The sequence below is a fragment of the Methylocella sp. genome (assembly GCA_037200525.1).
In the GTDB taxonomy this organism is placed as follows: Bacteria; Pseudomonadota; Alphaproteobacteria; order Rhizobiales; family Beijerinckiaceae; genus Methylocapsa.
Genome location: JBBCGG010000001.1, coordinates 2,161,939 through 2,219,378, shown reverse-complemented (window position 1 = coordinate 2,219,378; position 57,440 = coordinate 2,161,939). Strand labels below are relative to the sequence as shown.

The following is a 57,440-nucleotide window of genomic DNA, read 5'->3' as shown; positions in this document are numbered from 1 at the left end:
CAAATCCCTGTAGATGGTTCGATCCGCGGCCGCGTCGGCTTCGCGTTGGATCGCGCCATGTTTTACGTCGCCGGCGGCGCCGCTTTCGCCAGCGTCACCAACAGTTATACGTCATTTTTTGGCTATAATTCGTTTGCGAAGTCGCTCGCAGGCTGGACCATCGGCGGCGGCCTCGAATATGCCATCACCAATAATTGGTCGATCCGCGCCGAATATCGCTATTCCGACTATGGGTCGTTCACCGACTTTCCTCTCCTTGCGGTTCCCAACGGCGCCGTATCCCATCACGAGACGGAGAACGCGATCCGAGCCGGTTTCAGCTACAAGTTCGACTCTCTGTTTGCGCCGAGCACCGCGAAGTACTGAAGACCGCCGCCGCATTTTGGCCTGATTTGGCGACCCGACCTTGGGCCGCAAGCCCAGGCGCGCGCCGATGTCAGCAAACCCGTCCCCCGATTCCGTTGCGCCTAAGCCACACCTGAATCGAATAGCGCTTTCCAAAGTCCCTTTTACCCCGAGAACGTTTTGTTGGGCACCTGAAACGGGGTAATTTGCTCGGGCTTCCAACCCCTGAAAGGAGAAAGCAAATGCTTCGTCGTATTCTTATGGCTTCGGTTGGCGCTATCGCGCTCGCCGGGTCGGCCTTCGCGGCCGATCTTCCCTCCCGCGCTCCGCCGCCGGTCTATCTGCCGCCAGTGCCGATCTTCACCTGGACCGGCATCTATATCGGTGGTCAGGTCGGTTACGCTTGGGGTACCTCAAACGGTAACTTTGGCGATAATTTCGGTGACTTTTCTACCTTCAACGTCAACAATAGCGGCGTCATCGGCGGCGCCCACGTTGGCTATAATCTGCAGCTGAGCCAGTTCGTCGTCGGCCTTGAAGGCAGCGTCGACGGCTCCAGCCTGAGCAAGACCGCCTCTGGATTCGTTTCGGCGAATGGAGTGTTCCCGGGCTTCGCTCCGCCCGTTTCTATCCATTCCAACGTCGGCGTTCAGGGTTCCGTCCGTGGCCGCATTGGCTACGCTTGGGATCGCGTGCTGATATACGCCACGGGCGGCGTCGCCTTCGCTGGCGTCGACAGCAACATTTCGACCCCGTTTGGGTTCGATAGCGCTTCGACCACGCGCGTTGGCTGGACGGTCGGCGGCGGTCTTGAATATGCCATCACCAACAATTGGTCGATCCGTGCGGAATATCGTTATTCCGATTTCGGACACTCCACGATTTTCGCAAACAACTCCTTTAACTTCCCCTTGTTGGCTTCGGTCGGCGCATTTGAAAACCGTCACATTACGGAGAACCAAGTGCAGGTCGGCTTCAGCTATAAATTCGACTTCCTGCCGCCTCCCGTGCCGGTTGTCGCCAAATACTGAGGCATAGGCTCTCGGCTTCGACTTTCAGGACGAAAGCCAATGAAAACCCGGCCAAGTTGGCCGGGTTTTCTGTTTCTTGCACCGCGCAAGCGGGCAATCCATCGCAAACCTTAGTGGAAAAGACGGCGCGCAAATCAGACTGATGGCGAGCGCATTCGATGCGCAGCGCCGCCCCCGCTTACCGACGATCTACAGCATCGTCGCGTCGGCTTCCCAGCACGTCGCGAACCGCACGAGAGCTTAGGGGATCGGCTGACCTTGTTAGAAACTTGTCGCGCGAAAAGAGTTGGCGCGAAATCCAGCCCTATGCGGCGCCTGAATTGGCCGGGCCTATCTTCCGCAATTGCAGCGCTGCCGCCGTGATTCGGTCAAGCCGCCCTCGCACCGGCTGTCGCCTTGACATGCTTTTTACTTGCCGTTTCTATTGCGAATGCATTCTCATGGGCCGCTGTTCATCGATCTCCAAGTAACTCTGCCGAATCGCTGTCGGCCTGTAAAGCCGGCTCAACGGCTTCCGTCATACCGCTGCAACGCGCCTGCGTCTCCGTTAAATGTCCACAAAAATCAAATGCTTGGCGCTTTATTGAGCACCGGGTGTACGTTCCATCGGCGTTTGTTGTTTCCCGGATACAGCCCCCTAAATAGCGCGCCCTCGGCGGCCCTTGCGATGCAACAAACATTGTCGAGCGGCTCAAACTGAGTAATTTGCAGGTATTAAAACTCTTGAAATGAAGTCCTGAAAGGAGACAGTTTATGTTGCGTCGGTTTCTCTTGGCCTCGGTTGGCGCCATGGCTCTCGCAGGGTCAGCCGTCGCAGCTGATCTCCCCTTGCGCGCGCCAGTCTACGCGCCGCCGCCGCCTCCCTTTACATGGACGGGCGTCTACATCGGCGGACAAATGGGTTACGCTTGGGGTAACCAGAACACTTCTTTTTCCAACAACTTTGGCGACTTCACTAGCTTCAGCCCCAGCACCGCAGGCTTTATCGGGGGCGGTCACGTCGGCTATAATCTGCAGCTGAACCAGTTCGTGATCGGTCTCGAAGGCGACGTCAACGGATCCACCCTGACCAGCAAAGGCTTCGTGCTTCCCGTGCAGGTCGACGGGCTCAGCGCATTGTCGACTTTTAACACCAGCATTGGCGCCCAGGGCTCGATCCGCGGTCGCCTCGGCTACGCATGGGATCACATCCTGGTTTACGGCACAGGCGGCGTCGCCTTCGCTGGCCTTATCGGCAATGTGTGCACGAACTTTAACCCCGGCGCTTTCGCGGGCGGAGCCGCATTCCCCGGCTTCAACGGTTGCGATCACACCAGGGCCTCCCGCCTCGGCTGGACTGCCGGCGGCGGCATCGAATATGCCGTCTCAAACAATTGGTCGATCCGATTGGAATATCGCTATTCCGATTTCGGTCACTCCACCCAGGTCGCCGGCGACGCGTTTGGCATAACCGATCCCGTTCTTGGCTTTGGCGGCGGCACTGTAACTCGCAATATTATCGAGAATACAGTCCAGTTCGGGGTCAGCTACAAGTTCACTAGCGCTCCGCCTGCGGCTATCGTCGCGAAATACTGAGCGGCGCTTTTCGCCATCGACCTTCAGGGCGAGAGCTAAAACTCTCGCCCTGCACAATTAGGCGAAATCGTGTGTTCTTTATGAGATAAGGCGGCTTGCCGGCGCGCGGCCATGAATCTGTTGCATTGCGGCCACATGGATCCAAATTGCGCGGCTGAGAGGGTCATTCTCGCTCGGGGACGGTTGTGCTCAAGCGGAAACGGGGTAGTTTGCGGAAGCTTTGAATCCCTGAAAGGAGAAAGCATGATGTTTCGTCGTATTCTCATGGCTTCGGCTGGCGTCATCGCGCTGGCTGGATCGGCTGTTGCGGCCGACCTGCCCTCGCGGGCTCCGCCGCCGGTCTATCTGCCGCCGGCGCCGATCTTCACCTGGACCGGCATCTATATCGGCGGCCAGATCGGCTACGCTTGGGGCAACCAGAACACCAATTTTGGCGACAATTTTGGCGATTTCGCTCAGTTCAGCAATAGCGCTCAAGGCGTCATCGGCGGCGCTCACGTCGGCTATAACCTGCAGCTGAGCCAGTTCGTCATCGGTATCGAAGGCAGCGTCGACGGCACCAGCCTCAGCAAATCCTTCAACAGCAGCAACACGTTCTTTGGCGGGGCGCTTCCCGGCAACGTCAACATCAACGTCAACTCGGGCGTTCAGGGTTCGATCCGCGGCCGCGTCGGCTACGCTTGGGACCGCGTCCTGTTGTACGCAACAGGCGGCGTCGCCTTCGCTGGCGTCGACGGCAACATTCAGAGCAATTTCGCAGATGGATTCGGCGGCTTCGACAGCGCTTCGTCGACGCGGGTTGGCTGGACCGTCGGCGGCGGCCTCGAATATGCCGTCACCAACAATTGGTCGATCCGGGCGGAATATCGCTATTCCGATTTCGGCCATTCGACGATCTTCGCGAGCAATTCGTTCAACGATCCGATCCTTGGCAGCGCTGGCGCTTTCTTCAACCGTCACGTCGTCGAGAACCAGGTGCAGGTCGGCTTCAGCTACAAGTTCGATATGCTGCCCCCGCCGGTTCCGGTTGTGGCCAAATACTGAGGCATAGCCTCCCGGCTTCAACTTTCAGGACGAAAGCCAATGAAAACCCGGCCAACTGGCCGGGTTTTTATTTTAGCGCGGGCTCTGCGCGCCGTCTCACGATCGCGCGGCGCGGATGAAGTCGCACCCCCTGGATAGCAGCAGAGCTTCTCCGTTGCCGGAGTTGCGCTTGCGACCACGCAATTTGCGTCTTCCTCTTGCAAGGCGCCGGCGCGCATGGCAAGCAAGCGCATGATTTTAGACCTTCCCAACTCCGGGGCCGCCGCAGGCGATGCCCCCACGCGGCTTCCCGCGCCCAAAATCGCATTTGTCTCCCTCGGCTGCCCGAAGGCGCTCGTCGACAGCGAACAAATTCTCAGCCGCCTTCGCGCCGAAGGCTACGAACTGACCAAAAGTTATGACGGAGCCGCCGCCGTCATCGTGAATACTTGCGGTTTTCTTGACAGCGCTAAGGCAGAATCGCTCGCGGCGATCGGCGCGGCGGCGGCCGAAAACGGCAAAATCATCGTAACAGGCTGCATGGGCGCTGAGCCGGAGGCGATACGAGCCCAATTTCCAAATCTGTTCGGCATCACGGGCCCGCAAGATTTCGAATCGGTCATGCAGGCGGTCCATGACGCGATGGCTCCGCCACATGATCCCTTCATCGATCTTCTGCCGCCACAAGGCGTCAAACTTACGCCGCGTCATTACGCCTATCTGAAGATCTCGGAAGGGTGCAACAATCGCTGCTCTTTCTGCATCATTCCAAAGCTGCGCGGAGATCTCGTCTCCCGGCCGGCGGGAGATATTCTGCGCGAAGCGGAACGGCTCGTCGCGGCCGGGGTCAAGGAGCTTCTCGTCATCTCGCAGGACACCAGCGCCTATGGTCTTGATCTGAAATATTCAGAAAGCCTCTTTCGCGACCGCGCCGTGCGAGCAAAATTCATCGATCTCGTGCTCGAACTTGGCTCGCTCGGCGTCTGGGTTCGCCTTCATTATGTCTATCCCTATCCACACGTGGATGAGGTCTTGGAGCTAATGGCGGCGGGCTTGATTCTGCCTTATCTCGACATTCCATTTCAGCACGCGAGCCCAACCGTGTTGCGGGCGATGAAACGCCCCGGCGATCAGGATAAAACCTTGGAGCGCATCAGGCGCTGGCGCGCGGTCTGTCCTGACCTTGCGATTCGATCGACCTTCATTGTCGGCTTTCCCGGCGAAACGGAAGCCGACTTCAGTTTTCTGCTGGATTGGCTCAGCGAAGCCAAGCTCGATCGCGTCGGCGCGTTCAAATATGAGCCGGTCGCGGGCGCCTCCGCCAATGATCTCGGTCGGCCGCATGTCGCGCCAGCGCTGCAGGAAAGTCGCTACCGCCAATTCATGGAGCATAGTCAAGCGATTAGCGCGCGCAGGCTGAAAGACAAGGTCGGCAAACGCTTGTCCGTGATCGTCGATCAGGCGACGCCGCGAGCCGCCGAAGGACGGACCAAGGGCGATGCGCCCGACATCGATGGGAAAGTTCACATCACGTCGCGCCGCCCCTTGCGCATAGGCGACATCGTCACCGTCAAAATCGAGAAAGCCGACGCCTATGATCTCTACGGAGCAGCAGTCTAAGGCGGCGCGCGCCTAATCTCCGTTCCGCATCGCGGCGCAAACCCCGCCACGCTAAAGCCAAACGCGCTATTTCATCGACGGGACGTTTTTGGCGTAATTCAAATCATAGGTCTTATCGAGGAGGGGATCGAGCGGGGTCCCCTCCGATACGTCGATGATGCGCGCATGACTCACCGGACCATTCGGCGTTGCGGCGACGGGCGGCGGCGGGTCCGGCGCAGCCGCGACCGGCAGGCGGTCGAGCGAGTCCGACTGCGGGGCGTCGCCTCCAGACGCAAGACCTAAGCGCGCAACGTGCGCCTTCTGGTCGGCGCGCGGATTAGCGGCTACGGGAGAATTCATCGGCTCGTCTGGCGCGTCGGCCATATCGGATGGATTTTCCGGGCCATCGAGCGAGACCACGGCGGGCGCGCCGCGCACGGTAATGCCGAGTTCCTCAAGACCTGGCCCCATGCTGAAAGCACGGGCTGGCGCGGGAAGTTTGTCGGCGCGGGCGTTGCGGATATCAGGCGCCCCAAGCGGGCTCGAGGCCATCAACAAAGGCGCCGCCGAGCCGTCATTGAGCGGGCGAACGCCCGAACCGGCTCCCGGCGCTTCAAGCGAGGACGGCAAGGCGCCGTAGATCGAGCCAGGCGTTGTGATTTCCCCCCTCTGATCCGGGCGGCCGGGGCCAACCGGCGCAATCTGAGGCGCCTTATCGACGTCGGAAGCCGCCGGTTTATCCTTGGCGTCTTTTTCAATCTGACGCCAACGCTGCACATTGCGCGCGTGCTGGTCGAGCGTCTCCGCGAAGACGTGACCTCCCGTTCCATCGGCGACGAAGTAGAGATCCTGCGTACGCGATGGATTAGCCACCGCTTCGAGCGCCGCTCGGCCGGGATTGGCGATTGGACCCGGCGGCAAACCATCGATTGTGTAAGTATTATAAGGCGTTGACTTCTCAAGTTCGACTCGGGTGATGCCTCGCCCGAGCGTGCCTTTGCCACCCACCAAACCATAGACGATCGTCGGGTCAGACTGCAGCCGCATCCGTTTCGCAAGGCGGTTCATAAACACGCTGGCGACGTGCGGCCGTTCGTCCGCCTTCCCGGTTTCCTTCTCGACGATTGAAGCCAATGTCACGAGTTCATAGGGCGAATGCAGAGGCAGGTCGCTGTTGCGGTGCGACCAGATCTGATCGACGGCTTTCTTTTGATCGTCCTGCATCTTCTTGATGAGATCAGCCCGCGACGCCCCGCGAAAGACTTTATAGGTCTCTGGCAATAGGCTGCCTTCCTTAGGCGCGTCTTTGATATCGCCAAGCAAAACGTCGTTTTCTTGGAGCCGCTCGACAATCTGCTCGCTGGTCAATCCCTCCGGGATTGTGACCGCATGCAGAATCTGCTTGCCGCTGACGAGCGTATCCATCACCTCGCGCAAACTGGCGTTCTGCTTGAAAAGATACTCGCCCGCCTTCACTTTCGAGCGGTTGCCTTCGAGCAAGAGCGCCACGTTGAGCGCGAACGGGCTATCGATAATCCCCTCGCGATCGAGTTCGCCGATGATTTCCGGAACCTCGGTGCCCGGAACGATATAGAGCACCTTGTCGGCCGCGAGCGGCCCCGGCTCGCGCATGCGTTGCTCGCTCCAAATGAGCGCACACATCGACGCGACCGCAGCGATCAAAAGAAAGGACAGAAATCCGCTGACCGCAGAAACCACTGGCCGGCGCCGGCTGGGGGGCGCGGGCGGAGGCGGAGGAGCGGCCTCAGGCTGCAACGCTTCATTCGGACTTTGCAGCGGGCCCCTATAGCCGGCAAACCGACCGCCGGGGCGAGCATCGGATCTATCCGCCGCGCCGTCTTCTTTGTCCTTTGGAGGCATGCCGGCCATCAACTCAACCCATCCATTCGGCTCCAAATCGCCATCAATTCATCAATGGTCGATTCGACGAACCGCAATCTGGATTGCCTCTCGGATCACGGCGTCATCGGACTAGAAAAATGTGGCGAATTCGGGTTCGCGCAAGGGGGAACACAGACTCTCTTGCGCGCCCAGCCGTTCATTCGACATGTTTGAAGATCAAACATGCGTTAGTTCCACCAAAACCGAAGGAATTGGAAAGAACAAATTCGACATTCCGCTCACGAGCTTTGTGCGGAACAAGATCAATCCTGGTGTCCAAGGAGACATTGTCGAGATTCAGCGTCGGCGGAACGATTTGATCGCGAAGCGCCAAGATCGAAAAGATCGCCTCAACTGCTCCGGCCGCGCCAAGAAGGTGCCCTATCGCCGATTTTGTCGAGGATAGCGACAGCGAATTCACTCCTTCGCCAACCATTCTCTGCACCGCTAGCAATTCAATCTCGTCGCCGAGCGGAGTCGACGTCCCGTGCGCGTTGATATAATCGATGTCGCCCGGCGAGATTCCGGCCCGCTTTATAGCGCTCCCCATCGCCCGGAAAGCGCCGTCGCCGCTGGGTTGCGGCGCCGTGATGTGATACGCGTCGCCCGACATGCCATAACCAACCACCTCGGCATAAATCCGGGCGCCTCTCGCCTTGGCGTGCTCATAAGCTTCGAGAACGACGCAGCCAGCGCCCTCTCCAACAACGAATCCATCGCGATCCCTATCATAGGGCCGCGACGCTTGCTTCGGGCGATCATTGAAATTCGTCGATAAGGCGCGACACGCCGCGAAACCGGCGATTCCAATGCGGTTGATCGGCGATTCAGCTCCCCCGGCGACCATGACGTCGGCATCCTCGAGCGCAATCAGGCGCGCGGCGTCGCCGATGGCGTGAGCCCCCGTCGAGCAAGCCGTGACGACGGCATGGTTCGGGCCGCGAAGACCATGCTGAATCGAGACGTAGCCGCCAGCAAGATTGATGAGACGGCCGGGAATGAAGAAGGGCGAGACCCGGCGCGGCCCTTTCTCGTGCAAAGTGATGGCGGTCTCGGCGATGCCGCCAAGACCGCCGATGCCGGAGCCGATAAGAACGCCGCTTCTGATTTGGTCTTCGTAGGTGGTGGGCTTCCAATTCGCGTCAGACAGCGCCTGGGTCGCCGCCGCGACAGCGTAAAGAATGAAATCGTCAACCTTACGCTGTTCTTTCGGCTCCATCCATTGATCGGGGGAAAAGGTCCCGTCGGCGCCATCGCCCCGCGGAACCGGCATCGCGATTTTGCAGGCGAGATCCGACGTATCGAATCCCTCAATGAGTCGAGCACCGCTGTAACCCGCAAGCAAACGGGTCCACGTGAGTTCGACGCCGCAAGCCAGCGGCGACACCATGCCAAGACCGGTAACAACTACCCTACGCATGTTCGGCCCCGGCCAATACCGTCATCCTGCGCCCGTCCTGTTCCGCCGGCCACATTGGCGCTCATCGCAACATTATCTTTGTAAAAAATCTTCTCGCTCGCTCGGCTGCGCTTGAAAAATCAAGCAGCAGTCGCCTTCTCGAGAAAATTGACGGCATCGCCGACGGTGACGATGGTTTCCGCCGCATCGTCGGGAATTTCGACGCTGAACTCTTCTTCGAAAGCCATCACAAGTTCGACAGTGTCAAGAGAATCCGCACCGAGATCCTCAATGAAATTGGCATTGTCGACGACTTTGTCAGCATCTACGCCCAAATGCTCAATTACAATCTTTTTTACCCGCTCGGCGACATCGCTCATGGTCGTTTATTCCTCGTCCTCACTAATTTGCCGACATAGGCCGACATCGATGCGCGGCATTAGGCGCCTATCACGCGATGCATGCGACTCTGATATCCAATTATAGAGTTCGTATGCGCGCGACGGGGGTCAAAGTCCAGAAACCTGCCCTTAAAATCCCCACAAAGATCGCTTCCCTGACTGCTCAACGCTGGTTTGGTAACATACTTCAATCATATTGGCGAGAGCCTGCGCACTGCGCCGGAGCTGCGCCCTAATCCCCTCAAATCATTGCCATTCCTCCATTTACATGCAAGGTTTGGCCAGTCACGTAGGAAGCCTCCGCGCTGGCCAGATAGACCACCGCCGCGGCAATTTCCGCGCCGGTTCCAAGCCGGCCCATCGGAACCATCCCGAGAATGCCTTCTCGCTGTTTCGCATTCAAAACCGCAGTCATCGGGCTTTCGATGAAGCCTGGAGCGATGCAATTGACTGTGACATTTCGGCTCGCAACCTCCGCCGCAAGGCTTTTGAACATTCCGATCATTCCCGCCTTGGACGCCGCGTAATTGCCCTGCCCCGGATTGCCCGTCACGCCGACGACGGAGCTTATTCCGATAATGCGCCCGTGGCGCTTGCGCATCATGCCTTTGAGGCAGGCGCGAGCGAGACGAAAGGTTGCGGTCAGGTTGACGGCGAGGACATGATCCCATTCCTCGTCTTTCATGCGCATGAACAAATTGTCTTTGGTGACGCCGGCATTGCTAACGAGAATGTCGAGCCCGCCCATCGCGGCCTCGGCCGAGGGTACGAGCGCCTCGACCGACGCCTTGTCGGCAAGATCGCAGGTAAGCACATGAACATTGGTCGCGAGCTCAGCCGCGAGCGCAGCCAGCGCATCGCTGCGAGTGCCGGACAGGGCCACGGTCGCGCCCTGCGCATGTAAGGCGCGCGCAATCGCCTGACCAAGGCCGCCGCTCGCGCCCGTAACGAGGGCGGTCTTACCGGAAAGATCAAACATGAAAACAAACTCCGGACGCGCGGCGCCTCATGCCTGCGCCTTATAAAGAGCGATATCGGAGGGCGCGCCAACTGACAGTCCGCTCGCGGTTTCGCAGATCCGCTTGACGAGGCCAGACAAGACTTTTCCTGCGCCGCATTCGACGAAGAGGGAAATTCCCCGGCTCGTCATGAAAATCAGACTTTCACGCCATCGCACCGCGCCCATAACCTGCTCGACGAGCAGCCGGCGGATGTCTTCGGGGTCCGTCACCGGCGCAGCGAGCACATTGGCGACAAGCGGAACGCGGGGCGCCTTGATCTTGACGGTGGCGAGGGCCGAGGCCATGGCCTCGGCGGCAGGCCGCATCAAGCTGCAATGAAACGGCGCCGACACCGGCAGAAGAATCGAGCGCCGCGCGCCTTTCCCCTTGGCGATTTCGATGGCGCGATGGACCGCCGCGCAAGATCCAGAGATGACGACTTGGCCGCCGCCATTGTCGTTCGCGACCTCGCAGACCTCGCCTTCGCTTGCTTCATCCATCGCTTGTTTGGCGATTGCGACGGCGGTCTCTAAATCAACCCCGAGCAGCGCGGCCATCGCTCCCGCTCCAACCGGAGCTGCGTCCTGCATGACCGTCCCGCGCACGCGCAGCAACTTCGCTGTTTCAGCAATGCTCAAGGAGCCCGCCGCGGCCAGCGCCGAATATTCCCCGACCGAATGACCTGCGACAAAGCCGGCGTCGCGGGACAGATCAAGACCGGCCTCGGCCTCGAGCACGCGGATCGCAGCCAAACTCGCGGCCATCAAGGCGGGCTGCGCATTGGCGGTCAAAGTGAGCTCGGCCTGCGGACCTTCAAACATCAGCAGGGACAAATTCTGTCCGAGCGCATCGTCAACTTCGGCGAGAACTGCGCGCGCCTGCGGGAACTCATCCGCCATGGCCTTCGCCATGCCGACGGCCTGCGATCCCTGCCCAGGAAAAATGAATGCCTTCGACGTCAAACTCGATCCTACGTTAATGGACTTTTAGATTTGAAGATCTGCGAACTCGCATTGCCGCAAACGCCTGTCAAGCCGCGGGCGCAATTTCCTTGGCGCGCTGAACCATCCTCGATCGGCGGCCATATCTGGATTTTTCTTGCGTCGAGGCGCGGCGCGGTCAAGATTCGCATATTGCGAATCGGCGATTGGTCGCGAGGCGAGAATCAATGCTGGACATTCCGGGCAAGGCCTGCGGCGAGTGCAGCTTCTGTTGCAAGGTGCTTGAGATCACTGAATTTGAGAAGCCGGCCGGCCTCTGGTGCGAACATTGCCAAAAGACCGGCGGGTGCGGAATCTATGAGACGCGACCGGACGTCTGCCGCGATTACGAATGCCTTTGGAAAGGCGATCGCGGCCTCAGTCCGCAGCTGCGGCCGGACCGCGTCGGCGTGATCTTGATGGAAGATCCTGATTCCGATGAATATCGCGCCGTCTGCGACCCCGCCAAACCCATGGCCTGGCGCACGCCTCTCATTTTCCAGCATCTGGTGGTTATGGCGAAAAGCGGCCGAATCGTTGTCGCAAAGGCTGGTTTGAAGGCTTGGCGGATCAGGGCCAGCGGCGAATGGGGTCCCTGCGTTTGAGCCAAAGCGACATTTGGCGCGCAACTTTCCCGAGGCCGTAAGCGCCGCCGCGTCGAAATCTGGCGAACATGCCTTGCTTGTCAGCGAAATAACGCTATAAAGCGCGCTTCGCGGCTGCGGCCGGGGGCTGATCGGAAAGCTCGCTTTGCGGGCAGGATCTTTAATGATCCGCTTTCCAGTGTCTCCGCCTTCGTTTGTCTTGTCGAGCCTTTCCCAGGCTCGAAGGGCTCTGCGCCGAAGCTTCGCGACCATGCAAGGAAAGGCAAGCCAATGGCTCTCTATGAGCATATTTACCTTGCTCGTCAGGATATTTCCGCCCAGCAGGTGGAAGCGCTGACCGAGCAATTCAAATCGATTATCGAATCTCTTGGCGGCAAGATCGAGAAGATCGAGTATTGGGGCGTCAAATCGCTCGCTTACCGCATCAAAAAGAATCGCAAAGCTCATTTTTCGCTGCTGAATATTGATGCGCCGGCGGCCGCCGTCGACGAGATGGAGCGGCAGAGCAGCATCAACGAAGACATCATCCGTTTCATGACCATCCGCGTCGAAGCGCTCGAACAGGGCCAGTCGGCGATGATGCGCAAACGCGACGACGATGATCGCGGCGACCGTCCCGACCGCGGCGATAGAGGCGATCGCAACCGCGGCCCGCGCCCCGATAGAGGCGACCGGCCCGACAGGGCTCCAAGACGTTCTCGCGATGATATTGGCGCTAGCGATGAGGGCAATTTCTGATGACCACCGCAGCAGCGCCCCGCCGTCCGTTCTTCCGTCGTCGCAAGACCTGCCCCTTTTCTGGTCCGAATGCGCCGAAGATCGACTATAAGGACACCCGCATTCTGTCGCGTTACATTTCCGAGCGCGGCAAGATCGTGCCCTCGCGCATCACCGCCGTTTCCGCCAAAAAGCAGCGCGAACTCGCAAAAGCGATCAAACGCGCCCGCTTCCTTGGTCTTTTGCCTTACGTGATCCGCTAAGGGCTTGGCGATCGCCAGCGCCTAGCCAGCTGTCGAAGCGTCCAATCCGCACGGGATCAGAGCATGATCCCAAAAAGTTGCGGACGTTAACGTCAAGAAAGAGAGTACGATTGCTTCAAATCGAAGCGGTCATACTTTAAAGAGGCGGCCTTGCGGTCGTTTTAAGTATTGTTGGGACGGGCGGAGGCATGTGTTTCCGACCCGCCTCTAACCGCCTTTCAGCGGGACAGCAGGGCATAATGAAAAACCCATTCCCCACTCTCGGCACTTCCATCGCCGCCGCCGTTGGAGCGGGAATCGCCTCGGCCATATTGTTCAGCCTCGTCAATCAGGTGACCGTCGTCGCCATTGCTTTGGCCTATCTTTCACCTCTGCCCATCATGATCGCCGTGCTCGGGTTCGGCCGCATCCCGGGCGTAATTGCAACCGCCGTCGCCGCCCTCACAGTGTTCGGGATTGCGATCATTCAGCAGCCCCACGAGGGGCGCGGCGCCATCCTCGACGCTGCGGCGCTAGCTGGCCTGACCTTCGTCCTCAGTCTCGGGCTGCCGGCCTTATGGCTGAGCTTTCTCGCCGCATTGAGCCGGCCAAAAGGAAGTTCGTCCTGGAGCATCACCGTCGGGGCGGGACGATCTTTCGCCCGCGATTATTGCCCGCTTGAACGGCTGCTGACCTATGGCGTCGCCATATCGGCGACGGTTGCAGTCGCCGGCACGCTCTATGTCTCCTTTCGTCATGGCGGGTTTGCGGCGTCGCTCGATCTGGCGGAAGGCGCCGTTGCGCCGGCGCTCGAGGGCCTGATCGGCGATCTCGCCCTTCCACGCGGGATTGATGCGCATAGCATCGCGCAGCTTATCGTGCTGGCGACGCCGCCGGCTGTCGCCGCCTCGACCTTGCTGATGCTGACGCTCAACCTGTGGCTCGCCGGGCGCGTGGCGGAAGTATCGGGGCGGTTGCCGCGTCCGTGGCCGGATATTCCCCATGAATTAGGGTTGCCGCGAACCTACGCCTTGGTTTTCGTCGCGGCGGCCGCAGGGGCGTCTTTCATCGGAGGCGTCGCCGCCCTCATTAGCGCCATCGTCGCGGCGGCGCTCGGCATGGGCTTTGCCCTGCAGGGCCTTGCCGTAATCCATGATCTGTCGCGCGGCCTGAGGTTCCGGACTCTGCTGCTCACTCTCGTCTACGTCTCCCTCGCCTTGCTGATGCCTTGGCCGCTCGTTCCTGTGGCCGTGCTCGGCCTCCTCGACTCCGCGTTCTCTCTGCGCAACCGCAGGCAGAACAAGATTTCTCCCAAACCCTGAAACGACTCAAAGGATAATATGATGGAAGTGATTTTGCTCGAACGCGTCGCCAAACTTGGCCAGATGGGCGAAACGGTCCGCGTCAAGGATGGTTACGCCCGCAATTTTCTTTTGGCCGGCGGCAAGGCCCTGCGCGCGACCGAAGCGAACAAGGCTCGATTTGAAGGTCAGCGCGCCCAACTCGAGACGCGCAATCTAGAATCGAAGAATGAAGCCGCCGCAGTCGCGGAAAAGCTCAATGGGCAGAGCTTCGTCGTCATTCGCCAAGCCGGTGAAACGGGTCACCTCTATGGTTCCGTCTCGCCGCGCGACATCGCCGAAGCGATCACCGCAGGCGGGTTCAGCGCCACTCGCAATCAGGTCGTTCTGACGACGCCGATCAAGTCGATTGGGCTGCATGCGGTTCCCGTGCATCTCCATCCGGAAATCACCGCGAACATCACCGTCAACGTCGCCCGTTCGGCGGCCGAGGCCGAACGGCAGGCGGCAGGCGAGGAAATAAATGTGGTCGAAGAAACCACAATGGATGATCTCGGCCTTGAAGTCGGAGCGGCGCTGGCGGATTCGGGCGGCAGCCTCGGCGACCGCTAGAGAGAGAGTGGACGTCCGCGTTAGATCCGCGCGCCGGCAAACAGCGACGATGTGGGAGCCCCGATCCCGGCTATCGCCGGGGTCGGTCCCCTCATGCTCAAAACTGGACGCCCTAGGATTCGCCCCAGGAGAACAGTTTTAGTTCGCATTTCAACCTTCCGTTGCCGGATATGACTTTGTGGCGACTTAAGCTTCAGCGGCTCTAAAATTCCCTTCGCCCAGGGGTCTTGCCTTCGCGCCGGGGCTCGGGCATATGTCCAAGATCATCCGGGAGGGATCGCAGCCAATGCGCCGTTCCGCATGCACGGAGACGTGGCCGAGAGGCTGAAGGCGGCGGTTTGCTAAACCGTTATAGGGTTGTAAAGCCCTATCGAGGGTTCGAATCCCTCCGTCTCCGCCAGTTATACAGCGTAAGTAGCTGTTTTATAAGCTGATTCTGGTCGTAGTGACCGGTCGGCCCCAACTCTGGCCCCAATCTTAAATCTAGCTCGCCACGGTCAACCATGGACGGTTGAAGACGGCGGCGCGAGCAAAGCCGTGTACCGGCCGGCCGACTTCGATGATAATTTGCCGCCCTGGTGATGGGCTTGCGGGCCTTCCGCGAGCGAACTGGGATTGGGCAAATATGACCGAACCGAAATACATTCCATTCGAGTCGCTGCCGCTCTTTCCGACCGAGGAGGACCTCGCAATCGCGATCCTAGGCCGGAAATATGCGAAGGATTGGAAGCAATTCTCGCTCTACTACGAGCGCAAGGGCATGCCGAAAATGGATTTCGTTGTCGGCAGAAGATACAAATATGCTGTCAAGAAGTTCTTCGATAAGCACTGGAACCTCGACGGTCCCAGGCCGATGCTAGACGGGCCAGAAAGGGACTATCTATTGAACGTCCGCAGGAAGCCGGGCAGGCCGAGAAAGCTGCCTGAGTGACCCAATCAGGCGGTGATCACGTCACGTCCATCTGCTTCATCGCAAAGTTGAGTAACCGCATATGAAGCGCGATGAGACGCCGCCGAACCATGCGCGCGGGCAAACTCGCCAGAGCTAGCTGCTCGGATGGCCGCCGGTCAGCCTCGCCCAACATTCGTTTAATCTGGCCGATATACCACCACCCAAACCGGATTCCGATGATCTGGCGCAAGGTCAGGTTGTGGGGCGAGATCATACCAGCGCGGAGCACGCAGGAAGCCCTGAGAACGAGGGTGTGGTACCGGGCCCGGACTATGAGATTTGCGGTCTGCAAAAGTGAGAGGTTGCGCGCGTTCATGCTGCCCTCCCTCGGGCCGGATTGAATTTCGCGAGATCCGAGGCCGCCTCGATGATCTTCGCCTTGGCGGCGGCGGCAATTGTTTGAATGGTATTCGCCTGGTCTCTCTGCAGCGCGGTGGCTGCCATCCAAACCCCTTCGACCAGAGTTGCCGCTTCGCTCAAGGTGTCTTGGGTATTCAGAGCGTCGGCTTGTTCCTCGGCCGTCCTCGTGGCCACGGCCGCGGCCTCCGGAACTGCCTTGAGGAGCTTGCCGAGTTCTGCGACTGCGGTGGCTATCTGATTGGAAGCGGCCGAGAGAACGGAATAGGCATAATCGCCTTCACGGCTGCTGCTGTTGTCGCAGACGATCATTGCCGCCGCGATCAGATCTCTCACGCCGTTTAAATTGGCGGTCACATCGTTAATTTTTGTCCAAGCGGCATCGGCCGCCGGAACTGTACAGTTCGGCATTGTGGTTGCTCCTGTAAGGGATGTATGCTAATCGCCTACTGTGTAATTTGCACACTGTGGAATTAGCATATGATTAAGCATGTGACAAGCGCACAGATGCGAGCGGCGCGAGGATTATTGAACTGGAGCGTTCGCGAGCTTTCGGATCGGTCTGGTGTTCACCGAAATACGATCACAAATTTCGAGACCGAGAAGTCGGGCGGCGATCCAGAGACGCTGCATAAGCTCATGTCTGCTCTTGAGGCGGCTGGCGTTGAGTTCACCAACGGCGGACGACCGGGAGTGTGTTTGCCAAAGAGCGCGAAGGCCTCTGATGAAGCGGCGGAGTCGGAACAGGCCGACGATAACACGGAGCCCGAGCCGGCGGTCGAAAAGAACGCGGCTCTTACCCAGGTCGATGGCGTCAGCCGAGTTCGTGACCCGTTAAAGCGGCGCTACGCACCCGGTGCGTTGAGGGCGTCGGCTGCCCGGCCGAGCATGAGTTTACGTTCGAACGACTCATGAAGCGACCGGAGCAAAAGCCCAATGGCTCTCGTAAATATTCCCCAGCAAGGCATGATCACTGCAGAAGATCCGACCTCGCGCGTGTCCGGCGGCGATGTGGCGCGCTCGGCTGACTTCGTTGCGCAGGGCGCTGAACAGCTCGGGCAAGGACTGGAAGATGTCGCCATTCCCTTGGCCCAGCAGGCCGGCGAGCAAGCTGTAGCGAAGGCCGCCAGGTCAGTCAGCCGCGACGCGAACGGACAGATCCAAATCCAGACGCCGGAAACAAGCTTTATCCTCGGCCGTGCCGGCGACGAATATGAGCACGTGGTCATCGCCGGCGCGATTGCAAACGGGCAGAATCGGACCACCCAAGATATGAACGATCTGCGGGTCCAGCACGCTGGCGATCCGGTTGCCTTCAAGACCGCAGCGAATGGATATATCGATCATCTGCGCGCTCAATATGGCGACGATCAGATCGCCAATACCCTCGTTGCGAACGCCGAGCAGATGGCGACGCAGCACTATGACGGCCTGGTCAATGCTAAGGCGAGCTCAGATGTCGCAGACGCTAAGTCGAGCATCCAGGCACAGATCGAGGCGTCACAGAATGAACTAGGCCAGCTCGCACGCCAGGGCGGGACAGGTACCCCGGAATTTGTGCAGAAGGCCGCACAGCTCAATTCCTATTATGACTCGCTCCAGGCAAATCCGCTCTTCAACATGCCCAAAGCGGTCGTCGACAATATGCGGTCGACCTCGAATTTGCAGCTGACCGGCGAGGCGATCGTCGGCCATATGGATGCGGCCTTTTCGTCAGACGGTGTCCTCGGCGCGCAAAAGGATCTGCATGATTCGATAGATAAACTGCCCGGCGCAACCGATGCCCAGCGGACGCAGCTGATCGCCCAAGGCGAAGCGCGCATCCAATATTTACAAGGCCAGAATGCGACTGAGGTTGCTGCGAACAAGCAGAATTTGGATGCACTGGACAAGGCAGCAAAGTCAGGCGCAAAGATCCCCGATGACGTCTATGAGGCAGCGATAAAGAAGTCGAGGGATCTTGGCGACACGACGACAGCCGCGCAAATCCAATCTCTGCATCAGGTCTACGGCTTCCATGCTGTGACGAATACCCTATCGCCGGGGCAGGCCTCAGCAGCTCAGGGTGTCGGCGCGGGCGTGTCACTGGATCAGGTGCAGGGCGCCATCATCAAGCAGGAGTCCGGCAGCAATCCCAGTGTCGGAACTAGCGTCGATGGCGCCAAAGGCCCCGGCCAGATCACGCCGGCGACTTTCGCTCAATATTCGAACCCTGGCGAAAATATCAACAATCCGGCTGACAATCTTGCAGTTAATCGACGGATTTTGAAGGACTATTACACTCGCTATAATGGCGATCCAGCGCGCGTGGCCGTGGCGTATTTCTCCGGACCGGGGAATGTCGCGCCGGCGGGAAGCCCGACGCCATATATCCGCGACGCGGTGGACGGCAACGGCAAAACCACTTCCTCATACGTCGCCGATGTGACCGGGAGGCTTAGCGGCGGCGCGCAGGCGAGTGTCAACGGCGTTCCCTTTACCAAGCAGCAAATGGACGCCAACCCGTTCTTGCTATCGACCTGGGTTCAGAAGATCGCCCGTGATCAAGGCAATCAGGAAACCATGGCGACCACGCTTGGCGCGTCGATCGAGCGCTCGCTTCAAAATGGAATCGTCCCCTCGCCGACGGTCATCGCCAACTATGCCCAGCTTACTGAAGGCAACGCCAAGTTCGCCGATCAGCGCCAGAATATAATGTCGACCGTTCAAGGTCAGAGCGTCGCGGACGCGGCGATGGGCGGCGGCGGTCAACCTTTCATGGATCAGGCCAAGGCGCAGGCACAGGGCGGCTCAATCTATCAGGGCCTCGTCGCACAGCACGCGCAGGAATTCTTCACCCAGGGCCAAACCGCGCTGAAGAATGATCCCGGCGGGACAGCGGCGGCGAAGCATTGGGTTCCGCAGGCGCCAGCGCCGCTTGATTTCAGCCAGCCCGATTCGATCGCTTCGGGTATCGCCGCACGGTCGCAAGTCGTCTCGGCGATTGCCGCGCGCCAGCCCGGCGCGTCGCTATCGGCCGTCTTCCCGAATGAGACGGACGCTGTGAAAACCGGCCTCGCCATGGGTCCACCTCAGGCTTCCGCTGCGTTCCTTCGAAGCGTGGGCCAGCTCCCACCTGATCAGATGCAGGCAACGCTCAACACGCCAGAGGTTAAGAACGGCATTCTCGGCATGGCAAAGTCCGGCGATCCGGTGAAAATGTCGAGCGCCTATTCGTTCATGGACCAGGTGCAGCGGCAAAACCCGATGACGTTCGACGGAACGTTCGGCAAAGAAGCTCTGAGCGACTTGCGCGCATGGCAGGATAAAATCAGCTTCGACCCGCCAGACAAGATCGCCAAAGACGCGATGACGGCGAATGACCCAGGCACGATCAAGGCCAAGGAAGCCTTGCGTGATCAGGCCGACGAAAGCCTAAAAAACGTCACTGGCCGGGATATCGTCAACAAATTCGCGTCGTTCTGGCAGCGCTGGAACCCCTTCGGCTCAGATTACACGCCTGAAGGGGAAGCCCCAGGTTACATCATAGGCTCATTGCTTGATGATTATACTAAGGCCTATCGCGACCAGTTCGCGAAAACGTCGGACGCCGGCGCCGCGGACAGATATGCCATGGAGCGCGTCGGCCTGAAATGGGGAATGTCAGACGCCAACGGCGGCAGGGTCATGGCCTATCCGCCCGAGCGCAGCCCAGCGCTTCCGGAAATAAATGGCGACAAGTCTTGGATCAAGAGCCAACTCGCTGATGACGTGCATCAAATGATCGTCCAGAGCACACAAGAGCGCGAAACGCAGTTGCAATTGCAGCGCGCCCCTTATGCTCTTGTTCCGGATCAGCAGACGCAGGCGGAAATGGGCTCTGGCAAACCGCCGTCCTATCGCGTTGTCGTGCAGGGCAATGATGCCCGCAGGAGCGTGCTGACTGCGCCGAGCGGCAACGCATATCGATGGGTCGCCGATCCCGCGAGGGCGCAGGCGAAGGCAAATGCCGATTTCACGGCGATGCGCCAACAGAACAGCTTCATTAATTCAATTCCGGCCGGAACAGGATCACTTTAACGCCATGAGCGACAACCTGACCGATTACTGGAAATTGCCGGATCGCGAAGCCGAGATTCGGAAGATGGTCGCCGACGATCACATCAAGATCAATCGCCGAATGCTGCGGATGATCGACCTGATGATCAATGGATCGCCGTCTGATCCAAGCGGGACGCCCTACACCATCTATGACGCCGCGCGCTTTGTCGGATATACGCGCCACGCCGCTCGAGCCCTGAAAAAGAGCCCGGCATTCATCGTTGCATTCAACAACGCCATCGAAGATTGGCAGCGCAACCGCCCGCGGCCGACCTTCGATGATATCCTTCCCCTCTCTTTGGACGGAGTCGCCCCACGCCCAAAACCGATTACGCCCGGATTTGTGATCAGGACAAGGAGACCCGATCAATGAACGATCTCACGCCAGATGTGGACGATGGAGCGGATATTGTCGATTCGTACAGGGGCATCGTTTGCGCGATTAGAGATCGTCGCAAAGAGCTCGGCTTGGTCAGCTTGGAAATCGAGGAAATCGCAGGTTTGCAGCAGGGCTATTTGGCAAAGATCGAGGCCGGTATGAAAGGTTTGGGGCCTCTTTCTCTCGATTCACTGCTACCGGCGCTTGGCCTAAAATTTCAGGTCGTGAAATGCCTGCCATATCCCGCAACGCAGCGAGTCATCGCCTACACCGCGCCCTCCGATATCGCCCGCCGCCGCAAGGTTTGGGACGCCCTGCAAATGACTCCCGAGGAGCGAAAAGCAAAGGAGGACGCGAAGAAAGAAAAGAGGGCAGCGGCCGCCGCTGCAAGGGCTGAAGCATGGGCTGAAGCAAGGGCAAAGAAGCTGGCCGATGATATCGAAGCGCGCCGCATGCGAATGGGATCGCGAGAGCGCGAATCCTTCGATATGTATCGCCGCAGATTAGCCCGGCGGAATGCGGCGGAGAAAGCCAAGCGGGCCACGATCGCCGTGTCGACGGTGGACTCTCGCGTCAGTTAGTTTGCGGGGCCATCCGTTCCGACAAAGTTTGCCGCATTAGCAATCGCAACCAAAGGAAAAAATGATGACCATGAAACCCAATTCAGTTACGTCGAAACACGAAACAATCGCCTCCGACGAAGTGCGCTATCGTCTCGAGCAGGAGGAACACCTGGCGCAGTTGGAAGCAAACATTTGGCCTCATATCGACCACCCCCTGACAGATCAAGCCGAGCGTTCGCGGCGAATGTTTGGTGGCGCCCCGAACTGTTACACGACTAAGAAATAGAACCGCGATCAGATCACCCTACACCCCTAGGAGCTTCAAATGACCAAGTACCAGGCACCCACGCCGGCTCTAACACCTGCGCTGAAAACTGCCCTCACAACCGCCAATACCGAGGCTGTCAAGCAGATCATGACGACCGCGAATAATCGCCCTGCGCCATGTGCGCCGGCTTGCCACAAGCCAGTTGGCAAGAAGTGAATAGCCAAGGGCGGCTTCTGAATTAGTTCGCGAAGCCGTCCTCGGGCCCAATGAACGTGTCCCAATTCGATATCGAAGGCCTTGCGCCCGTGGCCTTTCCCGGACGCACTCCTTCCGAATCTCTTCGCGGCGCCTCCGCGGCAATCGGCGGGATCGGCGCTGCCACTTTCGGGCCAACAGCCGCGCCTGTTCGAGGATCGATTTGCTGGGCACGACCGTCTGCATGCTTGAGAATGTATGCGCCGCCAGGTTCGGCCTGCTCAGCGTAGCCATAAACCTCTCCAAAATGCCGATGCGCTGTGATTTGCTTTAGGCCCACAAACGGATCGAGCGACCACTGATCCGGCCATTTCTTTTTCGCGTCGCGGTAATCAAACGGGTCCATGTGGACCAGCTCGCTCGTTCCTGCGGCCGGATCTCGGTAATATGCTTTGACCTTTTCGTCGGATGCCATCGATCCATTCCTTATGCGTCACGCCGGCGGCCCACAGGAAGAGTCCGCGAACGATAGGCGGGCCGACTTTCCCCATGGCCAAGGCTTGGGCCCTTGAAGCTACAATCCGTGTCTAAGACCGGCCATTTGATCGTGACGGCCGGCGTCACTTCACCAGCCGGCGCCAGCATTTCGCCGCCCATCGGCGTGGGGACAATGCACGTCTCCACCTCATCGAAATAGCGGTACGGCGTCCCCCGATCGAGCCAGGCTTCTTTCTGCTGCCGTGAGACGATGCGTCGGGGCATTAGCGCTTCTGCGCCGCCTGGTCGCGATCCCACTGGCGACGATAGGTCAGCCGCGCTTCAGGGCTCGCCTTGTCCCAACCCGCCGGCGGAATAAACGCAGCGTCGGCCGCCCGCTCGCGCGATTGCATCGCCTGCTTTTGCTGCTTGAGCTGATAGGCGCGCTTGTCAGCGGGGCTCGCAGCGTCCCAGCCGGCCGGCAACGCGAAATCATACTTGACGATCGGCGCACCAAGAACATCCACCTCCGCAATCGGTTCGGGGGACACGATTTTATAGCCGGGCGGCGGAATATGGCCGGGGGGAAGAGACATCGTGTTCGATCCTCATAACGTAGCGACCAGCCTTCGCTAGCATATTTCAGCCGCGAAGTAAAGGCGGAGCCGCTTTGAGATCGGATGCCAGGCGTTTTTGTGCCTTCCAAAACGAAAAAACCCGGCGCGGCAAGCGTCGGGTCCTCAGGTGCCGAGTCTGTGTGTCTCGAATTGCATCGCCGATGCGAATTTAAATCCCGGTCAGAGACTCCACGCACTTAGCGAGAGCGACAAATGATTTTGCAAACTCGTCCCTGCTTGCCTTCATTGTCTGGAGAATTATTCCTCCCTGCTCTATCTGTGAATCTGAAAGCGCAAATACTGGTGTACTGTGCTTCTGGGATTGAGCTATCAATGAATTGAAATCTGCGATATTTGCGAGGTTATACGGCGTGTCTCCTGGAGAAGATGCTCTGAATTGGCTTTCAGATATTGCCATATTATTTGAGGCCAGCACTGGCACAAACTCTTTGAGAACGGTTTGCTTAATAACATCGATCCACTGCTGAAATGAAAATGCCGGCGCGCCAGAACGCGGTCGATATCTTTGCGAAATTGTTCCACAAAACTGTGGTGGATGATTCGGAAACGGATACAATAATGACTTATCCCTAAACCTATTTACCTCGTCGTTCCAACGGGGCAATACACGAGATAAAGATGAAATCGCTTGATTGCAATAATAATCAGGGGATATCGGAACAATGAAATAGTCACTTCCCATTAGAAAGCATTGATTAAGAGCGCCGACACTCGGGCTCATGTCAATGATTATCAAATCTATCCTATTTTTATCTGCTGTCTTTCTCAGCAGCGCACCAACAGCGCCTGGAATGTTTTGCAGCGCCGGGATCGCCGCGCTTGTCGACAGAGCAACAGCGATCTGCGTCTCATTTTCAGCCAACTCAATATTGCCGGCTAGCAGAAACAGGTTCTTATTTGTTGTCTCAGTGATATCTGCTGGATCTAACGGAGCTCCAGTTGCCTTGAATATTGGATTTAGGCAGTCGCTTATGTTACCGTTTGGATGAGATTTGTAAAAAGAACTGAAGTCATTTACACCGTCGAAACCTAAGACGGTTCCAGTCAAATTACATTGCGGATCACCGTCGACTATCAATACTCTTTTCCCGCGATCAGCCAGCGCCCACCCGAGATTAAAAGTTGTGGTAGTTTTACTCACTCCACCTTTGTGATTGAACAGGGAAATAACTGCGGCCATCGGCGTCCCCTTTAAGCTTGTGTTATTTACGCATACCGGCACTTTTACAACACTGCCAAGCTAACCGATTTTGGCCGTTCCGCTAGTGGTATTTCTTTCTCCTGCCTGTCGGTCTGGGCGACTGCAAACAATTCGCCGCGTCGCGCTTCACTTCGGCATCGAGACCGGATGATTTGTTCTCGGCGATGTCTCGGACGACCTGGGCTTGCCGGGCAGGCTCGACGCCAGGCCATCCTGCGGTCTGTCGAAATGTTCGCCGGGCATAGGAAAAAATTTGGGTTGTCGTGATTTTGAGGCGTAAGGTGCGCGGCTGAGCCTGGAGCTTACTGCCTAGACTTGGTTTTTCCGGGTACCCCCCTCATCAGGCGATCGCGCCAAATTCACGACCTCGGGGGAGCCCTTTCCAAATGCGCGCGCCGGCGACGACTGGAGATCCGCGCGGCGAGGAGATCCTACCGGCTGAGCAATTGGGGCCAGAGATTGGGGCCGATGCCTCAAACCGCTTGATCCTAGAGGAGAGTGCGGCGGAATAGGTATCCGCTAACGAGGGTTGGGCGTGCGATGTGCCGCTGATCCAAGATGAGCACAAGCGTTGCAATAGCCTTTCTCGAATGCCCCTTACGATCCGGCCGCTGCTGAAATGCTGGGAGCTGTCCCGCGTGCGCCCAAGGCATCAGACTCTCCGGGTTTGCACTACTCCCGAACTTTGAGCCTTGGGTCGTCGATCCCGCTTGTCGGTTGGGATTTTGCCCTATCGTGTTTGGCTGCAATTTGGCCGTTGCGCGTGTGCGCGTGGATTTTCCTGCGTTTTTCAATGGTTTGGGCGGCGAGTATTTCGACACGGATTTTGCGCTAAACGCCGAAGTTTGAGGCTCACCACTCCTTATCTCTCTATTTATTCCTGGAAGCAGATGGAAGGAGAATGGAGGGAGGATGGAAGCAGGAATATTTTGGCTATGCCGTTGATGTCGCTGCGAAAATCGCTTGGGTGGAAGCACTGGAAGCAGAATCGGCAAATCGCTGCAAATCGGATCGTTGAAAACGCCGCGCGCAATATTTGTAGCGTTTCGTCTGTTTTTGCCTCCATGCTTCCACCCGAAGAGAAAACCGTTTAAAATCAATGCTGGAGGCATGGAGGGAGAGGCTGGAAGGAGAAAATCAGCTTCCATCCTTCGGACGGCGCCATAGAAGCGCTATGCAGGCATCCGTCTTGGGCAAAACGCGCAAGTTGCAGGTTTTAGTCTTTTTCGTTCCGAACCCGGCTGCGGTCAGAACTTCCCCGAGCCTATGCAGCGGCGTAGGCTGGGCGCCGCGGGCTGACCGCTGGTCTTTGACCCACACGGAATATGCGGCCGCCAGCTCGGCGAAGCTATACGCCTCTCCGTCGACCCAGGGGGTGCAGCTTCCCGTTGAGAGATCTTTCGTGCCAATGATCTGCTCTACGGCGCAGCAAGCTTCAATCCACTTGCGGGCATCATGCGGGTTGATGCTTTCCCGGATCATGTCGCTGCGCGCCGCGGTGTCGATCTCGATGTCGCGCCACGGTACGAAGCCGGCGACGTCGAGTGTCAGAAGATGATGAGCGAACGCCTCTCGGCCGCCGTTCTCGATCTGGTGGCTCAGTTTCGAAAAATATGCGGCGTCGCCGATCCGATGCTCGCTCACGTTCAAAACCCAGTGCCGGGCATCGCCCTCTTCGATATGGGCCGCATTGTCATGGTTGCTCGCCAGCCAGAAATTGACGCCGATAGGGCATTGGACGATGGGGACACCTTTAGTCTCGATCCCGATGACGCTGCCCGTCGAGAGCTTTTTGACTTGATCCGCCGCGCGGCGATCGCCGGCGAAGAGGACCTCGTCCAAGAAGATGTAAGATGCGCCGCGCAGCGCATCATTAAACCGGCCGAGAACTTGGTCAGCAGTGGCCGGCATGACGCCGCTCGGGCCATAAATTCTCAGCATGATCTGCTCAAGCAACAAACCCTTGCCGGCCTGCTGTTTTTTGGTCTTTAGGGCAACGATGATCTTTGAGGGCCGGCCGATGTTTTGGATCTGCCATGCAAGAAGCTTGATCATATAGTCGGTAGCCCGGACGTCCCCAGCGCAAATGACCTCCCGAATATGAGTGAGAATAAGGTCAACCGGCCCAGCCTTCGGTGTGACGCCAAGGCCCCTGCATAGGTTCAGGGTATCGCCGGGAACTTCCTTGCTGGTGAAAGCGATCCGCCTATAAACATGTCGACGAGCATGGCCAGTCCAAAAATTATAGGCAGACGCATAAAACGGGCGATTGTCCTTCCTGCCCGTGATGACAACCTCAGGAGCAAGTTTGCGCTTAAGGCAGATGTCTTGCAGCGGGTGCCCCGTACTGCGCTCGACATAGGCCGGGGCCGATCCCGGCGCTTCTAGCAACGCGTAGCGCTCGTTGAGCTGCGCCAATGTTGTAATCCGCTTTTCCGCGCCGCCAATGACGACGCTATCGGGTGTCGCTTGATCCGTCGCGTCTACAGGCTTGGGTCTCGACTTCTTTTTCGCCGCGGCTGGCTTCCCAGGTTCGAACGAAACGACATTGCTGATCTCGCTCTCGCCATCACCATATCCGGAATCCAGGGCGGCCAGGCTCGCCTCATAGTTTTCGTCGCGCGGCGGTTCAGGTGGCGTTTGGCGGTCCATGATTACGGGTTCTTCTTCGAAATGCGATGCAGATGCGGATCGTTGGGGATGGCCGCGGGCCGGCGCGGATGCTCGTTCATCGGATCAAGCTTCCCAAGGCGGAGTGGTGTCATCGAATTCGGCGACGCTGATCGGCCGCTGGTGCGATTTCGCAAGAGTTTGCTGCGCCGTCTGTGCGGGTGACGGGCCCTTCCGATCGGCCACCGGCTTGCGATCCTTGCGTGGCGCCCGCAAGGGCAGGATGGCATCAGCTACCATGCTATATGAAAGCTTCGGCTCGCCGGCTTTCTGATAAATCTCAACCTGCAGACTGCCCTGCGCGCTGAGCGAATCGCCCTCGCGGAGCCGCATCAGGTCCGCGCACGCGCTCTCGCTAAAAGACCTAATGCGCCAGAATTGCGTGCCCTCGGCGCCATCACGAACGCGCGCTGTGGCATCCACATAGTGCTTGCCACTCTTGCCGATTTTCCGCTCAGGCCCCCGGAATATGACTCCGAGAATCATAGCTTGCGCGCTCATGGCCGAGCTCCTCTGCGGATATCAACGACCTCGCGCGCCGCCTTTGCCGCGGCTCGCGCGAATTGCGTATATCCGCGCATCGATTGCTCAAGGAGGGCGTCGTCGCCGATCGAGGCGAAGGTCATCGCGGTGTCGGCGTAGTGCGCCGCAATCGAGAGCGACTCGACCACGAAATCGCGAAGGAGGTCGCACTTCGCCAGGTCGATCTTCGAGGGACCGTTGAAAGAGGCTTGCGGCGATGCTATATCTCGGGTGTTGATCGCTTGGTCGTGAGCAACATTTCCGAGCCCCGCCGTCTCGCTAACGGCGGGGTTTTCGTTTGGGCGCCGCATCATTCGCCTCCCGAAATTAGGGCGCGAATTGCGTCGGCCGGGATCAGCCGGCGTCCCGCAATTCTCAGTGTCCGTAGCTTCTTCGCGGCGATCAGATTAAAGATCGAGGATCGCGAGACCCCGATGAGCTTGGCGGCATCAAAGACGGTGTAAGCGCCGCCGTGGCTGAGGGGCAGAATGTTCGCGACGCGATCGCCTTGCGCGGCGGCCGACGTCGAACTGTCGGTTGTCGTGGTCTGGGGGTGCATTTGAGGGCATCTTTCGTGGTCGGTTATGAACGACCACGAGATTCGCCCTCAGACACCGCCGGCGCACCCGGAAACGCCCAGAAACGCCCAACAACTAGGTTTCTGGGTACGACTGTTTTTTTATGCGCCATTCATCGAGCCATGCCGGAATGCGCTGCTGAATGCCGGACATCGCGACAACAACGCCAAGCTTTTCTTCGCAAAAGCTTTCCAGATCTTGTTCAAGCCGGGCCTGCGCGTTCCACTTCCTGTCATCCGGAGTGAAATCGCCGTTCTCGTCCATCAATCGAAAAGTTTCGGACTTCACCATCTCCCAATTGACGGCGGGCGGCCTGCCACCTTTATTTTTCGATTTGGGCGCTTTGTCGGACACCGGCGTGAATAGGCGCCTTATGCCAATAGCGTCGACCTCGATGGATTCGAATACGGGTAGACGTCGACCGCGATAACGCAAGTCGCGATGACTGACGGAGGACCAGTCAGATTCGTATTCTTGCCAATCATGGGCCGAGATAATCTCCATCTCCCTGGTTTCGTGTCGCTCGCCCCGGCTAGCGATGAGCCCTTGCCGCAAGGACTCAATAAGGTCGACCATCGCCTGTGGCGGCACGCCGCCGGGGCGACGTAGCACTTCACGGGTCGAAAGGCGGGCGATCATACGGACGCCTTCATCAAGCGGAACCCATTCTTCGGAGGCCCCAACCGAGGCGGGATCGTCGTTCATCGCGTGTCCTAGCGAGTGTCCTGGGAACGCGGGGAAGCAAGTGGACTATCTCGCTTGTCGGCCGGCCAGCCTATCCCCGCGCGTTCGTGAATTCAGTCGGCACCGCGCGCCATTGGCGTCACATTCGCAGCCGCCTTGGGCTCGCAAAACATGGCCCAGGCCTCCATCAACCCGCGGCGCTTTTCCAGAGCATCCCCGCGCCGATAGGCCTGCTCGGCCTTATCGCCGATGACATGAGCCAACGCTGCCTCGGCGACCTCGCGTGGAAAATGCGTCTCTTCGCCCGCCCAATCCCGGAAGCTGCTTCGAAAGCCATGCGTAGTCGCGTCCATTTTCATGCGACGCAGAGCCATTTCCATACTCATGTTGGAGAGCGGGCGCCCGGCTCGCTGTCCGGGAAAGATGAAATCGCTTGTTTTGCCGTCGGCGAGTTCTTCAAGGATCTCGACCGCGCGGCCGGATAGCGGAACGCGATGTCCGCGCCCGGCTTTCATCCGTGTCGCCGGAACCGTCCAAACTTTGGCCTCAAGGTCTATTTCATCCCATCGAGCGCCGAGCACTTCGCCCGACCGCGCTGCGGTCAGAATCAGGAACTCGAGGGCCTTTGCAGCCATCGCGTTCATCGCGCGGAGATCGCTAATGAACTTCGGTACGTCAGAGTACAGCAGGGCCGCGTGATGTCCGCGAGTGAGCTGCTGACGCTTCGCCAAGAGCTTGTCGAGGTGCCCTTTCCAGCGCGCGGGATTCTCTCCCGATCGATGACCCTCCGCCTTTGCCGCATCGAGAACAGATTCGATCCGGCCGCGCAATCGCGACGCTGTTTCCGGCCTGCTCCCCCAAATGGGCTGCAAGACCGTCAGCACCGCAGCCGTGTCTATTTCGCCAACGGGCTGCGGGCGCAGGGGTGCGGCATATTTTTCGAGCGTCATTTTCCATTGAGCGCGATGCTTGTCGTTGCGCCACTCAGCTGACTTGGCTTCAACGAATTTATCAGCGTACTCGCCGAACGTCGGCTTCCCGGCCTCAGGCTTTCCGGCCTCGCGCCGCGCTTCAATCGGATCGACGCCCGCGGCGACGAGCTTGCGCGCTTCGTCGGCCTTGGCACGCGCGTCGGCGAGCGTGACGGCCGGGTAGCCCCCAAGGCCCATTTCCCGCCGCATTTCCTGCCGTTTTCCACCCCGCTTGCTGCCGCGAATCGCGAGGAAGATCCAGCGGCGCCGGCCGCCGGCGTCGATGTGCAAATACAAGCCCGCGCCATCGCCGTGCCTTCCGGGCCTCTTCAACGCCTTAACCGTTGCCGCCGTAAGCTTGTGTAACTTCCTAGCCATAGTTTTCTCCGGCCCCAACTCTGGCCCCAATCTCGAAAGTCGATTGTAGCAAACTAAGCTGGACGAAGGAAGACAGATTATCTCGTAACTAGCTGATCCATAGAGGACAACGTACACGACCTTGAACTGCCTTGAACGCTAATTCGGCGGACTCCCTCTCCGCCATTGCGCCAATAAAAATCAACATCTTATGCCATTTTGGCGCCTTCCGCCGTTTGCCCCTATTTCAGTTGCCGCCGGGGTAGAGCCTAGGCTGGCAGCGTGCCGCCGACGATCGAAAGCGTCTTTGTCGCTTCGTCTCCTATCCGCGAAGACTATCTCTCCTCCCCGAGCGCCAATGAAAGCCATGCGGAAAGCGCGTCGTCTAACACAAAGGCCTGCCTTTTACTGCGCGGACGCCGTCACTCGCCACACGGCGTTCCCAAGGTCGTCGGCGATAAGCAATCCGCCATTACGGTCCACGGCCAAACCCACCGGCCGGCCGCGCGCTTGATTCTCCGCGTTGAGGAACCCTGTGACGACGTCTTCCGCCGGTCCGCTTGGCTTGCCGCCGCTGAATGGCACGAACACGACTTTGTAGCCGGTGAGCGGACTTCGATCCCAGCTCCCGTGCTCGCCCACGAAGACGCCGCCGCGGTAGGCCGGAGGAAGGTTTGCGCCAGTGTAGAAAGCCATCCCCAGTGGAGCGACGTGGGAGCTCAACGCATAGTCTGGAACAATTGCGCTAGCGACCAAATCAGGCCGTTGCGGCTCGACCCGTGGGTCCAAATGTTGCCCGTAATAGCTGTAGGGCCAGCCGTAAAAGCCGCCGTCGCGCACCGAGGTTAAATAATCTGGAACCAGATCCGGCCCGAGCTCGTCGCGTTCATTCGCGACCGCCCAGAGAGCGCCGGTTTGCGGCTCCCATTGCAGACCGGTCGGATTGCGCAACCCGCTGGCAAAGATGCGGTGAGCGCCCGACATGCGGTCGACCTCCCAAATGGCGGCGCGCTCGACCTCGGCCTCCATGCCATTTTCGGCAATGTTGCTGTTTGAGCCGACCCCAACATAGAGTTTAGACCCATCGAGGCTCGCCAGCAGGCTCTTGGTCCAATGGTGGTCGATAGGGCCGCCGGGCAGATCGGTAACTTTGGTTCCGGCGGCCGTGATCCTGGTTTCGCCCTCCGTGTAGGGATAGCGGACGATGGCGTCGGTGTTTGCGACATAAAGGTCGCCGCCAACCAAGGCGACGCCAAATGGCGAGTTAAGATTGTCCAGAAAGATGGTCCGCGTCTTTGCAACGCCGTCATCTCCCACATCGCGTAACAAAGTGATGCGGTTGCCGCCCTTGGCGCCGGCCCCAGCGAACGATTGCACCCACCCCATTATCAAGTCCTTGGGTCGGTTGATTGGCGCTTTGGGGCCACTGCTCTCAACCACCAATACATCGCCGTTTGGAAGGACGTAGAGCGACCGAGGATGCTGAAGCCCAGTCGCCAAGGCGCGGATCTGAAGGCTCTGCGCAACCGTTGGCGTCTCATTCTTGCCCCAACTCGCCACCTTCGCGATGTTCATCGGCGGCAGGAGATATTGCTGCGGATCGGGCAGCAGCGGATTGGCGCCGATCTGAGATTTCGGATCGCCGCCCTTGTCATCGCAGCCGGCGAGGGCCAAACCAGAAATGGCGACGCAAAGAAGGGCAAGATGAGCCACGCGGATCGTTGAATCCGTAAATCGGAAAGCGCGCATCAATTGGCCACCCCGACGCGGTGGCGATAGACCATGGACCAGCCCGTCCAACCATTGAAAAGCAGGATGACGACAACGAGACCGGAAAGAATCAGGCCTGTCGGGACAACCGCGGTGTAACCGTCGCGGCTGTGGACGAAGACGTTGATCAAAGAAAGGACCAGAGCAAGCGCGTTGCCGAGCAGATGAGGCCACGCCGGCTTCAAGGCGCGTATTCTTTCGCTGCTTATGAAGTCGATCAAGCCGGCGATCGCCGCAAAGCCGGCCATGATCAGACCGGCAGTCAATAGCCATACAGAGAACGTCTCCCACATTACAGCAGCGGTATGCCAATATATTAGGTCAGTGACGAAGGCTCCCATAAAGCAAACGATAGGAAACGGTGCGAGCATGGGATGGATGGGATTTCCGCCGATCTTCAGCGTCGACGGGGGATTGAAATCAGCCATAAGAAGCGTCCTTGTTTGGCGCAGCGAAGCGTCGGAAACAGCGGTCCGCTAACGATCCAACGTTCAAGCAGTTCCGACGAAAACAAGCACACCGCCTCAGCGCCGCGACATCCCTCGTTTGCGGCCCCGGAGAGGGTCATCCATACCGCTTTGGCGCGATAACCTCATGATCGAAGAAAATAATTAGGCCGGACGCGGAAAAGATCCTCACGCCGCAATCCTAAGATGCGACGAGCTCTTGGCGCCCGCATGCCGGGAGCTATCTTCGCTTTATCGGTTTCACGCGTCCACGCGGCGGGTGTCGAAGGAACTCTTAGCAGCGCGAGGCATGCAAGCTGAACGCGACAGGCATTGCGGCGACCGCGTTTTAGACGCAAGCCGCGTCAAAAAACGTCGCGATCACGTCTCCATCATGTCGATCACGAAAACGCGCTGTGAGCAGCAGCTCGCAAAACGGAACAGTCTAACGACGCATGAATTGTATCGCTGTGAAAAGGACAATCGCATGCGAAATCATTTCATCGCGCGGGTTTGGTTTGAGTATCGCTTCTTTTCGCTATTCCTTCAGTTTTGCGCCGAATGGCTGGCTACGATGGGCGCTCTGGGATCGCGATTGAAGAAAGACCAGATTTGGTCCGACGCTAGGGCGACGATGATCTAGCAGGCCTTGCCGTTTTCCTGGCCAGAAATTCAAGATCGTCATTGCCGGGCTCGCTCTCTTCAGCCTCCGCTTCCGATCGAGCTTGACGCCAGTGCTCATCCGCGCGGCCATGCGCTCGGCCGTGCTTTTCCCACAAGGCATGAGCGCGTTCTCGCACGCGATCTTCAACTGTCTTCCCGGTCTCGGTCATAACAACCGTCCTTTATGTCGTAGGTTAGGATGCCTACCGCCTGCGGATGGCGCGTAATGTCATCGCTGGATCATCACGATGAATGTCCCATCATCGCCGCCAGCAACGAATAAGGAGCCCGGCGTTAGGGCCGGGCTCGCGGGCCGCTCGATTCAGCTGTTATATTTGAAATCGGGAGGCTCTTGAGCGAGTCTTTGGTAGCGCCAGGGAGCATCATCTGCTTGTCCTGCACCCGCAATGAGCTGAACGGTACAACTACATATTTCGATCCCATTCCGAGGAATCCGCCGACCGATAGCACCGCAAAAGGAACTCTCTCGCTAGGGGTAACGATCAGATCGTCGATCGTTCCCACCTTCTCATTCGCTTCGTTGTAAACATTGCTGCCAACGACTTTGGAAGTTCGATAGCCGGTCGCCAGCGACGCCGGGTCGACCCTCATCAGGGTCACAGTTTGCGGGGCGCCTTGCGAAAAGGCGGGTGCGTTATATGCAGTCGCTAGAACGACGGCGCTCGTCAAAAGCGGGATGATCCGTCTCATGGTTCGTTTCCTTTCGATAGATTGTTAAGCTCTCGGGGCCTAACCCCTTGCTCAGTGAACCAATGCATCGAAGTTCGGTTCAATCGATCACGTTTAAATAGGTAGCCGCTGCAGAACCGCTGATTGTGTGGTTGTTTTGCCCGGCTTGTGGCGCTTTCCGCGCGCATGAGTCGGGAGAACCGAGGAAGGTGCGAACTCCGGCACCACGCGGCAGATGATCGCGCGGACGCGACGCCTCAATAAAGCCTCCGCGAGTAAGTTACGGGTCGTCCGCCACATTATTATGCCGTCGGTCAAAAATAGCCCCTTTGGGGGGCTATCTTTTATGTATGTCGAAGCATCACTTTTGGCCGCGTCCCATCCCCGAGTCTGGCTCCCCAGAGGGGGCATTTCCGCTTGACGGCGCCATTGACTGCGTCCCCTTCATGTCGGTCGGCTCTCCCGAGGTAGTAGGTTCCTGGGGAGCAACGACGCCAACGCCGGGCGCTGCGCCTTCGTCTGCGGGCGTCATGTTTTGGGCAATCGCAAAGCCCGGCGCAATCGCCAGCAGCGTCGTGGATAGAGCTAGGGCAAATCTCATCGCGTTCTCCTTTTGACGTTTCCTCGCTAAGTCCCGCTCTAACGGGTCCGGGCGTGAAAGGTTCAAGCCGGCCGCGCGTTTCAAAGGCCGCTCAAATCCGGTCCTTTCAATCCGATGATCCGCAGCCGGACTTACCGACGCGCGCCTGTCCAACGAAGAGCTCGCGGAGCGGGAAAAACTTCGAGAATATGCGGCAGAGAAAGTCGGGAACCTACGGGCCGAGTTCAGGGTTACGAAAGCTCACCACTTGGGGAGGAGCAGATGGGGGACGATATCAAGAGCCGCGTCCGCGAAGGCTTGCCTTATCCGCTCGGCGCATGTTGGGACGGCCGGGGAGTGAACTTCGCGATTTTCTCGGCAAATGCTTTGAAGGTTGAGGTTTGCCTATTTGATGCTGGGGGAGGCGCCGAACTTGAGCGCGTGACGCTGCCAGAGTATACAGACCAGATCTTTCATGGCTGGTTGCCTGATATCGGGCCAGGCCAAGTCTACGGCTATCGCGTTCACGGCCCCTACGAGCCGGATGCCGGGCACCGCTTCAATCCAATGAAGCTGCTGCTTGACCCATACGCCCGCGCTCACATGGGCGATCTCCAATGGGACCCCGCGATCTTCGGCTACTCGATCGGCCACCCGGACGAGGATCTATCCTTCGATGAGCGCGACAGCGCGCCGTTTGTACCCAAGTGCATCATCGTTGATCCAAATTTTGACTGGCGCGGCCAGCCCCAACGTAAGCCTCTCGCTTGGGATAGAACCATATTTTACGAAACTCACGTGCGCGGCTACACAAAGCTGCATCCCAACGTCGATGAGCATCTGCGCGGCACCTATGCAGGCCTCGGCTCCGCCGATGTTTTGGCCCACATCAAGTCGATTGGCGTGACCTCGGTTGAGCTGCTGCCGATTCACAGCTTTATCAACGATAGTCACCTTCTCGAAAAAGGTCTCACCAATTATTGGGGATACAATACGATCGGCTTCTTCGCGCCAGATCCTCGTTACGCGTCAGATCGCGCAAACTGCCTTCGCGAATTCAAGGAAATGGTGGCGCGATTTCACGAAGCCGATCTCGAAGTCATCCTTGACGTAGTCTACAATCACACAGCGGAGGGCAATGAGCGCGGACCGACCTTATCGTTCAAAGGCATCGACAACGCCTCCTATTATCGATTGCTCCCTGATCAGAAGCGCTTCTACATTAATGATGCGGGCACCGGAAATACCGTCAATCTCTCCCACGCGCGAGTGATTCAGATGGTCACCGACAGCCTGCGTTATTGGGTAAATGAGACGCATGTCGATGGGTTCCGCTTTGATCTCGGCACCATTCTCGCCCGCGAACCGAACGGCTTCGACAATCAATCAGGCTTTCTCAAAGCGTGCAGCCAGGATCCGGTGCTTGGCGCCGTGAAGCTTGTCGCTGAACCGTGGGATTGCGGTCCCGGCGGTTATCAAGTCGGAGAGTTTCCGCCAGGATGGGCGGAATGGAATGACAAGTTTCGCGACGCGGTCCGCGATTTTTGGCGAGGCGCCAGCAAGGCCGCGGATCTCGCGCCTCGGTTGCTGGCGTCGCCGGCGACGTTCAATCATCAGGGTCGCAAGCCTTGGGCTTCGGTGAATTTTATCACCGCCCACGATGGCTTCACGCTCAATGACGTCGTTACCTACAACGACAAGCACGATGAGGCTAGCGGCGAGGATAACAAGGACGGCTCCTCGGACAATCGCTCGGATAATTGTGGCGTCGAGGGGCCGAGCGACGAGGCCGAGATCAATTGCATTCGCGGCCGCCAGCGTCGCAATATGCTGGCGACGTTGCTGCTGAGCCAAGGCTCGCCAATGTTGCTGGCGGGGGACGAATTCGGCCGCACTCAGAAGGGCAATAATAATGCTTATTGCCAGGACAACGATATCTCGTGGGTGAATTGGAGCTTTGGGGACAATGAGCGATCCCTGATCCGCTTCGTTGGCAGATTAACCGCCCTACGTCGCCGCTTTCCGATTTTGCGTCGTGGTCGGTTCCTGACTGATGCGTATAATGAGGAACTCGATATAAAGGAACTTACCTGGGTTAACCCCGGAGGCGGTGAGATGAGCGCCGGCGACTGGGAATCCGGCGCCTCTTGCTTCGGCCTCATGCTCGATGGCCGCGCGCAACCGACCGGCATCCGCAAGCGCGGGGAGGACGCGACAATCTTGATGATCTTCAACGCTTGGCATGACAACGCGGACTTTATCCTTCCAAGCCAGGGCGGTTCAGACCAGCGCTGGACCTTGATGATCGACACCGATGTCTCCGGGGAGATGGAAGAGCTGGAGAACCAGACCTTCAGCTTTGGACATAAATATGCAATCGCGGCGTGGTCTTTCCTGCTATTCGCGCTAGTGCCCGAAGAAACAAGGGCGACCGGGGGGTGACGACGCGGGTCCACCGGGCGCAAGGCGGAGCAAATTTGGAGCGGAACGGCGTGGTCCGCTTCCGCCTGTGGGCTCCAGGCGTCGAAAGCGTATGCGTCCTCCTCAATGAAGCCGGCGCGCTTCTGCCCATGAAGAAATTGCCAGGCGGTTGGTATGAACTCCTGACCGGCGAAGCAAGGCCCGGGACGCTATACCAATATGTTTTGCCCGATGGCCGGCGGGTGCCGGATCCCGCCTCGCGTTTTCAGCCGCGCGATGTCCATGGTCCCAGCGAAGTCATAGACCCCGGCGGCTACGAGTGGACAGAGAACTGGAGCGGCCGAAACTGGGAGGACCTTGTTCTATACGAGCTCCACATCGGCGCTTTCACGGAGGACGGCACTTTTCTCGCCGCGATCGAAAAGCTTGATCACCTGGTCGCTCTCGGCGTCACCGCAATCGAGATCATGCCCGTTGCGGATTTCCCAGGCCGGCGTAATTGGGGCTATGACGGCGTTTTGCTATACGCGCCGGATTCCTCTTACGGCCGTCCGGAGAACCTCAAAGCTTTAGTTGAAGCCGCCCACGCTCGGAGCATCGCGGTGTTGCTCGACGTTGTCTATAATCACTTTGGGCCGGATGGCAATTACCTCCCGGCATACGCTCCGGCTTTCTTCACGGACACTCACCACACGCCTTGGGGTGCGGCAATCAACTATGATTATGACGACTGCAGGCCTGTGCGGGAATTCGTCATTAACAATGCGCTCTATTGGCTCGAGGAGTTCGATCTTGACGGGCTACGCCTCGATGCCGTTCACGCTATCGTCGACGAAAGCGAGAAACATCTCCTCGATGAACTCGCCGAGCGCGCACGCGCCTTCGCCGGCCGTCCGATTCATTTGCTGCTCGAAAACGAAGATAATGACGCTCGTCGTCTCAAGCGCGAAGGTTGCGCGGTGACGCTTTACACTGCGCAATGGAATGATGATCTCCATCATGTCTTGCACACCACAGCCACGCGCGAGTGTTTTGGATATTATGCCGATTACGAGGGCCGGACTGATTTTCTCGCCAAGGCCCTCGCTGAAGGTTTCGCGTATCAAGGCGAGATGATGTCCTACCGTGGTTCGCCGCGCGGCGAACCTTCCGCCTTCCTGCCTCCGGGCGCATTTGTGGCCTTCATCCAAAATCATGATCAGATCGGCAACCGGGCCTTTGGCGAGCGGCTCGGGATGATTGCGCCCGCCAATGTCATGCGCGCCCTTTCGGCTATATATCTGCTGCTTCCTCAGACGCCGATGATCTTCATGGGCGAGGAGTGGGGCGCGCGGCAGCCGTTTCCATTCTTCTGCGATTTCGATAATGATCTCGCCGACGCCATTCGCGACGGGCGGCGCCAGGAGTTCGCCCGCTTTCCGGAATTCGCCGATCCAAGGCAACGCGAACGCATTCCTGATCCGTTGGCGGAAGCAACGTTCCGATCCGCTAAGTTGGATTGGGATCTCGTCGATGCCTCACACATTGCGCGATACCGCGACCTGATCTCGGTCCGCCGCCGGGAGATCGCGCCGCTGCTAAAGCAGATCAAATGTGGCGGCGAGAGCGTCGTCCATGGCGATGGCGCCGTAGACGTTCGATGGTCGGCCGGTCTTGGCGAGGTTCTGGCGCTTTCGGCTAATCTATCCAAAGCGCACATCGAATTTCCTGCGGCGGCGGGACGCGTCATATGGTCTGAAGGCGATACGGGAATCGTTTTTGGGCCGTGGTCGGTCCGCTGGTGCGTGGAGACGACGCGATGACGCCCCGCGCTACATACCGTCTGCAATTTCACGCGGGGTTTCGCTTTGCGGACGCCGCCCATCTCGCCCCTTATCTTGCTGAACTTGGCGTCAGCCACGTCTATGCCTCACCCTACCTCAAAGCGCGGCCTGGCAGCACGCACGGCTACGACATCACCGATCATCTTTCGCTCAATCCAGAGCTCGGCGACGCGCAGGATTTCCATAATATGTCGGCGGCCTTTGCGGAGGCAGGTCTCGGCCAGATTCTCGACTTTGTACCGAACCACATGGGCGTCGGCGGCGCCGACAATCCTTTGTGGCTGGACGTCCTGGAATGGGGGCCCGATGCAGACCATGCCGGATGGTTCGACATCGACTGGGACCCTGACAATAGATATCTGCACAATAAGGTGCTCGTTCCGTTCCTCGGCGACCAATATGGCGTCGAACTCGAGAGCGGCAAGCTCAAGATAAAATTCGACCCAGATGAAGGCGGTCTCGCCGTTTGGGCCTACGACGCACACAAGCTGCCGATCTGCCCACTGGACTATCACGTGGTGCTGGGCCACGAGAACTCCGACCTCGACTACATCGGCGATACGTTTTCGGACCTGAAGCACTGGCGTCCCGAAATCAAAGAGCGCGCGGTCGTGCTCAAGACGAAACTCGCGACATTGATTCGCGAACAGCCTGAGGCCAAGTCCGCCCTCGAGCAATCAATTGCATTTCTCAATGGCGACTGGAAAGCGCTGGATGCGCTTATTCAGCGACAGTTCTGGCGCATTGCCTACTTTGGCGTCGCCGGTGACGACATCAACTATCGCCGATTCTTCAATATCAACGACCTTGCAGCTCTGCGCATGGAATTACCGGCTGTGTTCCGGCACGCGCATGCGCTGATCCTGCCGATGATCGAGGAAGGCGTTCTTGACGGCCTTCGCATCGACCACATAGATGGACTGCTGGATCCAAAGGCCTATCTCGATTGCTTGCGGGGGGCCGTGAGGAGGCCATTTTATCTTGTGGTGGAAAAAATCCTCGCCTCGCATGAAGCGTTGCGGCCAGACTGGAAGATAGAAGGAACTACCGGCTACGACTTCGCCAATCTGGTTCTGGGCGTATTGGTCAACCCAGCCGCGGAAAAAAGCTTCACTGAGACCTACCGCAATTTCATCGGATCAGACAGATCGCTCTCTCAAATTGTCTATGAATCGAAGATTCGAATCATGGAGAACGAGATGGCGAGCGAACTCCACACGCTCGGTCGCGACGCCGCTCGCGTCGCTCGTCAAAACCCAATGACCGCGGATTTCACGCGGCAGATCCTGCAACGGGCAATCAAGCAGCTCGTCGCCTGCTTTCCTGTCTACCGCACTTATATAGAGTTTGATTCCGCCAGCGACGAAGCCGATCGCCGTTATCTGGATTGGGCGTTAGCTCGGGCTCGCCGCATTGATTCGGCCATTGACCCCACCGTGTTTGATTTTCTCGGCGGGGCGTTGTCTGGCAAGCTTACCGCGGAGCCAAAGAGCGGGTTCAGCCACGCCGGCATACTTCGTTTCTCGATGAAGCTGCAGCAATACAGCGGGCCGGTTATGGCGAAGGGGCTCGAGGATACTGCCTTCTATCGTTATAACCGCTTCGTGGCGCTAAACGAGGTAGGGGGCGATCCACAACGCTTCGGGATTTCCGCCTCGGGATTCCACAAAGTCAACGCGGAGCGCGCAAAGAACTGGCCGCATGCCATGCTTGCGACGTCGACGCACGATACCAAGCGTGGCGAGGATGTGCGGGCGCGGCTCGCAGCGCTGTCTGACTTGCCGGATGAATGGGCGCGGCAGGTGCAGATCTGGAGCCGACTGCTGCGGGCGCGCCTTGGCGACATCGAAAACGATGCGCCGCCAGACCGCAACGATGAATATCTGCTCTACCAGCTTCTCGTCGGGTCGTGTCCGGTTGAATTGCTAGAGAAGCTCGACGTATCTGGGCTCGAAGCCTATGCCGCTCGCGTCAAGGGAGCGCTGCAGAAATCGATGCGTGAGGCTAAGGTTCATTCATCCTGGTCGGCGCCTGATGTCGACTACGAAAATGCGATGCAGTCCCTCGCTATGGCCACTCTCGACGCTAATAGTTCAGCATTTCTGTCAAGCTTTCTGCCTTTCGCGCGGCATGTGGCTCGGCTGGGCGTCGACAATAGTTTGGCGCAGGTAACGCTTAAACTTACTGCACCTGGCATGCCGGACATCTACCAAGGTTGCGAGTTGTGGGATCTTAGCCTTGTTGATCCGGACAACCGTCGTCCGATCGACTTTGACGTGCGCCGGCAGGCTCTGAGCGCCGTCCTTCCGATGATTGTTGAAAATCCCAACATCGCGATGCGCAACCTGCGGAGCCGCTGGCAGGACGGCCACATTAAACTGGCCGTGACGGCGCTGCTTCTTGACCTTCGCAAACGTGAGGAAATCCTGTTTGCAAATGGGAGCTATGAACCACTGGCGGTCGGCGGCGAAAAATCCAATCTTGTTCTTGGTTTTATGCGCGAGGCCGAGCCCGTTGCAGCCGCCGTATTCGTCGCCCGTCATCCAGGCCTGCGTGAGGCCGACCCGAATTGGGGTGACGCCGGGGCGGTCCTGCCAATGGGATGCTGGACCGATGTCTTTACCAAACGCAGGTTCAAAGGCGGCGACGCCGCTTTGCCGCTGGAGGAAATTTTCGCGACGCTCCCCGTCTCGGTTCTTATAAAGTCATGATGAGCGCCGCCGCAGTCCTTTTGGCGGCCTTTCGGCAACTTTTCGAAACGTCTCAAGTTAGGGAGTCATGGATCCCATTCGATGACGCATACAGTGACTAATGAATCGTCTCCGCGAGAATGCACCAAGTCGATGCTTGAGGTGTTCCGATTTCATAACATCGCGCCAGGACGGGCTTTAATGGCCAGCGACGTGAGCATCAGACTTTTCACCAAGGGATGGGGCGGGGCAGAGTACCGCGCTGCAATTCAATATGCGGAAGATCAGAATTGGCTAAAGGGCGAAGGCGGAGCGGTTCGGCTGCTGCAGCCAGGGTTCGCCGCAATTTGGGGCGCGAAGCGCCCTTGGGATGTCGAGGATCTAGCCACCGTTAAGCCCTGAGCTCGCGCCTTGCCGATCGATCGCCCCACCACTGAGGCCGCGTTGTGAGCTTACCGATCCAGGATCTTTATGCTAGCAATGCATATTTGCAATTTGCGGCCAGCATGGGGCTCTCGCGCTGGGTGCGCGCCGGGCCGGTGGCTGACTAGGGACAATGGGACGCTGTGGAAACGACCGAGGACGCCAAATCGCCTGAAGCGCCCTCAATGGGGCTACGTGAGCGCAAGGCGATCAAGATCCGCCAGCGGATTACCGATGTCGCAATGATCCTTTTTCGCGAGCGGGGCTTCGACGGCGTGACCTTGGCGGAAATCGCCGAATCGGCGGAGGTGGCGCCTCGCACCCTCGTCAACTACTTCGGCTCGAAGGAAGCGCTTGTATTCGCCTGGCAGGATGCTGGGGGCGACCGGCTGTTGCAGATGATCGCCGCACGGCCTATCGAGGAAGATGCGTTCACCGTTGCAGCCAATGCGATTCATGCTCCCGTCCAGGACATGCCTCACAAAGAGGCTCTGAGCCTCGCTCGCATGATCGAGGAGACGCAGGCGCTCCGGGCGCGCGATCAACTCAAGACCAATGCGCTTGAAGTCCGATTGGCCGACGCGCTCCGCGCCCGCGAACCTGACCTGCCAGAACTCGACGCTCGCCTGATTGCGATGATCGCCCTGGGCGCCTTCCGAGTCGCCCAAACCCTATGGCTTGAAGGCGGCGGTGAGACGAAGCCTGGGCGCTATATCGAAGACGCTTTTGCGCGCCTGCGGAGGCAGGTCGCTCGATCTATCGCTAACCCCAAACAAACCTCGCGCGCCAAGAACAGACACGCCGCGCCCGTTAGCGCGAAGAAAACGGCGCCCCGGCCCAAGCCGCGAGATTCGGCTTGAACGCCAGGTCGCGGCCCTGATCGGATTTACTATCGTCGCAGACGAGGCGTCACCGATGTCGCGCAGCAGTTCGTCACGACCGTCTTGAAACGCGCGCGCCGTCTGTAGCGAGCGGTCTAACCGGCCGATAAGGAAGCCGTCGTGATCATCGGCGAGGTCACGCCCAGTCATCAGCCGTCGTTGTCGTCTTTCCTCAGCGCCTATCGGCCGCCTCGCGCAGACGCGAATCATCGCGCCGTCTGAATGCGCCATAAGCGCGAAATTGCGAATTTGGCGGCCTCTCAAAAAAACTTGCAGTTACTGCAAATATGCTATAATTGCATATCTAATGAATTTCTAAGAGCCCGGATGGATGCCTCATGTATAAATGGACGGACGCGAACATGCCGCGCCAAGATGGTAAACTCGCCGTTGTCACCGGCACGGGCGGCCCTGGCTATGAAACCGCTCTCAGCCTTGCCAAGGCCGGCGCCACAGTTGTCCTGGCCGGGCGCAATAGGGCTAAAGGAGATGAGTCGGTCGCGCGCATCGCCAAGGCAGTCCCGCAGGCGGCAATCGCCTTCGGCCAAGTCGACTTGGCGGATCTGGCGTCGATAAAGACCTTCGCAGACGCCTACAGCCAACAGCACCAGCGCCTCGACTTTCTGATCAACAACGCGGGAGTCATGACGCCGCCCAAGCGTCGTGAGACGGCGGATGGCTTCGAACTGCAATTTGGGACCAACTATCTCGGCCATTTCGCTCTGACTGGACGGCTGCTGCCGCTGATCAGGGCCTCATCAAAGCCAGTCATCGTCAATGTATCGAGTCTCGCTCATCGCCAGGGCGCTATCCATTTCGACGACTTGCAGTGGACCAAGCGCTATCGAACCTGGGCGTCTTACGCCCAATCGAAGATTGCCATGCTCATGTTTGCCTTCGAACTCGATCGTCGAGCCCGGAAGGCGCACTGGAAGCTTCGAGCTAATGCGGCGCACCCTGGATTTGCGCGAACCGAATTGATCGCCAACGGTCCCGGTGAAACTGGAGTCCTGGCTGGGATTAGCAAGCGCATTCTAAAGCCGCTACTCAGCCACTCGGCGCACGACGGCGCGCTGCCGACCCTGTTCGCGGCAACTTCGGAGCAAGCGATCAGCGGCGGCTACTACGGGCCGGACGGCTTCTACGAGCTAAAGGGCACGGTGAAAGACGCCTATGTCTTGCCGGCCGCCAGGGACCAGGAAGCTGGTCGCCGCTTGTGGACGGTTTCCGAGGAACTGACCGGCGTCGAGATCAACATCTGAGCGGTTCGCTCTACCCCGCTTACAGGAGCTTTCCGCGGAAATTACCAAGGTCGACGGCGATGGAACGCTTCTTTCTGAAGCTCGGCGCGGAGTCCCACCTTTATGTCCTCGAAGGCGCTCAGCGTGGCGCCTACAATAGGCCCTACGCCCGACGGGCTCGACGCCATCGCCCACATCGCGACCTTCTTCAAAACCCACCTCGAGTAAGCCGGCGTCGTGTTTCGTCGCCGCAAACACACTCGCCGCCGCGGCGCCCTATTTGCAAAGCGATTCGATATACATCCGCGTCCAATTCACAAACTCGCAGGCCAAATGCCACTGATGGCCCTTGATCATGTCGGGATCGGCCTTCGCCGGCCAGTAAATGCCAAGCCTCGCCCGGAAGCCATAGGAAGTGTCGCCGAACTGGTGCAGCACTCGTCCTCGCGCCTCGCCATCCTCGGACACAAGATAACCGATCAGGCGAACGGGCAGCGCGGGGTCGGGCGTTTCGACGGCGTCTCGCTCGTCCTGGGTGAACCGCGCATACATAAGACCAGGGAGCTTCCACCCGCCTATGGTCTCCAATATCGATACGCTATCATCGAGCGCTTTGACCACCGCGTAATGTTCGGGATGAGCATTGAACATCATCGCCTCGTCATTGGAGGCCACGCGGTCTTGGAACCACTTCAGAAAACCGCCCGCGCCGCCGCCATTCACGCGGATCTCCGTGATCGAGCCCGTCCATTCATCAGCCGACTGTTCGAACCACTTGTGCTCGATCTGCTCCATGGTCGATATCTCGTTCTTCAACAGCTTGGCGACTCCCTGTGCGCTCATCTTTTGGTAGAGAAGTAAAGCGGCAATCCGCGCGCGTTTCACTTCGTACCGCAGCAACTCGAGCTCGCTGATTTCGACCCCATCAATCAATGCATGCGAGGGATATGGCTGGTTCGACATTTTGTTTCCTAGAGTCTCTGGATGGGCAGCTGAATGAGTGGGTTAGAGCCAAGGAGGGCTCGCCTTCTTGCGGGAGAACTACTCCGTCGCGAAGTACGCTAGCGCTAGAAATGAGAAGGCGAAGCCGACCCACGCGGTGAGCGGCCATCCTCCCTTTGCAAAGGTCCAACCACCCAGAACCGAGCCGATCCCGGCGCCCGCGAAGAAGCAGGCCGACGCGAACAGAAGCGTCGTCCAAGGAAAAACCGTTCGTTCGGCAGGCTCGTTGTCGGCGGCCACGGCGGTCACGCATCTCTCCCAAAAAGAAAACGATCATTTCCAAAATAGGCAAATAAATCAGACAAGCGTCTTCATCGCTATTTCCACCACCGCCGCCATGTCTTTGCGTCTGCGCCCGGTTTTGCCGACCACCCGCATCCCTTGCAGCAAGCAGAGCATCAGCCGGGCGGCGGCCGCACTATCGATTTGCGAAGCAATCGAGCCATCAGCCTGCCCTTGCCGGATTAATTCGCGCAACAGCGCCTCGCTTTGATCCAGGGCGACGGCGATGCGCTGCCCAACCTCGTCATCGAAGATCGCGAGCTCCACCGCGCTGCCGACCAGGAGACAGCCCCGTCGCCCTTCTGCTCCATGCGAGGCTTCCATGTAGAAAATCAAAACGTCGCGGATTCGATCTCTCCCCGTCTCGCCGGCATTGATAATTTTTTGAAGCTTCTCGCGCCGGACGGTTTTGTTGCGGTCGAAGGCCGCGAGGAACACGGCCCGTTTGTCCTTGAACGCCTTGTAGACGCTGCCTTGGGCCAATTGCATGGCCTCCGTCAGGTCGCCGATTGAAGTAGCGTGATAGCCGCGCTCGCAGAACACCTGCGCAGCCCTATCGAGCGTTTCGTCTATGTCGAACTCGCGCGGACGCCCGGGACCGCGGGGGAGGAGTCGGGATGATGAAGCGTCGCGCGGCATGGCTCTCTATAAGAAACGAACGTTTCCAAATCAACTCAAATTTCGGTTACGGCTTATATTTCCGAAGACAGAGGGACGATAGGCGCACGCGAACCTTTCTGGCGGCCTTCACGTAACTCTGCCTTGCGATGGCGGTCGGTCCCCTGCCCTTTGCGTTTATGACCAAACGACCCAAACGCCGATATCTACGGTCCAAACTGCGAATCCGTGAGGGAAGGAATGGCTTGCGGCGCTGAAGAGGCCGGGAGCGGGCGCGATTTCGCGCCCGAGGAACTGTCCGAGAATTGGCTCCAAAAGTTCGAAGGCGGCTAGCCCCGGGCTTCGATAATTTCCCGTATCTTCAGAGCCAGCACGTCCATCGAAACGGGTTTGGTCACCATGTGCATGCGTTTGCCCAGAAAGTCATTCCGGACAGCGGCGTTCGCCGCGTAGGCGGTCATGAACAGGATTGGAAGGTTCGGGCGGCTCTGTCTGGCAATCTCGGCAAGCTGACGTCCGTTCAGACCGGGCAATCCGACATCTGTAATGAGAAGGTCAATCGGCGCGGGAGATTGAATGATTGAAAGAGCGGTGATGCCATTAGAAGCCTCAAGAGCCGCGTATCCAAGCTCATGCAGAACGTCGAGGACAATCAATCTGACCGAGGCGTCGTCCTCGACCACCAAGACGTGCTCGCCGGAGCCGGAAGGACCTTCTTCGTTGGCGCCTGGCTCTGCGCGGACCGCGTCGCCGTGACAGACCGGCAGATAGAGCTTGATCTCAGCGCCCTCGCCAAGCTTACTTGAGATCGTGACATGACCGCCAGTCTGTTGAGCGAAGCCGTAGATCATCGACAAGCCAAGCCCCGTACCCTGACCGATGGGTTTAGTCGTAAAGAACGGATCGAAGGCCTTAGCTACGACATCCTCGGACATTCCCGATCCGGTGTCGCGGACGCTGATTGCAACGTAATCGCCAGGTTGCACATGGTCGTGCTTCTCGGCGTAGGCGCGGTCCAGCTTCAACTCTTTGGTCTCAATTGTAAGCACTCCGCCCTCAGGCATGGCGTCGCGAGCGTTGATCGCCAAGTTCAGCACCGCGCTTTCGAGTTGATTGGCGTCGGTCATGGCCGGACGAATTCCAGCGCGGAGCTCGACTTGGAGAACGATCTGCTCACCGAGAGTACGTCGCAACAAATCCTCCATCGATGCGACCAACTGATTCACGTCGATGGGCTGATTGTCGAGCGACTGACGTCGTGAGAACGCCAGCAGTCGATGAGTAAGCGCCGCAGCGCTTTGGGCCGATGTCGTCGCTGCATCGACAAATCGTCCAATGTCCTGAACGCGTCCATCTGCGATGCGGCGCCGAATAATATCCATGCTGCCGATGACGCCGGTCAGCAGATTATTGAAATCATGCGCTATGCCGCCGGTGAGCTGGCCGACAGCCTCCATTTTCTGGCTCTGTCGCAGTTCATCTTCAAGCTGCTTTCGCTCGGTGATGTCGCGACCGACGCAATAGAACGCATCGTCGTCCGCCGTAATAGTCCAATTGATCCAACGCGCGCTGCCGTCCTTGGCTAGCAGCCGCAGATCAAACGGCTTTGCGCGGCCGCCTGCCGCTAAACTATCGAAGATCGCCTTAGCATGAGCCCTGTCGTCGGGATGAACGAATCGTTCGAACCGCGCACCGACAAGCTCTTCCGCCGCATAACCCAGTAACTCCGTCCAGGCCGGATTAACCGCTCGCTGGACGCCGTCCGCGCTGCAGACGTGGATGAGGTCGCGCGAAAGGTTCCAAACCCGATCGCGTTCCTGGGTCCGTTCCTGCACTCGACTTTCAAGGGTCTGATTAAGCTCGCGAAGCTTCTCCTGCGCGAGCTTCGAGTCTGTAACGTCATAGATAGCGCCGATAAATCGGCGTCCTCCGGCTTCGCAATGAAGCTGTCCACGCAGCGCCAGCCAACGCTCTTGGCCATTATCAGGGCGCCGGATGCGAAACTCGCTATAGGATAGGCCGTCTGTCGAAAGCGCCTCCGCGCCGCCTATGATAGCGGGGTCGTCGCGATGAACGACGGAGTTAATGGTCCGGACAGGCAGGACTGTTGATGGATGCAGCCCGAGCAACCGGCAGAACTGCTCAGAGACATCCACAGTGCCAAAGCCGGTCTCATATTGGAATGTGCCGACGCCGCCGGCCGTCTGGGCGAGATGTAATTGTTCCTCGATGCGCTTTTGGTCGGTGATGTCCGTCACGACGCCGGTGAATCGGACTGGCCGATCGTCGGCTCCGAGGTGGGAGCGTCCCCGCGCCGACACCCATCGAACACATCCGTCCGCCCCCAATATGCGATAGTCGCGGGAGAAAACCTCGGCGCCTTGCAAGGCCGCCGCCACTGCGATGCGCGTCCTCAGGACGTCGTCGGGATGGATATGGGCGAAGAAGGACTTGCTTGGCAGGCCGGCGGCAGCTTCTGCTGGCGGAAGACCGCAGAGCTTGGAAAAACGCACGTCCGCAAACAGCCGGCCCGAAGCTATATCCCATTCCCAGGCGCCGACGAGGCCGGCGACGGTCCAGCTCAATCGCGCGTTGGCTTCGATATCAGCCAATTCACGCCGACTATCAGCCAGCTTATCCTCGATTTCGCGCCGATTATATTCCGCTGTGACGTCGCTTTGAGTTGAGAGTAAAAACTTTGCCGCGCCAGCCTCATCCCGGATTGGCGCGATGCTGAGGCGATTCCAAAATAAGTCGCCATTTTTCCGGCTGGACTGCAAGTCGGCGTTCACTGTTTGCCCGGCGGCGAGCGCATTGTTGATTGCAGCAATCTTGGAGAGACCGACGTCGAGGTTTCCCAGGAGCCGGAGGTCGCCCCCCGCGACATCGTCGGAATCGTAACCGGTAAGCGCTGCGAACGCCGCGTTGACGAAAACGATAGGATAGTCCCGGCTGCAAGCATCGGCGACCGCCAGCGGGATGTTCGACATAGCAAGAGCGTCCAACAGCGGACCAGCCAAACTCCGAAGCTGCTTGGGCAACGCCAAAAAGGCATCGCCCAAGGCATTTAAAATGGTGTCGCCCTTTATCATGACCAAGTTAACGCTTGAGATCGCCGGTTGGTTCAATCGCCATAGCCGATCCCTTCGGGGCCGGCGACGCGTTCGATGAAGTCGTTAATCAGTACTTTGAGTGCGCTAAGGGACGGAAGATCCATGAGCATGGCGATATAGCCGCGGATGTTGCGGTCGCTAATCGAAAAATTAATGTAGAGAAAGAGAACAATGCCGTCATGCGGGATTTCTTCGGATAGCTCGAACAGGATTTGAACGGTGCCGCGGATCACTTCGGGCAACGACATAGAAACCGGTTTCTGCAGCATGTTGGCCATCGTCGCCAAGCACCCGTTCAAGACGATGTTCCCGGTCTCCGCGAGAGCTTCGTCTTCTATCTCGATAATCTCTGCTGGGGAAAGCTCGCCGCCCGCGACGGCGCGAACGAGCTCCAGGCTGTTGGCTTCTGGAAAGATGAGCAAAGCGCGTCCCGCAAAGGCCCCTCCGAAATCCTGACGGACTGCGACAAGCTGGTCGCTTTCACGTTCCCGGATCATGGTCAATGCGGTCGGGCGATTGACAACTTCAACAGACGGCACTGAAAGAAGGACTTGATCGCCAACCATCTTGCGCAGGCTCAAGGCCGCCCGGCTGACGCCAATATTGACGAGTTCCGTAAGCGCGTCGCGTTCCAGCTCCCCTAGCAACTGCGGCGATAGGGTCATTCGGTTGCCGCACGCAGCTGCAGCGCGGCGCCGGAAATAAAGCCGCGCAAACCGTCCTCTGTGACGGGCTTGGGGACGAATGCAGCGTTCGCGGCGCGCGCACGAGCGATAATCTCTTCTTGGAGATTGGCGGTGGCGACCGCAATGGGCATTTGCGGAAAACGCGCCCGCAAGTCTTCCGCCAGCGCCAAGCCATTCGTCCCAGGCATGTTGTAGTCCAGAATAGCTATATCAACCGTCTCGCTCTGCAATAAAACCAGAGCGTCCTCCGCATTGGCGGCCTCGATCCGTTTCCACTCGGGTTGAAGAGCGGTGATCGTTTTGTTGATGACGATGCGCGCTAATTTGCTGTCATCGACGATCAGAATAGTAGTCTTCATTAACGCGCTCCAGCGATGTCTGGGCCAATGTGTTAGCGGCTAATTGCGTCTTAGCCACGCCGTCCTGACGCAGGGCAAAAGGCTTATATCATAAGTCTGCAAAGGCCGGGAAAATCCATTTAGCCATGAAACTCTCCTCACAGGGTGCGGCGATCGCAGGGCGGAATGCAAGCACAACCTGGAGCACGGCAGTATGAAGCCAAGTGCATTCCTTCATATCCAGCGCTCGAGCGCCGTCGGCCCTCAGCAGCGCGAGCAAGGCTTCAGCGTCCTCGACGCGGCACTCGCCGATGAGATGAATGATCGCTCCCTCTAGTTGCAGGCTCATCCGATTAGCCCCGGCAAATCCAAAACCATCAGCACGGAACCCTCTCCCAGCAAAGTCGTTCCGACGACGCCGCGCATGCCGGCCAGCAATCCCTTCATTGGGCGCAAAAGGATGTCCATTCGATCCACGAACTGGTCGACCGCCACTCCCGCCACGTCATCGGCCGTTCGCACGATGAGAACCTTAATATCGCCGCCAACGCGCGGCGCGGCGTCCTGCCCCAGTAGATCCGCCAGATTGAATAGCGGAACGACCCGGTCGCGCAGCACAAAGGCGCGTCCTTCGCGGATAGGGACGATCCTGTCGCTCGCCACGCGGGCAATCTCGACAACCGCATCCATGGGAACGCCGAATCGTTGCCCCCCCGATGCGACCACCGTGACTTGCGTCATCACCAAGACGAGCGGAAGAGTTAATCGAACCGTCGTGCCCTTCCCAGGCGCGCTGTCAACGGAAACGCGCCCGCCCAGACGATTGACGGCCGCGCGCACCGCGTCCATTCCGACGCCACGGCCTGAAATGTCTGAGACCGCCGCGGCCGTCGAGAAACCGGGCGCGAAAACAAAATCGATCGCCTCTTCATCGCTTAAAGCGTCGATCGCCTCTTTGGGCATTATAGACCGCTCTCGTGCGACTTCCCTGATGCGGGCGGTATCGATGCCCTGCCCGTCATCTATCACCTCGATAATGATTTGGTCGCCCGCACGCCAAACCGAGAGCCGAACGGCTCCGCGAGCGGGCTTGCCAACTTCGACCCTCCGCGCGGGAGCCTCCACTCCGTGATCGATCGCGTTTCGTACGATATGCAGCAGCGGTTCGAAAAGGCCATCCGCGATGGACTTGTCGGCTTCCACATCGTCGCACTGGAGGAAAAAGTCGACATTCTTGCCGAGTTTGCCCGCAATATCGCGAGCCATCCGCGGAAGCCTCCGCAGGACCGTGTTGAGCGAAACGAGCCGGACATTCGTCACCGCATTGTGCAGGCCGGTCAATAACCGACCAATGCGAGTTTGACTATCGCGAATGCTGAGAGCCAACGCCTGACCCATAGCTCCGCTTTCCGCCTCCGCGGCCAGTTGGGACAAGCCATTCTTGGCGATGATCAGTTCATCGACAATGTCGGCAAGGGCGTCGATTCGGAGGGGGTCGATTCGAAGGGTCCTGCCGGGGAATTCCAATGCCGCCGCAGGCTGGGATGTGGCTGAGCGACGGGATATCTCAACGATCCGCACCTGGTCCGCCACAAAACGATAGGCCGTCGCAACCTCAGTTTTGGGCGCCGTCGAAAGCGCATCTATCACAAGATTGCAGGTGAAAGGATCGTAATTGGGGCCGCTTTCCCACGGCTCGCGCGAGGAAATGCGCAATCCGGCGAGGCCGGGAGTTTTCTTGACGATTGCAACCGGATCATCGCCTCTGAAGAAGCAATCGGGATCCGGGGTATAGTGGATCGCAACCAATACGCCCGCATCTCCGACCGGCAACGTTGCCGAGCGGGCCAAGAGCCGGTCAATCCAATCATCATTCGCGGATAGAGAAGTATCTGCTCGCGGACTAGCGTCGGGCGCCGACCGCGCCAGGGCGGCGCTTAGCGCAGTCGTCAGGGTTCCTCCCTCATCCTCCGCGTCCGCGGGAAGGCGGCCTGTACTGGCTATTGCGTCGAGCCAGCGCTCCGTCTGGTTGATGCAGCCGAACAAATATCCCACAACGGATTCATCAAGCGCCAAGTCGCCGTCTCGCACGGCGCCAAGCAGATCCTCGGCCGCGCGGAGCATGGCCGCAAACGGCGCGAAGTCGAAGAGACCGACTGAACCCTTAAGGGTGTGGACGCTTCTAAACGCGCTATCAATCGCGGCGAGATCGTCTGGCTGTTCTTCAAGGGCCAGCAGATCCTCGCTCGCTCGCAGCACCAATTCGCGTCCTTCAATCACAAACTGTTCGAGCAGGTCGTCCATCAGACTGTCTCTTCAGGGCGCTGATAGACGAGTGCGTCGTCGAAGCGGCGGACGACGAAGCTGTCGACGATGCGGGTCATCGACTCGCTATGGCCAAGACACGCAAAACCGCCCGGATTGAGGCTCGCGTAGATATTGCGCGCCGCCAAAATTCTCGAGGCCTCATCGAAATAGATCAGGACATTGCGGCAAAAGATAATGTCGAACAGCCCCTCCGGCGCTGTTGTGGCCGCATCAACGAGGTTGGCGGCCCTGAACGCCACCGATTCTTTCAGATCCTGAATGATCCGTCGTTTGCCATCCGGAAGAGGTTCAAAATAATCGGCGATAATCTTGCCGGGCAAACGCGAAAGGGCGCGCTCGCCATACTCGCCCCTTCGGGCGTCGTCCAAGACGCGCGTGTCGATATCCGAGCCCACGATCTCGATATTGTAAGCATCGACCATCGCCCAGTTCTCCAGCAACCAAATGGCGATGGAATAAGGCTCCTCTCCTGTCGAGCAGGGAACCGACCAGATCCGAACGCGGTCGCCGGGATTTCGCTTCGCCACGATCGCCGGGAGAAGCGACGCGGTCATACAGCGCAGCTGGTGGTCCTCGCGATAGAAATAGGTCTCGTTGACCGTAAAACTGTTGACCAGCCGTTCGGCCTCAAGCGCGTCGGTTCTCAGATACGCAAAATAAGCTGAGAAAGTGTCTGTCGCGGTTTCGACCATTCGTTCGGCCAAGCGGCGAGCAATGTAGTACCGCTTGCTCTCACCGAAGAGCATCCCCGTCCGCCGATACAGAAAGTCGCAAAGCCGCTCGAGGTCCGTGGCGCTCAAGGAGAGGCCGCCGATGGCGTCCACGCCGAGCGGAGAGAGGGTCATGTCTCGTCAACCTCCGCGGCGGCGGCAACCAAGTCCAATAACCGATCGGCGATTTCGTCGAGACGGACGACAAACTCGGCGCCGCCGGCCCTGACCAATTCGCCGGGCATCCCCCATACCACGGCCGATTCTTCCGCCTCAGCGATGGTATGGCCCCCGCCCTGCCGAATTTGAGCCATGGCGGCGGCGCCGTCGTTGCCCATGCCAGTCATCATGACGCCGATCAAGCGGTCGGCTGGGACATGCGCGAGAGCGCTCATGACCAGACGCTCCACGCTGGGATGCCATCGAAACTCGGCAGAGGACGGCGCGGCCAACACAACGAGGCCCTCAGGCCGTGCGCCGAGAATCACGTCGGCGTCGCCTTTACCAATATAAACGCGCCCGCGGACCAGCGGCGTCGGACGCCGGACTTCAAGGACATCCAAGGCGCACAGCCTGTCGAGCCGACGCGCCAGCGCGTCGGTGAAGGTCGCCGGCATATGTTGGGCGACAACCAACGGCCAAGGGAAATCAGCCGGCAGACTTGAGAGCAGCGCATCCAGCGCCGCGGGGCCGCCGGTCGACGTTCCGATCAACACAACGGCCTCGCCGTTGTCTGTCCCTTGCAGCGGCTCGACCGCAATTTTTGGCGCTATACGACGCGTTGCCGGCCGCGCTGTAGCGGTCGCGCCGCTGCGCAGTCGGACGCGCTCGGCAAGTCTGTGGGCGGCTCGCGGCCGCGATTTCGCGGCCTGTCGCACCTTGTCGACCAAGATGGGCGCAAGCTCATCGATCTTCAGAGAGATCGCGCCGTCCGGCTTGGCGATAAAATCCACCGCGCCCATGGCTAGCGCTTTGAGCGTCGTCTCCACGCCAGCCTGGGTCAATGAAGAAATCATCACCACGGGGCAAGGCCGCTCCAACATAATGCGGTCGAGGCAAGTTAAACCATCCATATTCGGCATCTGGACATCGAGGGTAATGACATTCGGCTTAAAGCTCTCGAGCTGAGCGAGCGCGTCGAGGCCGTCTCGCGCAAACGCGATCTCGAAATCGCCTGCCTCGGTAAACACCTCGCTCATCAAGCGGCGCATCAGGGCGGAATCATCGACGACCAGCAGCCTAATCACGACGCGGGCAATCCCATGTCAGGCTTGGTCACGGCGGCGAGCAGGTCGCGCTCCGCCCGGTCGAGCAATTCATGCGGATCAATGAGCAGGATCATCCGCCCGTCGATTTCCACATTGGCGATTCGATCGAACATGCGACTGCTTTCCGAGCGCAAATCGGGCGTGGGCTGCAGCCGTTCCGGCGCAAAGCTCAGCACTTCTGACACGCTATCGACGATGAATCCGGCCTGCAAATCTCCGATGGTGGCGACAATCACGCGCTTGCGGCCGGCGAAGTCGTCGCCCCCGACCGCAAAGCGCCTGCGCTGGTCAATGATCGGAACAACCTTTCCACGCAAGTTCATCACGCCCTCGATGAAGGCTGGCGCGCGCGGCACCCGGGTCAAGGCATCCGGCAGCGCGACGATCTCGTCCACGGCGGCGATAGGCAGGCCATATTCCTCTTCGCCGAGCCGGAAGACGATAACCTGCTCCGTTGCGGCATGCTGGCGTTCGGCGTTCATGTCGGAGCCTCTCTGACATTCATCTGCTAGAATCTGCGCGAGGCCCTCATCCTCGAACAGCCGGTCGGGCGAGAGGATGGCGACCAGTCCCTGCCCACTGCCAAGGCGATAGATGGACTCGATCCGCGCTTCGCCGTTTCCGCGGTTCAACACAGTCGGCACCGGGCTGATGGACGCCTTCGGAGCCCGCAACACGACCCTCAGAGCGTCGACCACAAGCCCGATCAGGGAGTCGCCGATCTTGGCGACGATGACGTGTTTGGACGGCGCATCGGCTGGGTCGCCCGAAAAGCCGAGAAGGGCGCGCAGGGAGACCAACGGCAGAAGCCTATCGCGCGAGGCAATGACCCCGAGGCTCGCGACGTCCGCGTGAGGCAAGGAGGCTATATGGGGCGGGACCGCCATCACTTCGCTTACATGATCGAGCCGAAGCGCATAGGCTTGATCGGCAAGAGTGAAGCTAAGCATGGCGACCTCGTCGGAGGATGTTGCCGCCGGCGCTCGCGCCGCGCCTTGAACCGCTTTGGCCTCGACGCGTTGGGCGATCGCCCCGAATTGAGATTTGATCAGGCTTTCAAGATCAACGATCCGTACCGCGCCATCGTCGTCGATAAACAAACGCGCAGCGCTCGACGGATGGCCGGCGGCATTCGTCCGCATCGAGAGCGAGGACACTTCGTCGACGATCAGACCGATCGTTGCGTCCCCGATAAGAAGAACGCGCGACGCCGAGATCGTCGCCTGGCTTTCGGTCCCTTGACCTTCCGTCGCCGGGCTTTCCTGGCCTAGCAGTCGGGCCAGGGATAGCACCGGCACCACGGCTCCCCGCAGATTGGCGACGCCGACGACGCTGCGCGGCGTATTGGGCACGCGCGTCACGCGGGGATTTTTAAATATCTCAGCCACATCGCTCGCCGGCAGGGCGAGGCGAGTCGCCCCAACCCGAACGTTGAGGACGCGCAGGCCATCGGAGGGCGCCCCTTGGGTCATGGCTATGCGCCCGACGTTTGCAGCACTTCGGCCAGCGAGGCGATCTCTTCGATGGCCGCCGCGAGGCTCTCGGCGCCGCGCGCCTGTTGCTTGGCGGATGACGCAGCCTGCGTTGCAGCGCCGCTGGTCTCTTCCGCTGCCGCTGCGACCTGCTGTGTTCCGGCCACCACCTCTCGCACCGATGTCAACGCTGCATCCGCTCCTTTTGAGATCTCGAGATTGGCCTCGCGCACCAGCGCCAAATGGGATTCGATGACGCCCAGCCGATCGTTGACCAGGCGATTTTTATCGAGCTCCCCTTCCAAGGCCGTCACGATCTGCTCCAGATCCCGACGGGCGATCGTGATCTGAGATCTTATGGCGCGGATCAGATCCTTCACGCGATCAGCATTGTCCGACGACTGCTGCGCCAAGCTCCGAATGTCGCCAGACACGATCGCGAACCCGCGGCCAAAATCGCCGGCTCGAGCCGCCTCGACCGAGCCCGTCACGGCCAGCATAGTAATCTGCACTGCGACAAGAGTTATGCCGTCAACGATCTTCTCGATGCGCCCGGCGGAGTCTTCGAGTGGTCCAATGAGGCTGAAAACACGACGGTTTTCACGCAGGGAGGTCTCAACCCCAGCGGTCAGCCTGTCAATTGCTTTATGGTTCTCCTTGAACCCGGAGCCTGCGGCCTCGGCGCGCCCTACCGCGAGCCTTGCGCTCTCGCCGACGGCGGCCGCCGCCGCGGCGATCTGGCTGATGGCCGCGTTGGCTTCTTGGGTCGCCGCCGCCTGGCTTTGGGCGCCTCGACCGATCTGATTGATTGCGGCCATAATCTCTCCCGCCGCGCCGGACAATTCTTGCAAGGTCGCTGACAGCTCCTCGGCGGCGGCGCTTACCTGTTCGACTGCGAGGCCGGCATTCTCTCTTGACCGCAAGCCCTCCACCAAGGCTGCGAGCGACTGCGCCGTCCGCTGGCTCTGATCGAGCGCGCTGCTTTGCTGATGAACGGCGCGTTGCGCTTCAGCGGCGGCGGCGGCCTGCTGTTCAGCGGCGCCGGCGACAGTTTCGGCGGCAAGCTGAGCTTCTTTGGCGGCCCCATCCACCTGAACAGAGGCAGTCAAAATAGTCTGACTGCCTTCCGCCAGTGTCGTTATGCCAAGCCGAATGTCGTCAAGATCGGCGGAGATGTGCCCCGCGGTTTGAGCCTCCTTCGCAGCAACGGTCGCCGCCTCGCGAATCTGTTCCGCCAGTAACCGGACTTCGTCGCCTACGCTCCGCGCCAAGTTCTGCACCTCGCGAGAGCGCTTCTCCGTCATCCCGGCAAGCGTGCGCACCTCGTCCGCGACGACAGCGAAGCCTCGCCCGTGGTCGCCGGCCCGGGCCGCTTCAATGGCGGCGTTCAGAGCTAATAGGTTGGTCTGATCGGAAAGCTCCGCCACCGCGTGCGTTATGTCGCCGATATTCCCGGCGTGCCGTTCGAGGGCGACGATCAAGTCGATGGAGGCCATCTGGCGAGCGGCGTTGGCCTCGACCGCCGCAACCGATGTCTTGATATGCGTCGCCGCCTCGGCGAGCAAGGCTCGTAAGGCGTCCGTGCGGCCTCGCGCGTCCGTCGCGCGATTTCGCGCTTCGGCGAACGCCCCGCTTAGCGCCGTGATCGCCGCCAGAGATTCCTGGGACGCGCCGGCAGCCTCTTCCGCGGCGGTGGAAATCTGCTCCAGCGCCCGGCGAAGCTCCTCCGCGGCGGCTGCGGCCTCTGCGACGCCGCTCCCTAATTCTTCCGTCGCTATGCCGATGCGGTCGAGGGCGCTTTTTTTTGTGGCTCGGCCGCGAGTCTGCGTGCGACCCCTGACCGTAGCCTTTTCCGCACCCATCTCAGGCGATGGCGTTTCGACTTTCGCCGCCTTGGCCTCAATCCCTTTGCGATCGAGGACGGCTCTTTTGACCAGCGCCATGAATGTCCCAGGAAATGTTATTGCAGAGGCTACGCCCGACGCGGCATACGTTGGACGGCTACTACGCGCCACATTAGGGATCGAGTAATTCCCAAGCAAGCGCAATGCCTCCCCCGAAAGGATGCAACCCGGGCTCATAGCTCTGCGATATGTCGTCGCCAATTGTCGCTTACGGTCACGCCGCTGCGTTGCGAAGGTTGTGCACCCGGTCGTGATTTTCCATTACGCCTCTGAATTGGCGCTCGACGATTGTTCTTATATCGGGGGGCAATCTTTTTTGAGCGCCGCTTCGTAAGCTCCTTTTGCGGCGTCTTCGCCGCGTTCGCATTCGACGAGCACAGCGTGATCATCCATTCCTACGATGGACGCTTTAAGATTTGTCCAGCCGCGATGAAGCAACGCTGACGTCGACCCCCTTTCAGTT

54 protein-coding genes, 1 tRNA gene and 1 pseudogene (2 of these 56 only partly in view) are annotated in these 57,440 nt (G+C 59.1%); 22 read left to right on the top strand and 34 right to left on the bottom strand.

Annotated features, from left to right (window positions below):
* From WDN46_10865 to rimO, 5 genes are all read left to right on the top strand, one after another.
* A protein-coding gene (locus WDN46_10865; GenBank protein MEJ0093916.1) for an outer membrane protein crosses the window boundary here: on the top strand, positions 1–366 show its 3' portion. The gene continues 351 nt to the left of window position 1, outside the view; only the last 366 of its 717 coding nucleotides appear in the window; the start codon falls outside the window, past its left edge; the stop codon is at positions 364–366.
* Between the two features lie 221 nt (positions 367–587).
* Positions 588–1,376: an outer membrane protein gene (locus WDN46_10860; protein ID MEJ0093915.1), complete on the top strand. Its 789-nt coding sequence runs from the start codon at positions 588–590 to the stop codon at positions 1,374–1,376.
* Between the two features lie 753 nt (positions 1,377–2,129).
* Positions 2,130–2,951, top strand: coding sequence for an outer membrane protein (locus tag WDN46_10855; GenBank protein MEJ0093914.1), 822 nt, complete (start codon positions 2,130–2,132; stop codon positions 2,949–2,951).
* A gap of 246 nt (positions 2,952–3,197) precedes the next feature.
* Entirely contained in the window at positions 3,198–3,995 is a 798-nt protein-coding gene (locus WDN46_10850) for an outer membrane protein (GenBank protein ID MEJ0093913.1), read from the top strand.
* A 231-nt stretch (positions 3,996–4,226) separates the two neighbouring features.
* Complete coding sequence (gene rimO, locus WDN46_10845) at positions 4,227–5,594, top strand: 30S ribosomal protein S12 methylthiotransferase RimO (protein MEJ0093912.1); 1,368 nt, start codon at positions 4,227–4,229, stop codon at positions 5,592–5,594.
* A 66-nt stretch (positions 5,595–5,660) separates the two neighbouring features.
* Here rimO and mltG read toward each other — a convergent pair whose 3' ends face one another.
* The 5 genes from mltG to fabD all read right to left on the bottom strand — a co-directional run bounded on the left by mltG (position 5,661) and on the right by fabD (position 11,241).
* Entirely contained in the window at positions 5,661–7,466 is a 1,806-nt protein-coding gene (gene mltG, locus WDN46_10840) for an endolytic transglycosylase MltG (protein ID MEJ0093911.1), read from the bottom strand.
* 169 nt (positions 7,467–7,635) lie between these two features.
* On the bottom strand, positions 7,636–8,898 hold the full coding sequence (gene fabF, locus WDN46_10835; protein MEJ0093910.1) for a beta-ketoacyl-ACP synthase II: 1,263 nt from the start codon (positions 8,896–8,898) through the stop codon (positions 7,636–7,638).
* Positions 8,899–9,017: 119 nt separating this feature from the next.
* Positions 9,018–9,257, bottom strand: a complete 240-nt coding sequence (locus WDN46_10830) for an acyl carrier protein (GenBank protein ID MEJ0093909.1) — start codon at positions 9,255–9,257, stop codon at positions 9,018–9,020.
* A gap of 262 nt (positions 9,258–9,519) precedes the next feature.
* Positions 9,520–10,257: a 3-oxoacyl-[acyl-carrier-protein] reductase gene (fabG, locus tag WDN46_10825; GenBank protein ID MEJ0093908.1), complete on the bottom strand. Its 738-nt coding sequence runs from the start codon at positions 10,255–10,257 to the stop codon at positions 9,520–9,522.
* Between the two features lie 27 nt (positions 10,258–10,284).
* A complete protein-coding gene (fabD, locus tag WDN46_10820) occupies positions 10,285–11,241 on the bottom strand; it encodes an ACP S-malonyltransferase (GenBank protein MEJ0093907.1) in 957 nt (318 codons plus the stop codon).
* Positions 11,242–11,447: 206 nt separating this feature from the next.
* Between fabD and WDN46_10815 the strand changes: the two genes are divergently transcribed.
* The 7 genes from WDN46_10815 to WDN46_10785 all read left to right on the top strand — a co-directional run bounded on the left by WDN46_10815 (position 11,448) and on the right by WDN46_10785 (position 15,667).
* Positions 11,448–11,864: a hypothetical protein gene (locus tag WDN46_10815; GenBank protein ID MEJ0093906.1), complete on the top strand. Its 417-nt coding sequence runs from the start codon at positions 11,448–11,450 to the stop codon at positions 11,862–11,864.
* 270 nt (positions 11,865–12,134) lie between these two features.
* Positions 12,135–12,602, top strand: coding sequence for a 30S ribosomal protein S6 (rpsF, locus tag WDN46_10810; GenBank protein MEJ0093905.1), 468 nt, complete (start codon positions 12,135–12,137; stop codon positions 12,600–12,602).
* On the top strand, positions 12,602–12,844 hold the full coding sequence (rpsR, locus tag WDN46_10805; GenBank protein MEJ0093904.1) for a 30S ribosomal protein S18: 243 nt from the start codon (positions 12,602–12,604) through the stop codon (positions 12,842–12,844). The genes rpsF and rpsR overlap by 1 nt, the downstream gene beginning before the upstream one ends.
* A gap of 239 nt (positions 12,845–13,083) precedes the next feature.
* Positions 13,084–14,145, top strand: a complete 1,062-nt coding sequence (locus tag WDN46_10800) for a DUF2232 domain-containing protein (GenBank protein ID MEJ0093903.1) — start codon at positions 13,084–13,086, stop codon at positions 14,143–14,145.
* A 21-nt stretch (positions 14,146–14,166) separates the two neighbouring features.
* The gene (gene rplI / locus WDN46_10795) at positions 14,167–14,736 is read left to right on the top strand and encodes a 50S ribosomal protein L9 (GenBank protein ID MEJ0093902.1); all 570 of its coding nucleotides are present in this window, start codon (positions 14,167–14,169) and stop codon (positions 14,734–14,736) included.
* Positions 14,737–15,042: 306 nt separating this feature from the next.
* Positions 15,043–15,136: transfer RNA gene (locus WDN46_10790), tRNA-Ser, on the top strand.
* A 225-nt stretch (positions 15,137–15,361) separates the two neighbouring features.
* On the top strand, positions 15,362–15,667 hold the full coding sequence (locus WDN46_10785; GenBank protein MEJ0093901.1) for a hypothetical protein: 306 nt from the start codon (positions 15,362–15,364) through the stop codon (positions 15,665–15,667).
* 16 nt (positions 15,668–15,683) lie between these two features.
* On the opposite strand, the gene WDN46_10780 is transcribed toward WDN46_10785, so the two are convergent.
* On the bottom strand, positions 15,684–16,004 hold the full coding sequence (locus WDN46_10780; protein MEJ0093900.1) for a hypothetical protein: 321 nt from the start codon (positions 16,002–16,004) through the stop codon (positions 15,684–15,686).
* Positions 16,001–16,357 carry a hypothetical protein gene (locus WDN46_10775; GenBank protein ID MEJ0093899.1) on the bottom strand — a complete coding sequence of 119 codons (357 nt, stop codon included), beginning with the start codon at positions 16,355–16,357 and terminating at the stop codon, positions 16,001–16,003. The genes WDN46_10780 and WDN46_10775 overlap by 4 nt, the downstream gene beginning before the upstream one ends.
* Before the next feature lie 168 nt (positions 16,358–16,525).
* Between WDN46_10775 and WDN46_10770 the strand changes: the two genes are divergently transcribed.
* Genes WDN46_10770 through WDN46_10755 form a run of 4 tightly spaced genes read left to right on the top strand, consistent with a single transcriptional unit; the run spans position 16,526 to position 21,085 of the window.
* Positions 16,526–16,960, top strand: a complete 435-nt coding sequence (locus WDN46_10770; GenBank protein ID MEJ0093898.1) for a helix-turn-helix transcriptional regulator — start codon at positions 16,526–16,528, stop codon at positions 16,958–16,960.
* A 21-nt stretch (positions 16,961–16,981) separates the two neighbouring features.
* Positions 16,982–20,104 (top strand): lytic transglycosylase domain-containing protein, encoded by a 3,123-nt coding sequence (locus WDN46_10765; protein ID MEJ0093897.1) that lies wholly within the window; start codon positions 16,982–16,984, stop codon positions 20,102–20,104.
* 4 nt (positions 20,105–20,108) lie between these two features.
* On the top strand, positions 20,109–20,498 hold the full coding sequence (locus WDN46_10760; protein MEJ0093896.1) for a hypothetical protein: 390 nt from the start codon (positions 20,109–20,111) through the stop codon (positions 20,496–20,498).
* Positions 20,495–21,085, top strand: coding sequence for a hypothetical protein (locus WDN46_10755; protein ID MEJ0093895.1), 591 nt, complete (start codon positions 20,495–20,497; stop codon positions 21,083–21,085). Before WDN46_10760 ends, WDN46_10755 begins: the two co-directional genes overlap by 4 nt.
* A gap of 488 nt (positions 21,086–21,573) precedes the next feature.
* Here the strand turns inward: WDN46_10755 and WDN46_10750 are convergent, their stop codons facing one another.
* The 14 genes from WDN46_10750 to WDN46_10685 form a co-directional block, all read right to left on the bottom strand.
* A complete protein-coding gene (locus WDN46_10750) occupies positions 21,574–22,005 on the bottom strand; it encodes a hypothetical protein (protein MEJ0093894.1) in 432 nt (143 codons plus the stop codon).
* A gap of 11 nt (positions 22,006–22,016) precedes the next feature.
* Positions 22,017–22,292: a hypothetical protein gene (locus WDN46_10745; GenBank protein ID MEJ0093893.1), complete on the bottom strand. Its 276-nt coding sequence runs from the start codon at positions 22,290–22,292 to the stop codon at positions 22,017–22,019.
* Complete coding sequence (locus WDN46_10740; protein MEJ0093892.1) at positions 22,292–22,603, bottom strand: hypothetical protein; 312 nt, start codon at positions 22,601–22,603, stop codon at positions 22,292–22,294. The genes WDN46_10745 and WDN46_10740 overlap by 1 nt, the downstream gene beginning before the upstream one ends.
* A 190-nt stretch (positions 22,604–22,793) precedes the next feature.
* Entirely contained in the window at positions 22,794–23,825 is a 1,032-nt protein-coding gene (locus tag WDN46_10735; GenBank protein MEJ0093891.1) for an AAA family ATPase, read from the bottom strand.
* 1,158 nt (positions 23,826–24,983) lie between these two features.
* Complete coding sequence (locus WDN46_10730) at positions 24,984–26,498, bottom strand: primase-helicase family protein (protein MEJ0093890.1); 1,515 nt, start codon at positions 26,496–26,498, stop codon at positions 24,984–24,986.
* Between the two features lie 84 nt (positions 26,499–26,582).
* Entirely contained in the window at positions 26,583–27,017 is a 435-nt protein-coding gene (locus WDN46_10725; protein MEJ0093889.1) for a single-stranded DNA-binding protein, read from the bottom strand.
* The gene (locus tag WDN46_10720; GenBank protein MEJ0093888.1) at positions 27,014–27,352 is read right to left on the bottom strand and encodes a hypothetical protein; all 339 of its coding nucleotides are present in this window, start codon (positions 27,350–27,352) and stop codon (positions 27,014–27,016) included. Before WDN46_10720 ends, WDN46_10725 begins: the two co-directional genes overlap by 4 nt.
* Positions 27,349–27,597, bottom strand: a complete 249-nt coding sequence (locus WDN46_10715) for a helix-turn-helix domain-containing protein (GenBank protein MEJ0093887.1) — start codon at positions 27,595–27,597, stop codon at positions 27,349–27,351. The genes WDN46_10720 and WDN46_10715 overlap by 4 nt, the downstream gene beginning before the upstream one ends.
* A 94-nt stretch (positions 27,598–27,691) precedes the next feature.
* Complete coding sequence (locus tag WDN46_10710) at positions 27,692–28,321, bottom strand: hypothetical protein (GenBank protein ID MEJ0093886.1); 630 nt, start codon at positions 28,319–28,321, stop codon at positions 27,692–27,694.
* A gap of 92 nt (positions 28,322–28,413) precedes the next feature.
* The gene (locus WDN46_10705) at positions 28,414–29,649 is read right to left on the bottom strand and encodes an integrase arm-type DNA-binding domain-containing protein (GenBank protein ID MEJ0093885.1); all 1,236 of its coding nucleotides are present in this window, start codon (positions 29,647–29,649) and stop codon (positions 28,414–28,416) included.
* A gap of 384 nt (positions 29,650–30,033) precedes the next feature.
* A complete protein-coding gene (locus WDN46_10700; GenBank protein ID MEJ0093884.1) occupies positions 30,034–31,377 on the bottom strand; it encodes a sorbosone dehydrogenase family protein in 1,344 nt (447 codons plus the stop codon).
* A complete protein-coding gene (locus tag WDN46_10695; GenBank protein ID MEJ0093883.1) occupies positions 31,377–31,826 on the bottom strand; it encodes a DUF2231 domain-containing protein in 450 nt (149 codons plus the stop codon). Before WDN46_10695 ends, WDN46_10700 begins: the two co-directional genes overlap by 1 nt.
* A 975-nt stretch (positions 31,827–32,801) precedes the next feature.
* Positions 32,802–33,218, bottom strand: a complete 417-nt coding sequence (locus tag WDN46_10690) for a PRC-barrel domain-containing protein (GenBank protein MEJ0093882.1) — start codon at positions 33,216–33,218, stop codon at positions 32,802–32,804.
* A gap of 340 nt (positions 33,219–33,558) precedes the next feature.
* Positions 33,559–33,798 carry a hypothetical protein gene (locus WDN46_10685; GenBank protein MEJ0093881.1) on the bottom strand — a complete coding sequence of 80 codons (240 nt, stop codon included), beginning with the start codon at positions 33,796–33,798 and terminating at the stop codon, positions 33,559–33,561.
* Positions 33,799–34,059: 261 nt separating this feature from the next.
* Between WDN46_10685 and glgX the strand changes: the two genes are divergently transcribed.
* From glgX to WDN46_10655, 6 genes are all read left to right on the top strand, one after another.
* A complete protein-coding gene (gene glgX / locus WDN46_10680) occupies positions 34,060–36,219 on the top strand; it encodes a glycogen debranching protein GlgX (protein MEJ0093880.1) in 2,160 nt (719 codons plus the stop codon).
* Complete coding sequence (gene treZ, locus WDN46_10675; protein ID MEJ0093879.1) at positions 36,216–38,000, top strand: malto-oligosyltrehalose trehalohydrolase; 1,785 nt, start codon at positions 36,216–36,218, stop codon at positions 37,998–38,000. The genes glgX and treZ overlap by 4 nt, the downstream gene beginning before the upstream one ends.
* The gene (gene treY / locus WDN46_10670; GenBank protein MEJ0093878.1) at positions 37,997–40,732 is read left to right on the top strand and encodes a malto-oligosyltrehalose synthase; all 2,736 of its coding nucleotides are present in this window, start codon (positions 37,997–37,999) and stop codon (positions 40,730–40,732) included. Before treZ ends, treY begins: the two co-directional genes overlap by 4 nt.
* 192 nt (positions 40,733–40,924) lie before the next feature.
* Positions 40,925–41,113 (top strand): hypothetical protein, encoded by a 189-nt coding sequence (locus WDN46_10665; protein MEJ0093877.1) that lies wholly within the window; start codon positions 40,925–40,927, stop codon positions 41,111–41,113.
* A 164-nt stretch (positions 41,114–41,277) separates the two neighbouring features.
* Positions 41,278–41,994, top strand: coding sequence for a helix-turn-helix domain-containing protein (locus WDN46_10660; protein ID MEJ0093876.1), 717 nt, complete (start codon positions 41,278–41,280; stop codon positions 41,992–41,994).
* 359 nt (positions 41,995–42,353) lie between these two features.
* Positions 42,354–43,277, top strand: coding sequence for an oxidoreductase (locus tag WDN46_10655; GenBank protein ID MEJ0093875.1), 924 nt, complete (start codon positions 42,354–42,356; stop codon positions 43,275–43,277).
* 255 nt (positions 43,278–43,532) lie between these two features.
* Here WDN46_10655 and WDN46_10650 read toward each other — a convergent pair whose 3' ends face one another.
* The 13 genes and pseudogenes from WDN46_10650 to WDN46_10590 all read right to left on the bottom strand — a co-directional run.
* The gene (locus tag WDN46_10650) at positions 43,533–44,219 is read right to left on the bottom strand and encodes a hypothetical protein (GenBank protein ID MEJ0093874.1); all 687 of its coding nucleotides are present in this window, start codon (positions 44,217–44,219) and stop codon (positions 43,533–43,535) included.
* Between the two features lie 78 nt (positions 44,220–44,297).
* Positions 44,298–44,432: pseudogene (locus tag WDN46_10645) on the bottom strand (MFS transporter).
* A 123-nt stretch (positions 44,433–44,555) separates the two neighbouring features.
* Positions 44,556–45,179, bottom strand: a complete 624-nt coding sequence (locus tag WDN46_10640; GenBank protein ID MEJ0093873.1) for a TetR/AcrR family transcriptional regulator — start codon at positions 45,177–45,179, stop codon at positions 44,556–44,558.
* 308 nt (positions 45,180–45,487) lie between these two features.
* The gene (locus WDN46_10635; GenBank protein MEJ0093872.1) at positions 45,488–48,220 is read right to left on the bottom strand and encodes a PAS domain-containing protein; all 2,733 of its coding nucleotides are present in this window, start codon (positions 48,218–48,220) and stop codon (positions 45,488–45,490) included.
* 62 nt (positions 48,221–48,282) lie between these two features.
* Complete coding sequence (locus tag WDN46_10630) at positions 48,283–48,936, bottom strand: chemotaxis protein CheX (GenBank protein ID MEJ0093871.1); 654 nt, start codon at positions 48,934–48,936, stop codon at positions 48,283–48,285.
* Positions 48,933–49,316 carry a response regulator gene (locus tag WDN46_10625; GenBank protein ID MEJ0093870.1) on the bottom strand — a complete coding sequence of 128 codons (384 nt, stop codon included), beginning with the start codon at positions 49,314–49,316 and terminating at the stop codon, positions 48,933–48,935. The genes WDN46_10630 and WDN46_10625 overlap by 4 nt, the downstream gene beginning before the upstream one ends.
* A gap of 88 nt (positions 49,317–49,404) precedes the next feature.
* Positions 49,405–49,644, bottom strand: a complete 240-nt coding sequence (locus WDN46_10620; GenBank protein ID MEJ0093869.1) for a hypothetical protein — start codon at positions 49,642–49,644, stop codon at positions 49,405–49,407.
* Positions 49,641–51,599 carry a chemotaxis protein CheA gene (locus WDN46_10615; protein MEJ0093868.1) on the bottom strand — a complete coding sequence of 653 codons (1,959 nt, stop codon included), beginning with the start codon at positions 51,597–51,599 and terminating at the stop codon, positions 49,641–49,643. Before WDN46_10615 ends, WDN46_10620 begins: the two co-directional genes overlap by 4 nt.
* Positions 51,599–52,468 carry a protein-glutamate O-methyltransferase CheR gene (locus WDN46_10610; protein MEJ0093867.1) on the bottom strand — a complete coding sequence of 290 codons (870 nt, stop codon included), beginning with the start codon at positions 52,466–52,468 and terminating at the stop codon, positions 51,599–51,601. Before WDN46_10610 ends, WDN46_10615 begins: the two co-directional genes overlap by 1 nt.
* Positions 52,465–53,580 carry a chemotaxis-specific protein-glutamate methyltransferase CheB gene (gene cheB / locus WDN46_10605; GenBank protein ID MEJ0093866.1) on the bottom strand — a complete coding sequence of 372 codons (1,116 nt, stop codon included), beginning with the start codon at positions 53,578–53,580 and terminating at the stop codon, positions 52,465–52,467. The genes WDN46_10610 and cheB overlap by 4 nt, the downstream gene beginning before the upstream one ends.
* Positions 53,577–55,073, bottom strand: a complete 1,497-nt coding sequence (locus WDN46_10600; GenBank protein MEJ0093865.1) for a chemotaxis protein CheW — start codon at positions 55,071–55,073, stop codon at positions 53,577–53,579. The genes cheB and WDN46_10600 overlap by 4 nt, the downstream gene beginning before the upstream one ends.
* 2 nt (positions 55,074–55,075) lie before the next feature.
* On the bottom strand, positions 55,076–57,016 hold the full coding sequence (locus tag WDN46_10595) for a methyl-accepting chemotaxis protein (protein MEJ0093864.1): 1,941 nt from the start codon (positions 57,014–57,016) through the stop codon (positions 55,076–55,078).
* A gap of 255 nt (positions 57,017–57,271) precedes the next feature.
* Positions 57,272–57,440, bottom strand: partial view of a PA2169 family four-helix-bundle protein gene (locus WDN46_10590; protein ID MEJ0093863.1) — the final stretch only. The gene runs 200 nt beyond the window's last position; the window shows 169 of its 369 coding nt (coding positions 201–369); the start codon falls outside the window, past its right edge; its stop codon occupies positions 57,272–57,274.

Excerpts from the sequence above, each read along its gene's own strand:
- WDN46_10690 (MEJ0093882.1), bottom strand. The coding sequence starts at position 33,218 with ATGAGACGGATCATCCCGCTTTTGACGAGCGCCGTCGTTCTAGCGACT.
- rplI (MEJ0093902.1), top strand. The coding sequence starts at position 14,167 with ATGGAAGTGATTTTGCTCGAACGCGTCGCCAAACTTGGCCAGATGGGC.
- rpsF (MEJ0093905.1), top strand. The coding sequence starts at position 12,135 with ATGGCTCTCTATGAGCATATTTACCTTGCTCGTCAGGATATTTCCGCC.
- WDN46_10830 (MEJ0093909.1), bottom strand. The coding sequence starts at position 9,257 with ATGAGCGATGTCGCCGAGCGGGTAAAAAAGATTGTAATTGAGCATTTG.
- WDN46_10715 (MEJ0093887.1), bottom strand. The coding sequence starts at position 27,597 with ATGCACCCCCAGACCACGACAACCGACAGTTCGACGTCGGCCGCCGCG.
- WDN46_10815 (MEJ0093906.1), top strand. The coding sequence starts at position 11,448 with ATGCTGGACATTCCGGGCAAGGCCTGCGGCGAGTGCAGCTTCTGTTGC.
- WDN46_10765 (MEJ0093897.1), top strand. The coding sequence starts at position 16,982 with ATGGCTCTCGTAAATATTCCCCAGCAAGGCATGATCACTGCAGAAGAT.
- WDN46_10595 (MEJ0093864.1), bottom strand. The coding sequence starts at position 57,016 with ATGGCGCTGGTCAAAAGAGCCGTCCTCGATCGCAAAGGGATTGAGGCC.
- WDN46_10755 (MEJ0093895.1), top strand. The coding sequence starts at position 20,495 with ATGAACGATCTCACGCCAGATGTGGACGATGGAGCGGATATTGTCGAT.
- fabF (MEJ0093910.1), bottom strand. The coding sequence starts at position 8,898 with ATGCGTAGGGTAGTTGTTACCGGTCTTGGCATGGTGTCGCCGCTGGCT.
- WDN46_10630 (MEJ0093871.1), bottom strand. The coding sequence starts at position 48,936 with ATGACCCTATCGCCGCAGTTGCTAGGGGAGCTGGAACGCGACGCGCTT.
- WDN46_10710 (MEJ0093886.1), bottom strand. The coding sequence starts at position 28,321 with ATGAACGACGATCCCGCCTCGGTTGGGGCCTCCGAAGAATGGGTTCCG.
- WDN46_10620 (MEJ0093869.1), bottom strand. The coding sequence starts at position 49,644 with ATGAGCCTGCAACTAGAGGGAGCGATCATTCATCTCATCGGCGAGTGC.
- WDN46_10625 (MEJ0093870.1), bottom strand. The coding sequence starts at position 49,316 with ATGAAGACTACTATTCTGATCGTCGATGACAGCAAATTAGCGCGCATC.
- WDN46_10780 (MEJ0093900.1), bottom strand. The coding sequence starts at position 16,004 with ATGAACGCGCGCAACCTCTCACTTTTGCAGACCGCAAATCTCATAGTC.
- rpsR (MEJ0093904.1), top strand. The coding sequence starts at position 12,602 with ATGACCACCGCAGCAGCGCCCCGCCGTCCGTTCTTCCGTCGTCGCAAG.
- WDN46_10720 (MEJ0093888.1), bottom strand. The coding sequence starts at position 27,352 with ATGATGCGGCGCCCAAACGAAAACCCCGCCGTTAGCGAGACGGCGGGG.
- WDN46_10760 (MEJ0093896.1), top strand. The coding sequence starts at position 20,109 with ATGAGCGACAACCTGACCGATTACTGGAAATTGCCGGATCGCGAAGCC.
- WDN46_10685 (MEJ0093881.1), bottom strand. The coding sequence starts at position 33,798 with ATGAGATTTGCCCTAGCTCTATCCACGACGCTGCTGGCGATTGCGCCG.
- WDN46_10785 (MEJ0093901.1), top strand. The coding sequence starts at position 15,362 with ATGACCGAACCGAAATACATTCCATTCGAGTCGCTGCCGCTCTTTCCG.
- mltG (MEJ0093911.1), bottom strand. The coding sequence starts at position 7,466 with ATGGCCGGCATGCCTCCAAAGGACAAAGAAGACGGCGCGGCGGATAGA.
- WDN46_10650 (MEJ0093874.1), bottom strand. The coding sequence starts at position 44,219 with ATGTCGAACCAGCCATATCCCTCGCATGCATTGATTGATGGGGTCGAA.
- WDN46_10695 (MEJ0093883.1), bottom strand. The coding sequence starts at position 31,826 with ATGGCTGATTTCAATCCCCCGTCGACGCTGAAGATCGGCGGAAATCCC.
- WDN46_10860 (MEJ0093915.1), top strand. The coding sequence starts at position 588 with ATGCTTCGTCGTATTCTTATGGCTTCGGTTGGCGCTATCGCGCTCGCC.
- fabG (MEJ0093908.1), bottom strand. The coding sequence starts at position 10,257 with ATGTTTGATCTTTCCGGTAAGACCGCCCTCGTTACGGGCGCGAGCGGC.
- WDN46_10750 (MEJ0093894.1), bottom strand. The coding sequence starts at position 22,005 with ATGGCATCCGACGAAAAGGTCAAAGCATATTACCGAGATCCGGCCGCA.
- WDN46_10855 (MEJ0093914.1), top strand. The coding sequence starts at position 2,130 with ATGTTGCGTCGGTTTCTCTTGGCCTCGGTTGGCGCCATGGCTCTCGCA.
- WDN46_10800 (MEJ0093903.1), top strand. The coding sequence starts at position 13,084 with ATGAAAAACCCATTCCCCACTCTCGGCACTTCCATCGCCGCCGCCGTT.
- WDN46_10770 (MEJ0093898.1), top strand. The coding sequence starts at position 16,526 with ATGATTAAGCATGTGACAAGCGCACAGATGCGAGCGGCGCGAGGATTA.
- WDN46_10730 (MEJ0093890.1), bottom strand. The coding sequence starts at position 26,498 with ATGGACCGCCAAACGCCACCTGAACCGCCGCGCGACGAAAACTATGAG.
- WDN46_10850 (MEJ0093913.1), top strand. The coding sequence starts at position 3,198 with ATGTTTCGTCGTATTCTCATGGCTTCGGCTGGCGTCATCGCGCTGGCT.
- WDN46_10735 (MEJ0093891.1), bottom strand. The coding sequence starts at position 23,825 with ATGGCCGCAGTTATTTCCCTGTTCAATCACAAAGGTGGAGTGAGTAAA.
- WDN46_10655 (MEJ0093875.1), top strand. The coding sequence starts at position 42,354 with ATGTATAAATGGACGGACGCGAACATGCCGCGCCAAGATGGTAAACTC.
- rimO (MEJ0093912.1), top strand. The coding sequence starts at position 4,227 with ATGATTTTAGACCTTCCCAACTCCGGGGCCGCCGCAGGCGATGCCCCC.
- glgX (MEJ0093880.1), top strand. The coding sequence starts at position 34,060 with ATGGGGGACGATATCAAGAGCCGCGTCCGCGAAGGCTTGCCTTATCCG.
- WDN46_10700 (MEJ0093884.1), bottom strand. The coding sequence starts at position 31,377 with ATGCGCGCTTTCCGATTTACGGATTCAACGATCCGCGTGGCTCATCTT.
- WDN46_10705 (MEJ0093885.1), bottom strand. The coding sequence starts at position 29,649 with ATGGCTAGGAAGTTACACAAGCTTACGGCGGCAACGGTTAAGGCGTTG.
- WDN46_10615 (MEJ0093868.1), bottom strand. The coding sequence starts at position 51,599 with ATGGACGACCTGCTCGAACAGTTTGTGATTGAAGGACGCGAATTGGTG.
- WDN46_10745 (MEJ0093893.1), bottom strand. The coding sequence starts at position 22,292 with ATGCCCCGACGCATCGTCTCACGGCAGCAGAAAGAAGCCTGGCTCGAT.
- WDN46_10640 (MEJ0093873.1), bottom strand. The coding sequence starts at position 45,179 with ATGCCGCGCGACGCTTCATCATCCCGACTCCTCCCCCGCGGTCCCGGG.
- WDN46_10610 (MEJ0093867.1), bottom strand. The coding sequence starts at position 52,468 with ATGACCCTCTCTCCGCTCGGCGTGGACGCCATCGGCGGCCTCTCCTTG.
- WDN46_10600 (MEJ0093865.1), bottom strand. The coding sequence starts at position 55,073 with ATGACCCAAGGGGCGCCCTCCGATGGCCTGCGCGTCCTCAACGTTCGG.
- WDN46_10725 (MEJ0093889.1), bottom strand. The coding sequence starts at position 27,017 with ATGAGCGCGCAAGCTATGATTCTCGGAGTCATATTCCGGGGGCCTGAG.
- WDN46_10740 (MEJ0093892.1), bottom strand. The coding sequence starts at position 22,603 with ATGTCTCTTCCCCCCGGCCATATTCCGCCGCCCGGCTATAAAATCGTG.
- treY (MEJ0093878.1), top strand. The coding sequence starts at position 37,997 with ATGACGCCCCGCGCTACATACCGTCTGCAATTTCACGCGGGGTTTCGC.
- WDN46_10775 (MEJ0093899.1), bottom strand. The coding sequence starts at position 16,357 with ATGATCGTCTGCGACAACAGCAGCAGCCGTGAAGGCGATTATGCCTAT.